This is a genomic window from Pseudomonas sp. PS02290 (genome assembly GCF_029960075.1).
In the GTDB taxonomy this organism is placed as follows: Bacteria; Pseudomonadota; Gammaproteobacteria; order Pseudomonadales; family Pseudomonadaceae; genus Aquipseudomonas.
Genome location: NZ_JASCOY010000018.1, coordinates 1 through 53,116 on the forward strand (window position 1 = coordinate 1; position 53,116 = coordinate 53,116).

Consider the following 53,116-nt stretch of genomic DNA (forward strand, 5'->3'; position numbering starts at 1 on the left):
CTCGTAATGGTTAATACGGCCCAAGCCAAAGACGATTACGAAGTCAACGACGCGAACTGCACGCCTGAGCACCTCGACTCATTACCCGATGATGCGGCACGCCAAAAGCTTGCAGATGCATGTTTCCGAAGTGGAAGCTTCGAAAAGACTCCACCGAAAAGCTGGTAAACCTAAGTACTGCGCGGGGTCGCCCTGAGCGGCCGAAGCCTCCAGGACGTCACAGATCGGGCGATGCCCGATGCGTCCTGGTCAGCGTCAAAACGCTCCAAGGATCGGGCAGCAAACGTCAGGCTGACGCTCGACCTGGTTATCTATCTGCCGACCGCTTCCAGTTCGGCGTGACTGTCTTGCAGGCGCTGGATCAGCTCCAGCCTTTCAAGTCCGGTCAGGTGCCGCGCTGCTTGAAACAGCCCCTCGGCCAGGTCGCCGTCGAACTTCATCGAGCCCGCCGGGTGTTCCAGCTCGATCGTGATGTGTTTGGTGGCGTCCAAGGTCGACATGCGTTTCAGTCGTAGCTGCTGCTTGACGAGCCGCTGTCGCTTGAGTAGCTGCACAAGCTATCGCTTGATGAGTTGCTCGAACCGTAATCGGCGCTGCTGTTGCCCGAGCAGTGATCCGATGACGGTTGAGGTGCGCTGTCGAACGTCGTATTGAGCGGGCTGAATGGGCTCAGCGGGTTCAGCGGGTTGGTCAGATCCAAGCTGTTGTCAGTAGTGGATCTCGCCGCCGAGCGAGCCCGTGAAGTGGCCGCTCCCGGACCCGGCGTGATCATCGCTACTCTAGCAGCAGTTTTGTCCCGCGCCGCAACCAGATGAGCGATGGCGCGTTCGGCAGAGCCTTGCCCGTTGTCGCGGTCGTAAAGGCGGGTTTCGACTTCGTCGCGATACAGGCTGATCTTCATCACTCGGCCATCCAGATAGTCGAAGTCCTCGGTAATTTTGAGGATCTCCGCTGCCCGCTCTTTCGACATATCGCGATCGCCGCGACTATCCAAAAAGCCCATCCCTTGCTGGCGTGACGCATTGAAGAGTGCTGCCAAGACCTCTGCCTTATCCAAACCGCTGATGTTCATGCTGGTGCCCTCCAGGGCGGTTGATTTCCCGTCTGGCCCTGAGCATCCAAGGCCAGCCAGTGAAACCTTGTCGCGCTACACCGCCGATGGCTTCGCGCTGAGGCTGGTTCGGCCTTGAGCTTCCCTGTTCACGTCGCATAGATCGGCTTCTGCGTCGCGGTCATGGGGTTAGATTTTCGCTACACGACAGCCAACTGCAGCTCGGCGGCCCGGTGGGGTAGGCAGTCCGTCGTGGGTTGCCGGTCCGTTTACCGGCTGGTCTTACTACTTCATTGGCAGGTTCCTCCTATGGTGTTTGTTCCTCGCCATGCGTTTTGCCGGATTCATATCTCTGCCCAGGTCACACATTGCGTGCTCGGTGTTTTTCCTGGGTGGCTGCATGGTTTGGCGTACTCGCAATCTGGCGAGTACGGCAGCTATCCAGAGGCTGCGTGGACGACGGTTTAGCTTGTTCCGACCCAGTGGGTACGTCGTGGTGGTCACGTCTGGTTGTTAAAGAGCGTCGCGGCTTTCGCTGCTGGGCCCGTGTTGCTTGGCTTGGTCTGAATTTAAGCAAGCTGAAATAGTTGTGTCAAGCAATCTGAAATAAATAATTCAGAATGCTTAAATTTTTGGCCGTAAAAAAGCCCGCAGTGCGGGCTTTTTTCATGCATCGCAGTATTCCTGCCAAGCGACCTTGTAGCCGTCGCCCTCTACTCGCTCAATCCTAATGCCAGCAGTCCCTGCCATTTCGCTCAAAAGGCGCCGCCAATCTGCAGGGTTCTCGTCAGGCAGCCTGGAGATGATCGCAAACTGATTTTTCTGGACTCTCGGATTACTGATAATTTCTCGAACTCGATGGCCGATTTCCTCGTATGTGCGGGGTTTCGAGCGGCTAAAGTCAGGCTGTGAAAGCATTTGAACCTCCGTTTACTTGCTGTACGGATATACAGTATTGGATCCCTGAGCGAACGACAAGCTGAAGGAGTACAAATGTTCTCCACGCCCTCCGGGCACAAAAAAACCCGCACTGAGGCGGGCTTTTGTGCAGAGCAGTCCGTTCAGAACTTCATAAGGGCCCTGACCACCACTCCAATGATTCTGCAGTCATCGGCAACCACTTCAATAGGGTATGCCGGATTGAGAGGCTTCAAAAACCGCCGCCCGCCGTCGTCTACCAGCTTTTTGAAGGTAGCCTCATTACTGTCTCCAAGCTTGGCTACGACAAGCTTGCCTGACTGAGCATCTGCTTCGGTGTCCACCAGGATCAGCGTTCCCTCTGGCACGCTCTGCCCGACCGAAGATGTCATCGAATCACCTTTGACCTCGAGCCAGAAGGCCGGGCCCTTCGAATCGTATTCAGACATTTCATAGCGGTCAGAAAAGCCTGGGGGATAGGGCTCCACCGCTTCCGCCCAGGCGCCGGCCGCCACCCACGATATGACCGGGTATCGGTAGGCCATATTTGGCTGGGCGGTGTGGGCCACATTGGCGTCTTCGGGCGCTGTGGTCTCAGGACCTTCACCAATGGCCAGCCATTCAGCTCTGAAGCCAGTGGCCTTGGCTAAGGCGTAGAGGTTTTCAGGCCTCAAGCTTTTGCTCTCGCCTGAAATCCACTGCGTGACGGCTGAGTTTGCAACGCCGCAAGCTGCCGCGATCTCGCCCTTTTTCATGCCGCTGGCCGCTATGGCTTTGGCGATACGTTCGTGTCTATCCATGGACTCAATATTAAGTTAGCTGAATTTAAGCATGCAGCTTGCTGAAGGATTTCTTGACGCTTGTAACTTAAGCATGCTGAAATTACTGCATGCTCCAACGAGGACGCGTGATGAAAACCCAACAAGTCGCTGAATTTTTCGGCAACAAGAAGAAATTGGCGGAAGCCCTGGGGATCAAGCCAAGCGCAGTGACGATGTGGGGGGAAACCATTCCGGTGTCCCGGCAGTACCAGATCGAGGTTTTGTCGAAAGGCAAATTCAAGGCTTCTCGAACGCTTGCGGCGTGATTCCAAGCACCGAAACATTTTGCAATGCGTGATGGCACGCAGCCACAGAAACAAATTTGAGGGTTTACGAATGGAAGATTTCTTGCGGGCTTGCCACACGACGATCAAGGAAAGCGGCGCCGAAGAGCTGGCCGGGAAGATGTGTCTTGCCCACGTGAGCCTGCTCCAGCGGTCCAACCCGGACAACGCAGCTCACCACCTCACCATCGAGCACTTGTTCGGAATTCTGCTGCACACCGAAGACATGCGCCCCCTGATGGCGCTCGCTGAATCTTTCGGCTTTGAGCTCATTGCGAAGACGGCGCCGAACCCGCAAGCACTTACATCTTCGATGATCAGCGTGGGCAAAGAGGTGGCTGACCTGACGATCGCCGTGCACCAAGCGCTCGAGGACAACCACGTCAGCCAGTTCGAGAAGTCGCAGATCAAGGTCGAGATCAATCATGTCCGGCAGAGCCTGGATGTGATGGAAGCCTCTGTGAGGGCGGCCTGAATGAATCGTCGAGATCGCGAAATTGCAGTCCGCGCAATCGCTGCGCGGGCCACAGGTAAGCCAGAAGAGGCTGCGGCTGAAATTCTTGCTGGGATTGCCGTCCTGGATGGTCAGCACCTGCCAATTCTGCTTTGGCCGCCTACGACTGATCGTGAAGAAAAAGCCGCCTGGCATAGATCCGAAGCGGCCTATTGGGAGGGGTCAGCTGCTCGCTTTGCTGCGCTTACTGATGATGAACAATGCCGAAAAGACTTCTATGGGGCGATGGTTAAGAACGGGGTTTGCCAGACAGAAAATTCTTCAGTGCCTGGCCGTAATGATCGAGACCAGAAATGACCTCATCCGGAATGGGCTGGTACGACAGGTTCGATTTGGCGAGCTCAAGCTCGCTATCAAAATCACGCAAGAGCTGCGCAAGAGCCCCCGGAGGCATGCGCCTGGTCATCGCGAGAAACATGGCGTTAATCCCGATGATCTCCCCTTTTTGCTGGTTGAGTTTGGCTACCAACTTATCAAATTCTTCAGTCACGTTCGGCCTCCGATGCCTTTTCGTGTGGAATCCACTCGCTACCCCGAATGCGCTGGACGCCTAGATCGCAGACATAAAAAAGCCGGGATTGCAGCCCGGCTTCTTCAACAACAATTGTGAGGTCGGATTATGCACACCACGAACCCCCAGAGCAATACCCGGACTGATTCGTCAGTTTCTCCTATCCGTCAGGGCATGACGCGTCAGTTCATGTCTTCACGCGAGATCGCCGCCCTCACAGGAAAGCGGCACCCGGACGTGAAGCGCGACATTCAAACCATGGGCGCCGACCTCAAAGAAGATGTGAGCAAAATTGCGCGCATCTATTTGGACGGGATGAACCGCAAGCAAACTGAGTACCTGCTTGACCGTGAGCACACCGATTGCCTGCTGACCGGTTACAGCGCACCACTTCGTATGGCAGTCGTTCGCCGCTGGCGCGAACTGGAAGAGCAGGCCGCCCCGCGTATCCCGGCCAATTACGCCGAGGCGCTCCAGCTCGCCGCCGACCAGGCGAAAGAAACCCAGCGCCTCCTTGGGGTGCTTGAGCTTCAGGCACCCAAGCTCGCAGCCATCCGCCGGCTTGCCGCTGCTGAGGGAGCGATCTGCATTACTGACGCCGCAAAACAACTCGGCATCGCCCCGTCGAAGCTATTCGACTGGCTCCAGGAGCAGCGCTGGATATACCGCCGCGGTGGTTCGACTCGCTGGATCGCCATGCAGCGCCGTATCCGTGAGGGGTTTCTAAAACACAAGGTAACCGCCCTCAGGCCCGACACCGAAACCGGCATCGAGCGCGCGGCATATCAACCCCTCGTAACCCCGAGAGGCCTCGCACGTTTGGCCGAAAAGAACATTGGAGCCTCGCTGTGAGTGTTGAAGCAATGTCGTGGGCCATGAAAATTCCGACGGACTCTCTGCCAAATCCTGCGGCACGTCATGTACTGCTGTGCATGGCGAACTACGCAGGCCCTGAAGGTCAGGGCGCCTTTCCATCTGCGCTGAGGATCTCCAGCCAGACAGGCCTTTCAGAGCGCACTGTGCGGCTGAAACTTGATGAGCTGGAACAAGCCGGCTTTATCGCTCAGGGCAATCAAGCCATCGCCGCCGCCTATATCGATCGCCGTGACCGCCGCCCAGTCGTGTACGACCTCCAACTTAAACGGGGTGCAAATGCTGCACCCCGTAAAGAACGGGGTGCAGATAACCGCACGGGGTGCAGCTCACAGCAGAACGGGGTGCAGGAAAACGCAGAACGGGGTGCAGCAGCTGCACCCAATACATCACTTAACCATCAATTAACCGAAGAGCAGCAGCTGCAGCGCGATTTGGCCGCTGAGATCGCCGAGCAAGACCTCGCCGCCGCTGAGTGCCCATCGCCGAACCAACGCTTCGCCATGTTCGCTGCCTGGGAGCCAAACGCCAAAGCCTTGGCCGACCAGATCGCAATCGCGGGCCTGCCGACCGACTCAGTTCCTGATGCCGCCGTCCGCGCGTTCAAGGGTTTCTTTGCTGCTCGCCCTGGCACTGTCGACTCTGCGCATGGCTGGTGCTACCGACTGGTCCAGTGGGTGCGCAAAGAGCGCGTGAAGTCTGCCGGCAAGGGCCAGGCGCCTGACTTCGACGACACCAGTTGGGCTGAAAACATGGGGAGTCTCTGATGAAATCCGTCGCGAGCATCATGCAGCAACTGCCGAACGTTCCATCTGCCGAGGTCGTGCCGCTCAAGATCGACGCCGGCACGGTTCAGGTCATCAACGCTCTGTTCCGCGAGCTGATGGCGATCTTCCCAGCCTGGAAGCAGGCATGGCCTGATCAGGCTGCGGTCGATGCGGCCAAGGCCACTTGGACCAAAGCGTTCATGGCCGAGAACATCACCCGCATCGAGCAGATCCGCTTCGGCATCGAGCAGTGCCGCAAGCTGGGATCGGACTTCGCGCCGAGCGTGGGCAAGTTCATCAAGCTGTGCCAGCCCACGCCGGAAATGCTCGGAATCCCAACGCTGGAGAAGGCTTTCCGCGAAGCCTGCCGCAACGCTCACCCATCCATGGCGGGTCAGGGCCGGTGGTCACATCAGGCCGTCTGGCACACGGCGAAAGAGTGCGGCTTTGAACCGCTTAACCGCCTCGAAACCTCGCTGGCCATGAAGCTGTTCGAGCGCAACTACGTCATCACCTGCCGACGCATGATCGAGGGTCTTCCACTGCAGAAGATGCCCTTGGCCCTGCCTGCTCGCGCCGAAGCCCGGCGTACTCCCGATATCGGAAACAATGCGTTGGCCGAACTGCGCGCTCGCCGCGCCGGAGCATCAGCATGAGCGACACCAGACTCGCGGCGCCCGACCCTGCGGCGTTCCGTTACGCGGTCTACGCGTGCTCTTCGAAGATCGACCTGTCCACTCCGCCGGATCCGGCGATTGCTCTGTTCTATCAGAAGGGCATTGCCGAGTCCTTCGGCCGGCTGATGTGGCCCAGCACCTATGAAGTTGTCGACCTGATGGAGACCGAACGATGAGAACCATCAAGTCGCTCGCGAATGTTGCCAGGTGCTTCATCGCTTTCGTGGGGGCCAGCTACGACGGGTCTGTCCCTCCAGTTGAATCTCAGTTCGGGGCGTGGATGTGATGACCAAGCAAACGAAGTTCACCAAGGCCGCGCGCGGCCGCGACTGCCAGATCCGTGTGCCGGGCGTGTGCAACGGAAACCCGGAAACCACGGTGCTGGCTCACCTGCGCATGTCGGGCACTCGCTGCGGCATGGGCTTGAAGCCCCACGACCTGCAGGGTGCCTGGGCGTGCTCTGCCTGCCACGACGCCGTCGACGCGCGTAGCAAAACCGAATTCACCCGCGAGCAGCTCAGCCATATGCACATGCAGGGCATGGTCCGGACCATCGACATTCTGGTGAGCGAAGGGAAGGTGGCGGCGTGACTTGGTCTCAACTTAAAACCCTACTGAAGGAAAAGAGAGTTCACACCGACGGCCGTGAGACGTACTGGTTTGGGGGTGCGCGATGACCGACCTGAACGAAATGTCGCCGGCCGCGCGATCTGCTGCCATGCGTGGCGGAATGGCTGGCTGGGGACAGGTCGGAGGCGTTGCCGAACACATCCTGTACATGGAGGCTCGGCCAAAGCGCCCCGGACGTCAGCCCAAGTGTCACTGTGGCTGCGAAATGCCGAAAACACATATCGGCAAGGCCAATGGCGTCGCTTTAACAGGCGGTTGCGAGCTCTACGTGCGGCGCTGGGTGAAAACTGGAGGTCGTCCATGACCGAGACGTTGATTCTGCCGTGGCCACCGAAGGTGCTCAGTCCGAATGCGCGCTCGCACTGGGCAACCAAGAGCAAGGCGGCCAAGGCCTACCGCGCAACCTGTTTTCTGCTGTGTCTCAAAGCGGCCTTGCCTGTGCCTACCGGCCGGGCGCTTCTGTCCCTTGAGTTCGTCCCGCCTGATCGGCGGCGCCGTGACGATGACAACTGCATCGCTGCATTCAAATCCGGGCGTGACGGCGTGGCGCAGGCCTTGGGCATTGACGACAGCAGGTTCGTAACCCAGCTCCAGATCAGCGAAGAGACGATCAAGGGCGGCGCGGTGCGCGTGCGGATTACCGACTATATCGAGACATCCGCATGAGCAAAACCCGCGCTGTGAAGCTCAGCGATGCAGAGATCCGCCGGCAGGCGGCCGACGTCGCCGTGCGCGACCTTCGTGACCCTCGTCACCCGGGCCTGTACCTGCGCTTCGGCAAAGATCGGCAGCGCGGCTCCTGGTATCTGGTCAAAGGCAAGGCGTGGAAGCACCTCGCGCGCTGGCCCGAACTGAGTGCGGCCGCCATTGTTGCGGAGTTGCCTGCGCTCCGTCAGCGCCTGCTTCACGATCCAGAAGCCGCCGTAGCGGTGGGGCAGCTCGCCACGTGCGGGCAACTGATCGACTGGTACGGCGAGCGCATGAGCCTTGACCGCTCGCTGTCGACGAAGCGCAAGGCCGGCGCCAAGTCAGCCATCAAGTGCCACCTGAAGCCCAGGCTGGAGCACGTTCCCCTGCGTGACCTGACCGCCGCCGTGTTGGACCGTGAGCTGATGTGGCCATGCCAGCAGGAGCTGTCGCTGTCGTACGTGCACCAGCTGTTCGTGTTGCTGGTAGTCGCGTTCCTGCAGGCCTCCAAGCTGGGACTGATCGATAAAAACCCTATGGCCGAGATGAAGTTCGTTGACTTCACGAAGGCTCGAATCATGCCCAAGGCTGCGCGGTTGCGCGGCGGACACCTGGCGGAGGTGGTGCCCGTGCTGGCCGGCCTGTTCGAGATCCACCCCGGCGAGGCCATGCTGGCGCTGATGATGCTGTGCCACGGCACTCGTGTCGGTGAAACCCGAATGGCGCGCTGGTCGGACATTTCCATCCCGGACGGCGAGTGGTTCATCCCGGCCGAGAACACCAAGACCCGGACCGAACACCGTGTGCCGTTGACCGCTCAGGCCAAGGCGCTGCTGACTCGGTACAGGGCCATCCAGCTGGCTCGCGGTTACGAGGGAATCTACCTTTTCCCGTCACGCCGCGGCCGTGTGCTGAGCGAGGGTCAGGCAAGCGCGGTGTTCACCCGCATAGGTCAGGGCGAGTGGACCAGTCACGACCTGCGCAAGGTTGCCCGCACAGCGTGGACTGACCTCGGCATCGACGGTCACATCGGCGAGATGCTGCTCAACCACTCGCTGGGCAAGATCGCGTCCACCTACATCAACACGCAGGCCCGGGCGCAGCGTCTGGCGGCGTTGGAGAAATGGCACAACTGGTTAGATGAGCGCGGCCTGAACGCGATTCACAACCTGACAGACACCCAATATGAAGATTCGCAAAACCAAGCCAAAGCCACGAACGGCGGGGGCTGCGAGCCTGTTTCCAACATTGTGAATGGCGAGGTTTCAAAATGCTGATTTTGGTCGATCCGCGCCGTGATCTGGCAGTTCAGCCAGGCGATATCAGCTCGATGCAGACGGTGGTTCTTCCCAACGGCCGCTCCGCACTCGAGCTGCACATGATTTCAGGCAGGGAGATTCTCATCCCTGCCTACAACGATTCGGGTCGTGTCGACCTCAATGCCGTGCACGCCCAGATCATGGAGGCCAGCAAGTGAAGAGCCACGGACCAGCTTTTCGGAAGGAGTTGAAGCCGCTGATGGAGTGCGGCATCTGCCGCGGCGCGACGGTCGTGCGCGGCATTTTCCATCAGTTGGACTGCGACCACTGCAACGCCTCTGGCTGGGTCTGCGCCAGCACCGGAGAACCGCTCCCGCTGCCTGAGATGGTGCAGCAGCTCAACTTGAAGCTGCGCAGCGTCACCGCCGAGCTGAACCGGGCACGGCACAGCCTGGGCGGCGCGCACGAGCAATACGAACAGAACAACCGCCGCGGCGCCGGCGGCTCGAACTACACCGGCGACTGACCGGTACGAATATTTGATTGGGGGAGAGCAGCACATGAAGTTGATAGGAGCTCGTCAGGCCTGGACCGATTCGCAGCATGAGTCCGGGGCCTCAATCTCGGCGGTGGCTATCGAAACCGCTAAATCAGGCATCAAGAAAAGCAAGGCGCGGATACAGCGCCGCGACGCGCTATTTCCCGCCATGGGCCCGGAGGAAAACGAGAAGGCTGGCCGTTTCCCGGTGCTGGGCCAGCGCATCAGCATCAGCGAGACGCGCAGAACGACTGCCGGTCGATCCACCGCCCGCGCTGCCCACCTGACCATGATGGGCAAGTTTCAACGTGCGATCGGGTCGCTGCCGTTCCAGGTGCAGCAGTTCGGGCACTACATGTACTCGCCGATCCCGAACATGCGCTACGTGATGAATGCCGTGCTGCTGATCGCCACACGTGCGGAGCTGTCCGAGCTGACGCCGTTGCGCCGCGCTCGCGCTCAGTACCTGGTGACGGCCGCGCTTCAGTCATTCAAGTGCGAAGTGACCGGCGCTCCTGAGTGGGGCCCGGCACGTGTCGCTGAAGAAATGAAGGCCTTCTATGGCATCACGGTTGATCCGAACAACTGGAATCGGGACTGGAAGCCGACATGGGAGATGCTGAAGGCCACAATCAAGGAAGTGGATATTGAGGCGCAGTGGCCTCTTTGGCAGGTAATTCACGCGGAAAAGGAGGAAGGTGCGGCATAAAATCTTGCGCTGAATGGAAAAGCCAAGTACATTTCCCATAGTGCGCAAGTTACCTCAGCCGCACCCAAACTTAGAACCTGGCCTAGCGCCGGGTTTTCTCGTTTTCGGCCCTGCCACACCCATCGCTCCGAGCTGGGAGTGCTGTGGGGCCGATTCATTTCCGATCCCGAAAGGGTGGATGTCGGACTACGACGAACATGCCTGAAAAATCACCTGACTTCTGGGCGCAGGTCTGGCTCGTCCTGTCGAATCCGCTCTGGCAAGGAGCGATCATGGCCGCAACCATTTCACTGCTGCGCGTGCTTTATGAAGGAAAAGAGGCCAACAAATGGCGCGTAGTGCTTGAGGCGCTGATCTGTGGCGCGCTGAGCCTGTCTGCAAGCAGCGTCATCGAATGGATGGCCTGGCCGTCGAGCCTGTCTGTCGCCGCCGGCGGCACCATCGGGTTCATCGGTGTCACCGCGATCCGCGAACTGATCATCCGATTCCTCGGCCGCAAGGCGGACTCACTATGAGCCTCGAACCCGTTGTCGCAGTAGCCAAGGTTGGCTCCACATTGCGAGCCATTGCGGCGGCCATCGTCATCGTCATCGTGATGAGCCTGCTGATCGCTATCCAGCAGATCCGCGTCGTCACGCTTCAGGGCGCTGTGACCGTCGAGGCTAAAGCCAAGCAGGAAGCGGTGGATGCGAACAACGCCAGCCAGGCGACGATCACCACGCTTCGCGCCGAGGCGCAGCGCAACGCCGACTACACCGCCGACTTGAACAAACGTATCAAGGCCAGCGAGGACAAAGCCAAGAAGGCGAGGAAGGATTTCGATGATCTCAAGCGCAACAGCAAACCTGTTCGTGATTGGGCTGCTCAGCCTTTGCCTGACGGCCTGCGCGGCAAAGCCTCAAGTGGTAACAAAGACAACAGCCATAAGGCTGGAAGCCCCTGAGCTGATCCCTTGCGAGCGGGTCAATGCACACGATACCGATCTGCGTGACAACGGCGACGTTTGGGAACTGAAAGACCAGGCCATCAAGCTGCTCGACACGTGTGCTGACCAGGTCGACGCACAGATCGTCCGCAGTCAAAGCAAGTGAAAAAGTCCTGGTACGTCACAGTGCCGGGCTACCCACCATTCCCCATGATCATGCCGGAAGACCACTCCCACGCCGGTGCCTTGGCATTCGCGCGATGTAAGTGGCCGACCTGCACAGTTGAGTAGATCCCATGACCCAAGTTATCGAAGTCGTTGTGATTGGCGCTGTTGGCTCGGGAAAGTCCCATGTTCTGGAGCTGATCGACCGCGCCATTCACGACGAATACGGCCAGCACGTACAAGTTGCATCGCATGAACTGTCCCGCGAGCGCTACATGGGTTCGCCGGGCACGAAGCCAAAGGTCTCTGAAACCATCTTCAATCTGCGAGAACAGGCTCCAGCGAGCGGCAATCAGCTCAATTCAGATCCGTCGGGAACCATCGCCTTCAAGGTCGATATCGATTCCAGTGGTATCGACGAAGCGATCGGGAAGGCAGAGACGCTGCACAGCCTCACATCGAGCTATCTGCTCGATCCCTTGCAGCAGGCCATTGACCAAACCGCGCGCTTGATCACGGATGCCGAGGGTGAGCTCGCGATCAAGCTGCTAAGCCACCTTGACACCTTGCTGGCCGAGCAGCTGCTTCGGGCCAGCGGCCGCTGATGGCCTGCTCAACCTGTGCAGCCGTACGCAATAGAGCCCTGAAGTTCATGAGGATCGCCAGTGAGCGAATCAACCAACTGCGTCAGCGTGGCGACGATCATCCCGTCGGCCAGCCTGAACCCGAACAGCCCGCTGCCGACAATGGGCACGCGGGTGATGCTGAGCGACGGTAGTGAACTGACAGGCATCACGTCCATCACCATGACGGCAGAGCCAAGTGGTGTGTGGAAGGCGACCATCACGGTGATGCCGCACCACATCGAGCCCATCACGGTCGAGGCCATTGTGATCGAGTCGGCCGAGGCGCTCGGTCCGGATGATCGTCTCGTGGAGATCACAAGCTGCGGGGATTCCATCCGCCGGCTTGTGAGGTCTATTGAGTAGGCTCTCCACTCTTCCGTCGCGGATGGCTGAGCCCGAGGGAAGGAAGTTTGCTCAGCCGATCCCTGAGTCAGGTAATGAGGGATGGGGCTCGGGTCGAGGAGGTCGACCATGGCGCCGCAAGCGCGCCGCGGTCCTGGTGCGTGACCATTACACGTGCCAGTCGTGCGGAACGATCACCTTGGATCTCGAGGTCGACCACATCATCAACATCGCCCAAGGCGGCAACGACGACGATGCCAACTTGCAAGCGCTGTGCGTGCCCTGCCACAAGTTGAAGACGGCAGAGGAGTCAGCACGCGGCGCGGGCCGTGGCTGACTTGGCCGCCAATCATGCAGAACGCCCGACAGGCGGACGTTAAACGAGAGGCGTTATCGTTTATGCCTGCCCATATCTCGTGCTTCGTTGCGATTCCGTGCGAAATGCACGGTTTTACACTCAAATGATACGGATTCTCATTCGCGGGGAGGGCGGGTCCAAACCTTGGGGCTTTTTGCCTCGGACACCGCGCCCGACCGCACGCAGAGATTTTTCCCCCTCACAGGTTTTTTGTTAAATGGCACTGACCCCGAAAAAGCAGGCATTCGTCGCTGCGAAGAGGGAAGGTGCGTCCAATAAAGATGCAGCGATAGCCGCAGGTTACGCAGCCTCCAGCGCTGCCCAGGCTGGCGCACGATTGGCCAAGGATCAGTTCGTTATCGCTGCCTTGGCCGGCCCAGCCGTTAACAAAAAAGTAAACAAATTTGTTAAAGGGGATGCGCCACCAAAATTCAGCGGCCGCGCATCTGGCGGGGAGCTGTCTGCTGACGACGACCCTGGCGATGAAAGCTTCGACTTGCTTAAGGCCATGCGCTTCTCTGATCCGAAGGAGTTCCTGCTCGCGACGATGAACGATTTCGAGACAGACTCGAAGTTGCGCGTCGACGCCGCGAAGGCCCTGATGCCGTTCATTCATCCCCGTAAAGGTGAGGGCGGCAAGAAAGAGGAGAAGGAGAATGCAGCCAAGATCGCTGCCAAGGGCCGGTTTGGTGCCGCACCTCCACCCCCGAGCCATTTGCGAGCGGTGAAATAATTGAACGAACCCATCTGGGACACCTCGTGCCCAGACTGGGAAACGAGGATCGTCAACCGACAATCGCTGGTTCCATTCCCGCCGCTGTTTCCTGACGAGGCGCGTGCGTGCATGGAGGTGCTGAACGATCTGCGGATCGTCGACGCACCAGGGAGCCCCCTGATAGGCGACTCCTGCGCGCCGTGGATCACCGACCTGGCTGGCGCCATTTTCGGTGCTTACAACTCAAACACCGGCGAGAGGTTGATTCAGGAATTCTTCCTGCTGATCAGCAAGAAAAACGCAAAAAGCACGATCGCCGCGGCAATCATGCTGACGGTCCTGATCCGCAACTGGCGGCAGTCAGCAGAGTTCATCATTTTGGCCCCCACCATTGAGGTGGCGAACAATGCTTATGCCCCGGCGCGGGACATGGTCAAGCACGACGAAGAACTGTCGGCGCTGCTGCACGTGCAGGACCACCTCCGCACGATCACGCATCGAGAGTCCGGTGCGACCCTTAAGGTGGTGGCCGCTGACCAGAACACCGTAGGGGGAAAGAAGGCTGCGGTAGTGCTGGTGGACGAGCTTCACCTGTTCGGCAAGAACCCGCATGCAGCGAACATGCTGCGTGAAGCTACGGGCGGCTTGGCTTCTCGACCGGAAGGCTTCGTTATTTACCTGACGACGCAATCTGATCAGCCGCCGGCAGGGGTGTTTCGCGAGAAGCTCCAATATGCCCGCGGCGTTCGAGACGGGACGATCCTAGACCCCAACTTCTTGCCTGTGATCTATGAGTTTCCTGAACGGATCCTCAAGGCACAGGAGCACCGAAATCCCGAGAACTTCTACATCACCAACCCGAATATGGGGTACTCGGTGAGCGAGAAGTTTCTGATCCGTGAGATGAAGAAGGCCGAGGAGGCGGGGGAAGCCGAGGTTCTCGGTTTCATGTCCAAGCACCTCAACGTCGAGATTGGTTTGGCGCTGCGGTCAGATCGCTGGGCTGGCGCTGACTTTTGGTCTGCCGCCGCCGTACCAGTGTTGACGTTGGACATGCTGCTATCGAAGTCCGAAGTGATTGACGTCGGTATTGACGGGGGCGGCCTTGACGACTTGCTGGGCTTCGCCGCTGTAGGGCGCGATAAGCGGACACGGGACTGGCTCATCTGGACTCATGCATGGGCCCACCCATCAGTTCTCGAACGCCGAAAGGCAGAAGCACCTCGATTTCACGACTTCCAAAAGCAGGGAAACCTGACGCTTTCAGCGCGTATCGGTGATGACGTGAACGACGTCGCCGACTTGGTGGAGCAGATTGAAGAGTCGGGCCTTTTGGACAAGGTAGGTGTCGACCCGGTAGGCATCGGCGCCATCTACGACGCAATGATCGAACGCGATATCCCTCCAGAGAAGATCGTCGCTATCAGCCAGGGCTGGAAACTTGGCGGTGCGATCAAGACTGCAGAGCGAAAGCTTGCCGAGGGCGGCATGAAGCATGGGGGGCAACCCATGATGTCGTGGTGTGTGGGAAACGCCAAGGTTGAGCCTCGCGCTAACTCTATTCTGATCACCAAGCAAGCCAGTGGGTCGGCCAAGATTGACCCACTCATGGCCCTGTTCAACGCTGTGACCCTGATTTCTTTGAACCCGGAAGGCCGGGGGAATGACGACTTCATGGCCGCCATTCGAGATCCGATAATCGTATGAATCCACTGAACGTGTACATCCTGCTCGCCCTGTGCGGATTTGCCTCGGCAGTTGCTGGGGTATACGTCCTGCAAGGACTGGGCTGGGCGCTGATCGCCGGCGGAATTTCGCTACTTTTAATCGCTGGTTTTGTGCGCAAGGGGCTGATCGGTGAGTAAATCCTTCTCGGCGGTGCTCGGCCGCGCCGCGCGCAAGCCGAGTGCATCGCTTAGCGAATGGCTGGGCAAGCCCATAGGTCTGAGCGACGGCGGTTTCTGGAGCCAGTTTCGCGGTGGACAGTCCAGCTCGGGCAAGACAGTGACAGTCGACAACGCCATGCAACTCTCCGCCGTGTGGTCATGCGTTCGAATTATCTCGACTTCTGTTGCAGGCCTGCCGATGGGCGTTTATCGCCGCGAGCAGAACGGTGGCCGTAAGGATGCTCGAGAGTTCGCCCTCTACGACGTGATCCATACGAGTCCTAATGAGGACATGACGGCTTTCCAGTTCTGGCAGGCCATGGTCGCTTCGATGCTGTTGCGGGGGAATGCGTACGCGGAAATTCATCGTGCCGGCTCGCGCGTGGTTGCTCTGGACTTCCTGCTGCCAGGGCGCGTGGATCTCGACCTTGATGATGACGGCAGGGTTACCTACTGGTTCCGACCACGAAAAGGTGCTCGGCGCCAGATCGAACGCGAGAGCATGTTGCACATCCCGGCGTTCAGCCTTGACGGCCGAGTAGGGCTATCGGCGATTCGCTATGGTGCGGACGTGTTCGGCGCTGCTATGTCGGCCGACGATGCAGCCAACGGCACGTTCAAGAATGGCTTGCTTCCGGCCGTGGCGTTTAAGGTTGATCGCGTGCTCAAGCCTGAGCAACGCGAGGAGTTTCGAGACTATGTGAAGCAGGTTTCTGGCGCCCTCAACGCGGGACGCTCGCCAGTGCTGGAGCAGGGCATCACGCCAGAGTCTATCGGCATCAATCCGGTGGATGCCCAGTTGCTTGAGTCCAGGGCCTACAGCATCGAAGAGGTCTGCCGCTGGTTTGGCGTGCCGCCTTGGATGGTCGGCAAGACTGACGCGGGTAGTAATTGGGGGACCGGGCTTGAACAGCAGATGATTGCTTTCCTGACCTTCAGCATCAGTTCCATCACCAACCAGATTCAGCAGTGCGTGAACAAGCGGCTACTGACCCCCGCTGACCGCCAATCCTACTACGCAGAGTTCTCGCTCGAGGCGTTCCTTAAGGCTGACAGTGCGGGCAGGGCGGAGTGGTACAGCAAGATGACGCAAAACGGGATCATGACCCGCGACGAATGCCGCGTTAAGGAAAATCTCCCACGCCACGGCGGCAATGCTGCGGTCCTCACCGTCCAGACCAACCTTGCGCCAATCGACAAGCTCGGGCAGTCCACCGACGGGCAAGCCGCTCAAAATGCTTTGAAAAACTGGCTCGGCCAGGCTCAGGAGTAAACATGCCATTGAATGTAAACGCTCGCAGTTTCAACTGTGAGCTGAGCCCGCGCGCGCTCGATTTGTGGAATCCGGATCTGCGCGCTGCGCTGGAAGCCGGCACTGACACCATCACCATGTACGGCATCATCGGTGAGGATTGGTACGGCGAGGGCGTCACGCTCAAGCGCGTGGACGCTGCGCTTCGGTCGATCGGCGACAAACCAGTGACGGTCTACATCAACTCCCCGGGCGGCGACATGTTCGAGGGGATTGCAATCTACAACCGCCTGCTCGAGCACTCTCAAGAGGTGACGATCAAGGTCCTCGGCCTGGCTGCCTCGGCGGCATCTGTCATCGCAATGGCTGGCGCCAAGCGCGAAGTCGCCAAGACAGCGTTCCTGATGATCCACAACTGCTGGACCTATTTCGCCGGCAACCGCCACGCCATCCGCGAGCTCGCCGACACGATGGAAGAGTTTGACCGCGCGATGATCAGCCTATACGCCGATACCAGCGGCCAGGATGAGTCCGCGGTGGAGAAGATGCTGGACGCGGAGACCTACATGAACGGCTCGAACGCCGTTGAAAAGGGCTTCGCTACCGGCCTGATATCCGCATCCGAAGTGGAGCAGGCCCCCAGCGAAGAAGGCAGTCAGGCGCACTCGGCCCGCAAGCTCGACGCTGCGCTCGCCAAATCAGGGATGCCGCGCAGCGAGCGCCGCAAGCTCATCTCAGAAATCAAGACCAGCAGGTCTAGCGCTGCTGGCGGCGACACGCTTCGCGCTGTCGTGCCGGGCAAGCCTAGCGCTGCCCTTGATGTATCCGCGTTTGAAGAAACCGCAAATCAGGCGTCGGCACTTCGGGGGCTCATCCCCGCCTGCTGATCGACTGGGGCTGCAACCCATTTGATAACCGCCCTCGAGGCGGTTTTTTCATTTCTGAAAGGACAAAATCATGCCTGTAGATCTTTCTGCAATTGAAGCTTCCCAAAAGCAAACCCAAGCCGACCTGAAAGCCGTTGGCGACCAGATCAAGACTTACGCCGAGCGCACCGAGAAGGAAATCAAAGCCTCCGGTGAAATGCAGGCCGAAACCCGTGGCAAGGTGGACGAGCTGCTGCTGAAGCAGGGCGAGCTTCAGGCGCGCATGCAGGATGCTGAGCAAAAGCTGGTCAATGCCAACAAGCGTCATGAACCGGAAGTTCATCAGTCTGCCGGCCAGCTCGTCGCTGCGAAAATGGCAGAAGAAGGCGTAAACAGCTCTTTCCGCGGCTCCCGCCGTGTGACAGTGCCGCGAGCCGCAATCACCTCCGTGCCGACCTCCGGTGGCGCACTGGTGCAGACCGAGCGCGTCGGCATTGTTCTCGCGCCGCAGCGCCGCTTGACCATTCGCGATCTGGTTGCACCTGGCACCACCGACAGCAATGCTATCGAGTACGTGCGTGAAACTGGCTTCACCAACAACGCCGCCATCGTCGGCGAAGGCCTGGCCAAGCCGTACAGCGATCTGAAATTCGAGCTCCAGAACGCCAACGTGCGAACCATCGCACACCTGTTCAAAGGCAGCCGCCAAATCCTGGACGACGCTTCTGCGTTGCAGAGCTACATCGACGCCCGAGCTCGCTACGGCCTGCTGATGGCCGAGGAAGCGCAGCTGCTGTACGGCAACGGCACCGGCAACAACTTAAAGGGGATCATCCCCCAAGCCCAGATCTACGCGCCGCCTGCAGGCGTGCAGGTACAGGCTATCCAGCGCATCGACCGCATTCGTCTGGCGCTCCTGCAGGCGCAGCTGGCCGAGTTCCCGTCCACCGGCATCGTGCTGAACCCGATCGACTGGGCGGCCATCGAGCTGCTCAAGGACGGTGAAGGTCGCTACATCATTGGCAAGCCGCAAGAAGGCACCGCGGCGCGCTTGTGGAACCTGCCGGTCGTTGAAACCCAGGCCATTGTTCAGGACCAGTTCCTGGTAGGCGCTTTCAGCCTGGCTGCGCAGATCTTTGACCGGATGGGCATCGAAGTGCTGGTCTCGACTGAGAACGCCGACGACTTCGAGAAGAACATGGTGACCATCCGCGCTGAAGAGCGCTGCGCCTTCTCTGTGTACCGCCCGGAAGCTTTCGTGACCGGTCCTTTGACCCCAGCCGCTTAACCCTTCCCACAGAGCGCCGCCCTCGGGCGGCCTCACTGTTTCAGGAGAGATGAATATGGCACGTACAAGCGCGAGCGATGCGACCAAAGGCACTGCTACGGCGGCGGATACGACTGTCGCTACGCTCGGCCCGCAGGCTCCGATACAAAGCACCACCGGCCCGGCAACGGCGCCCGGCGTTCAAGGCGGGGCGGCAGCAGCAGATAGCGCTTCCGTGGCAGGCGCAGGGACTGGCCCGGTCCAGCCCGCTGACCCGGCCAATGGCATTGGCAACACCGTGCAGGCTGGTCAACCGGCCTCCGGCGCCGCAGCAGCCGGCTCGACGATTACCCTCGACGCTGCTGCAGCGGCCGTTGACCAGTTGCAGGCGGATGGCGCTGCTGAGGACGGCAACCAGATCATGATTTACCCGTTGCGTAGCTACCTGGACGGAAAAGAGATTCGCCGTGCTGGTGGCGAAGGCTACAAGTCGCCGAAGCATGACGCGGTGTCGCTGGTCGCTGCCGGCCTGGCCACCGACAAAAAGCCGAAGGCCTGACATGAACGCCATCCCGACCGATCAAGCGATGCAGCATTTACGCGCCGAAGAGGAGGATCGCGGGCACGTAGAGCTGTTACTCGCCGCGGCGGAGGACAGCGCTGCCCAGTTCATGAACCGGCGTTTTTACGGTGATTTGGATTCGCTGGGCGCTGCGGTGCTTGATGGGTCAGCGGGCCGGGATCCGGTGCTGATAAATGCGTCCATTCGCGCTGCATGCTTGCTGATCCTGGGCTCGCTGTTCGAGAACCGTGAAGACATCGTGATCGGCACGATATCCAACGAACTGCCAATGGGGTCGCGTGCGCTACTGACGCCATATCGTGTGGGCTGGGGGATCTGATGCGCTCAGGCAAGCTACGTCACCGAATCGATATCGAATCACCGGGCTTGGTCCAGGACCCGGCCACAGGTGAGATGTTGCCCGGCTGGACCAGCGCCTGGGAAAACGTCCCGGCATCGTTTGAGCCGCTGAGTGCTCGCGACTTAATCGCTGCCCAAGCTGCTCAATCAGCCGCCACCGCGCGAGTGGTGATTCGTTACAGGTCCGGTGTTCTGCCCACCATGCGGATCATTCATCGAAACGAGATATACGAACTCAAAGGGCCGGCGTTGCCGGATCCTGGCTCCGGATTGGAGTACCTCACCATCATGGTGGGGAAGGGGCTCAACAATGGCTGACACCATTTCTGTCAGGTTTACCGGAACGGACCAGCTATCCGCCAAATTTCGCGAGCTGACCGGTGCAGTGCGGACCAAGGTGGCCGCGCCCGCAGCAAAGGACGCCATGCAGATTGTTCTGGCTGATGCAAAGGATAGGGCTTCCCGGGTAGACGATCCCGAGACCTGCAACTATCTACCCGCGAACATCGCATTGGTTGAGCGGAAAAAGCTGGGCGAGGAGATCGGAGCTGTAGTGGTATCAGTTGGCGTGCGCAAGACAAAGGCCGGGCAGCGTGGCGGCAACACGTTTTATTGGTGGTGGGTGGAACTGGGTACGGAACACTCCCGGGCTCGACCAATGTTGCGGCCGGCGCTGGCGAACAACCGGGAAGCGGTCTTCAAGGAGTTCCTCAGCTCGGCCAAGTATCAGCTCATTAAGCTTGGGATCAACTAATGGTCGCTCCGATCTTCAAAACGTGCGTCGCCGATCCCGCTGTGACACAGCTGCTTGGCATGAGCCCCACGAGACTCTATCCCCATGGAGAGGCTCCGGAGGGCGTGGCTAAGCCATACGCGGTGTGGCAGGTGGTCAGCGGATCGCCGTTCAACTATGTGAATGGTCTACCTGATACCGACCGATACGGCCTGCAGGTAGACGTTTATGCTGATACGGCAAGCAGCGCAGACGCCGTTGTCGTCGCAATCCGTCGGGCCGTCGGCAGACACGCCTATGTGACCGGTTTCGGTGTCGATAGTCGCGACAAGGACACCAAAAACTACCGGAAAGGTTTCGATGTTGCCTGGCTCGTAAGGCTGTAACCAGAACAGAAAGAACGACCCGCTCCGGCGGGTTTTTTCATGCGCGCCAATAAGTGATTTCGCAGGAAATCGGGAGTAACAAATTGACCATTAATGTCCAGGGCACTGAGCTTTTCGCCATCGACCCGGCTGATAACACCATCCTCGATGTGGGCTGCTTCACCACGCTTGATGGCATCGACACTTCGGTCGCGCAAGTTGACGTGACGTGCACCAAATCGAAAGGTCGTGAATACGAGGCCGGCCTTGCTGAGCCAGGTTCGGCATCGTTCGGCTTGAACATCGACCCGAAAAACCCGGTTCACCTGCGCCTTCACCAGTTGAAGACCGCTGGTACGAAGCTCCAGTGGGTTGTTGGCTGGTCGGACGGCTACAACTTCGACACCGAAGAAGGAATCCAGCCTCTTGTCGGCACCCCGGGCGGCCTGGCTGCGCTGGTGCTGAACTCGGCGGGTACCGGCTACACCACTGCTCCTACGGTGGCTATCACTGGCGGCGGTGGCACTGGCGCGACAGCAACGGCGCAAATCGCAAACGAAAAGGTCACCGGTTTCACCATCACCAACGAGGGCTCCGGCTACACCAGCGCACCTAACGTAGCGCTCACAGGTGGTTCTGGTACCGGTGCGACGGCGCGCGCGTTGGTGGAGACCGAGATCGATTTCGACCTTCCGAACACCCGCACCTGGCTCACCTTCGAAGGCTACATGAACAGTTTCCCGTTCACGTTCGGCCTGGGCGACGTCGTCAAATCCACCGTTGGCATCCAGGTCTCGGGCGAGCCCGTTCTGGTTGCCAAGACCGCGCCTTAAGGAGCCCCTATGGATCTGAATATCGCGTCGCTCAAGGCGGCCGGCGCTTTCATCTCGGCACCGCAGAAAAAGGAAGTCAGCTGGCACGCGAACGGGAAGCCGCAGAAGGCCACCGTCTACGTGCTGCAGGAGTCGTTCATTTCGCTGACCCAGCGCTGGGATGCGCAGGACCGCGGCGGTGACTTGGCCGCTCAGCGCATCGCGTCCTGCATTACCGATAAAGAGGGTGTTCCAGTCTTCACCGTGGACGACGTGGTGGGCGGACCAGAGACGGGTCATGGCCCGCTTTGCGCGGAGCTGGCGATTGTGTTGCTCGCCGCAATCGGTGAGGTCAACAAGGTGCCAGAGGGCGCGCTCGAAAAAAAATCCAACCCGAGGAAGAGCTCTGGCACGAGCTCGCCATCGTCCTCGGGACGACGATCGCCGAAGCAAAGCAAAGAATGACCTACGTCGAGGCGATGGACTGGATGCGGTACCGGCTTCAGACCGGCTCGCTGAATCTGGGCCTTCGTCTCGATGAGGGTTTCGCGCTGCTGGCCACGGTGTTCAACAACGTCATGGGCGGTAAAGCCAAGCTTTCGGATTTCATGCCGGACCGCGGCTTTGCAGTCGCCCCGAAAGAAGCCACGCCGCAGGATCTGTTGGCGCTATTGCAGCGCGTGAAGGGGTGATTTATGGCTGTTGATTCGCTCGGCCAGTTGACGGTCGACCTGGTGGCGAACACCGGCGGCTTTGAAAAGGGGATGGACCGGGCAGAACGCAAGCTCAAGTCCACGACCCGCGAGGCAAAGTACCAAGCCGATCAAATGGGCAAGCTGGTTGGACAGATTGATCCGGTAGTGGGTGCATACGGCCGGCTCGATAAAATGGAAGAGCAGTTGCGTAAGCATCGCGCGGCCGGCCGGCTCGACGAGCCGGACTTCAAGGACTACCTCTCAAAGCTAAACGACCAGCGTGCTGCATTGGGCAAGAGCAGCAACGACATGGACAAGGGCGCGATGTCCGCGAAAGCGTACGCCGCAGCACTGCGCGGTGTTCCCGCTCAGTTCACTGATATCGCCACATCCATTCAGGCAGGGCAAAACCCGCTTACCGTGCTGTTGCAGCAGGGTGGTCAGCTCAAGGATTCGTTCGGCGGCGTCGGCCCTGCTGCGAAAGCGCTGGGCGGGTACGTGCTGGGATTGGTGAATCCGTTCACCGTCGCCGCTGCTGCGGCTGCAACGTTGGCTCTGGCTTACTATCAGGGCTCGAAGGAGGCTACGGCGTATCAGGTGGCGCTGATAACCACCGGCAACGTCGCTGGTACCAGCGCAAACCAACTGGCGGGAATGGCTGAGCGGATTGGTTCGACCGTTTCCACCACGGGCAAGGCGGCTGAGGTGCTGGCGCAACTTGCCGGCGCCGGAGACATCACCAGCGCGAGCTTTGAGCAGATCGCGTCGGCTGCCATCAACTGGGAGAAAGCGACCGGGACCGCCACTGAGCAAACCATCGCCGAGTTTGAAAAGATCGCGAAGGACCCCGTGAAAACCCTCGGTGATCTGGACGATAAGTACCATTTCCTCACCGCTTCGGTTTACGAGCAGGTTCGAGCGTTGCAGGAAAACGGCGATAAGCAGGGCGCTGCCGCCGTGGCAGAGGACGCATACGCACGAGCGCTCGAAGCGCGCGCTGCAAACATCAAAGCGAATCTCGGCACGCTGGAAACTGCTTGGGCTTCTCTCGCGGGTACCGCGAAAAAGGCGTGGGAAGAGATCGTCGGGGTTGGTCGTGAAAGCTCGCTTGACGCTCAGATCAAAAATACCCAGAAGCTGCTCGATGACCGCAAGGGCGGTGTCCTGGCCAAGATGTTTCCCGACTCGCTCGGCGAGGGTAGCGACTCCACGCGGTTTTTGAAATCACGCCTCGACCTGCTCATCAAACAACGAGACGCGCTGACCAAGTCGAGCAAGGCTGAGGGCGAAAACGCGAATGCCCAGACTGAGGGCCGCAAGGCATTCGAGGAATATCAGAAGGCGCGAGAAGCGAACTTCACCAAAACGCAGAAGATGAACAAGGCGCTCGAGGATGAGCAGCGCCGTATCACCAAGGCTCGTGCTGCGGGATACAAGATTTCGGCAGAGGACGAAACGGCAGCCTACAAGGCAATCCGCGATAACCCCTCTTACAAAGACGCCGATCCGAAAAAGCCGAAGGCGTATCAGGAAGACGCTGGCACCAAAGCGCTGGATTCTGCGCGGCAACAATACGCGGTGCTGCAGCAGCAGAACTCGCTGATTGGCGACCAGTCGGCGGCAAGCCAGCAACTCGGCTCGAACGCGAAAAAGCTGATCGAGTGGGAGCAACAGCTCGCCGATATCAAAGGTAAGAAGACGCTCACTGCTGATCAGAAATCGCTGCTGGCCAGTCAGGACCTCATCACCGCGCAGCTCAAGCGCAACGCGGCGCTGGAAACCCAGAACACGCTGTCGGAAAAGGCGCTCGAAACACGCCGTAAGCTGGCCGCGTTTGATGAAAATCTTCAGAGCCAGCTTTCGAGCGCCAAGCAAGGGCTCGACAACAATCTTGCTGGCGCGGGCCTCGGCGATGTGCAAAAGCAGCGCCTCCAAGAACAGCGAAACATCCAGCAGTCCTATCAGTCGCAACTGGACAAGCTGACCTCCGACTACAACAAAAGCAACAAGGACCAGTTCAGCACCGAGCTCTACGACAAAGAGACGGCATCGCTGAAAAGCGCGCTGGATCAGCGCCTGGCGATGCAGCGGCAATACTACGTCGACGTGGACAAGGCCCAAAGCGATTGGACCGTCGGAGCCTCAGCGGCCTATCAGGACTATCTGCAAAGCGCGAAGGATGTCGCTGGGCAGACGAAGAGCCTGTTCTCTGGGGTGTTCAGCGGTCTTGAAGATTCGGTCGTGAATTTCGCCATGACCGGCAAAGCCTCGATCGCCGATTTCACCAAGTCGGTTCTCGCTGACTTGGCCCGGATCGCCGCGCGGCAGGCCATCACGTCAGGAGGCAGCGCGCTCCTCGGGTTGGCTACCACTGCCGCCACCACATACTTCGGTGGTGGGTCCTCTGGCTCGACTCAGGCCGGGTATACCGGCGCGGCTTACCAGAGCTGGCTCTCCTCGCAGCACTGGGATGGCGGCTACACCGGCGACGGGGGCAAGTATGAGCCTATGGGTGTCGTTCACGGCGGAGAGGTCGTTATCCGCAAGGAAGTGGTTCAGCAGCCCGGGATGCGACAGTACCTCGAGCGCCTGAACAAGTCCGGAAAGCCGGGTTACACGGGCGGCGGATATGTGGGCCTGGCTTCGGGCGGGTCTGCGGGCACTGGCCCGGCCAACGCGGCCGGATCTGTAGTCATTCAACAGAACTTCACAGTGCCCAGCGCGGCAAACGACTCGTCGGCGAAAGACATGCAGGCGGTCGGGCAGGCTTATGCCGATACCGCGAAACGGGGCGCTCAGCAGGCGATCGCTGAAGAGCTTCGGCCAGGCGGGGCGATTTGGAGGACCATCAATGGCCGTTGAGACATTCACCTGGTGTCCGAAGCTGGAGACGACGAGCACACCCGAGTACCGGACCCGATCGAGCAAATTCGGGAACGGTTACGAGCAGGTGGTGGGTGATGGCCCTAACAACAAAGTGGATGTTTGGCCGGTGTCTTTTGTAGTTCGTGAGTCTGTAGCGCTCGAGATCAAGGCTTTTCTTGATCGTCACGCCGGGTTCAAGTCGTTCATGTGGACGCCCCCGCTCGGCGAACTGAGCTTCTACCGCGCTACGGCGCCGACCGTATCCCCCAACGGTGCTGGCTTTTACACCCTGACCTCCACGTTCACCCAGTCATTCATTCCGTAGGTAAGACATGCCGCTGATCAAAGATATCCAGGTGCTCGAGCCTGGGAGTGAAGTGCTGCTGTTTGAATTGGATGGGTCTGACTACGGGGCGGATGTGTTGCGGTTCCATGGTCACGCGATCCCGTACACCGCAGCGGAATTGATCGCTGCTGGCGCTGACGCCGATCAGTTGCCGGCAAAGGCCATTTGGTGGCAAGGGGAGGAGTACGGCGCCTGGCCGATGCAGATCGACGGCATCGAGGCGACGGGCGGCGGCACGGCGGTGCGTCCCACCCTTTCGGTGAGCAACGTCAACGGCCGTATTACCGCGTTGTGCCTGACCTTCGAAGATTTGCTGGAGTTCAAGCTGACGATGCGGCACACGCTGGGCAAGTATCTGGATGCCGAGAACTTCCCCGGCGGGAATCCGGATGCGGACGCCTCGCAAGAGACGATCGAGGTCTGGTATCTGGACCAGAAGACATCCGAGAACGGATCGAGCGTGTCGTGGGAGTTGGCGAGCCCGGGCGACGTCGGCGGCGAATCCATCGGCCGGCAGATGACGACGCTGTGCCATTGGTGCCTCACCGGCGGGTACCGCGGCCCAAACTGCAATTACACCGGCCCATACCGGGACAAGGATGGAAACCTCACCGACGATCCAGAGAGGGACGAGTGCGACGCGACTCTGGGGCGTGGTTGTGTGCCTCGCTTCGGTGAGGGCAACCCCTTGCCGTTTGGCGGCTTCCCTGCCGTTTCCCTAATAGCCAGGAGCTGACCATGCTGAAACATATTCTCAAGGCGGTTCAGGCGCACGCCGCCACCGATTACCCTCGCGAGTGTTGCGGTCTGCTGATCAGCATCGGGCGAAAACAGCAGTACATCCCGTGCACGAACACCGCAGCTGATCCCAATGAAGAGTTTCGGATCTCGCCGGAGGATTACGCCGCCGCCGAGGACCTGGGCGAAGTGATCGGCATCGTCCACTCGCATCCGGACGCCACGAGCAGGCCTTCGCCGCGCGATCTGGCGATGTGCGAGGCGACGGAATTGCCCTGGCACATCCTCAGCTGGCCTGAAGGTGATCTGCGAACGATCGTTCCCACTGGCAATACGCCGCTTCTGGGCCGCCCCTTTGTGCACGGTGCCTGGGATTGCTGGCAGGTCTGCGCTGACTGGTACAAGCGCGAGTGGGGGTTGGAGTTCGAAGCCTTCAAGCGTGACGACGGCTGGTGGGAGCATGCCGATGGCCCGAGCTTGTACGAGCAGGCCTATGAGTCGGCGGGGTTTGAGCGTGTCGGCACACCGCAGCGCGGCGACATGGTTGTCATGGAAGTAGGGCGCACGAAACACCCCAACCACGCTGGCATTTACCTCGGCGCAGATCCGACCTTGCGCGTCGAGCCGACTGCGGTGCACGGCGCTGGTCCGTTTCTCCTTCACCACATGTACAGCAGGCCATCGGAGATCATCATCTTCGGCGGCCCTTGGTATGACAGAACACGCCTGATCCTCAGGCACAAAAACGCTAAACAATGAGCCTAAGGTTCGTTTGGGGTAGCTAAATGACAGATCTATCGGACTGGCTGAACCGGCAAAACCTTGCTGATCTTGCGCGGTTTGCCGGCCGACCACCTCAAGAGCTTAGGCAGGTCATCGTGACGGATGCGATGACCGAGGCGGCCTTGCAATACATCTACAGCCTGCACGATCCTCTGATGTCCACTTTCCTGCTGGAAGAAGTTTTCAGGATCATGGCTGTTCTTCAGCCAAAGGCTCAGGCAGCGCAAGTAAGGAGCGCTTCACTCTCAAAATAACCTCGTCGTATTGCCTGTAAGCTTCCGCTATCGCAAAGCTAGGAATCGCAGAAGTAAGAATTGCTAATATCACATGGAGCGCAGAAAGCGTAATTGCTAATCCAACAGCGATTTCCTTAAGTTGTGATGCAGAAAACCGTCTCTCAAACTTAGAACCGTCGTCGTTTTTTCGAAGCAGACTTTGGAGCATTGCATGGTCGCTACCCTCCGGAGAGGGCATCCACTGGCCATGCGCGACTTCGTTTCGAAGCGTCGATAGCTTGCGATAATCTGAGATGACATCCGGCAGCCTAGATGCAATTTGAGGATCGAGCCTTGTAGATAGTTGAGCTGACAATGACGAGATTACGTTGGCCAAGGCACCCGATTTCAAGTTGAGAACTTTCACCACTGGGGAGGCTATTTTCTGTTCCATGCCAGAAAGAGATATGAAAATCTCCAACAACGGGTCGTCGCAGAGCGCATGGTTGATAACAATATCTGCGATCTGGAGTTTCATCGCATTGCTTGGCCCGATGGAGTAACCCCAGCTACCTTCGGTTTCACCCATACCAACCTCCTGTGACAATTTGGTCAGGTCCATGGGCTTGCAGGCAACGGACCGGAGCGATTCCTTGGAGGCGCAAAGCTACTACGGTGGGATCCCACTCAGTTACTGAAAATTTGTCCATGCTGGATGGGCACACAGCCCGGTGATACGCTCAGCCCTCAATCAATGAGGGACCATCATGCGAAATTTAGTAATAGCGCTGGCAGCTGCTGCCCTGCTGGCTGCCTGTTCCAGTCCATCAGACCTGATGTCGTCGCCAGCGAATTTAACCGTTACCACTTCGAAATCGGCAAAAGCCTATGCGTTATGTGTGTTTCCAGAATGGCAAGAACACGGCACCGCGGCGGTCATGAGCGAAACCGCCAAAGGCTATAGGATCGTGAACGGCTTCGGCCAACAAACGGACGATGTTCTCGACATCACAACTACCCAGGCTGGCGCTGTCGGAAAGCTCTATCAGCGGGTTGCCTGGTCTCAACTCGGGCGATCATCGCTGAGGGATTCCATGCAGAAGTGCAGATAATTAGAAGCCGCCATTAGGCGGCTTTCTTTTGCGAGGTGAAAATGCAGGCTGCTCCTTTACTCTCCCCAAGACTGGTCAACATCAAGTTGTCCGGATCTCTGGCATCTAAATTTGGTAGGAATCATCCGAAGCAGATCGATTCCGGAAGTACGCGAGAGGTACTGAAATCGCTTAGCTGCACGATCGAGGGGTTCGACCGCGAGGTGAAGAGGCTGGATGCGCTCGGCATGCGGTTCGCCGTTTTTCGAAATGGTAGAAACGTCGGTGAGTCAGCTTTCGAACTTGGTGGCACAAGAGAAATCAGGATTGTCCCAGTAGTTGGCGGCAGCAAGCGTGGCGGGGTGCTGCAAACTGTGCTCGGTGTTGTCTTGTTGGTCATCTCGGCCGTGTTTCCTGCCACATCCCCTTATCTTGCGCCGGCAGGTATTGGTCTTGTCGCGGGCGGGGTTATTCAGATGCTGAGCCCACAAGCTTCTGGTTTAAAGCAAAGCGCTTCACCCGACAACTTGCCTTCCTACGCATTTGGTAGTGCCAAGAACACGACTGCCAGCGGCAACCCTGTTGCGATCTGTATCGGCGAACGTCGGTGGGGCGGCGCGATCATCTCGGCATCGATTCTCGCTGAAGACAAAACCTGATTTTGAACTGGAATACCTGACCGCCGATTGGCGGTTTTTTTATGCCTGGAGGAAAGCATGGGCGCAGCTGAGCAAGTGGACATCCGGGGCGCCAAAGGCGGCAGCAGCAGCCCGAAAACGCCGACGGAGGCAACCGACAGCCTGCGTTCCACCAACTTGGCCAAGATCCTTATCGCGGTGGGCGAGGGGGAGTTTGAAGGCGTGCCCACGGCCGCCGACATCTTCCTGGATAACACGCCGATCAACGACGCAGGCGGCAACGTCAATTTCCCGAACGTTAAGTGGGAGTGGCGCTCCGGCTCCGTTGAGCAGGATTACATCCCGGGTATCCCGTCGGTCGAGAACGAAACCACCATCAATGTCGAGCTGCGCAGCGACAGCCCGTGGATTCGCTCGATCACCAACATCCAGCTTTCGGCCGTGCGTGTTCGCCTCGCTTGGCCAGCCCTCCAGCGGCAGGATGATGAGGGCAATGTCGGCGGGTACCGGATCGATTATGCCGTTGACCTGGCCACCGACGGCGGCGCGTACGTACAGGTGCTGGCCGAGGCCGTGGACGGAAAGACCACGACCCGTTATGAGCGCTCCCGCCGTATTGATCTGCCCCCGGCGACTTCCGGCTGGCAGATCCGGGTGCGCCGCCTCACAGCGAACCAGAACACCAACAAGATCGCCGACACGATGCTCGTCGCCGGGCTGACTGAGGTGATCGACGAGAAGCTCCGCTACCCGAACACCGCGCTGCTGTACGTCGAATTCGACGCTGAGCAGTTCAGCAACATCCCGGCCGTGACCATCAAGTGCAAGGGCCGCAAGTGGCAGGTCCCAAGCAACTACGACCCGGTCGCACGCTCCTACACCGGCGTTTGGGATGGCACCTTTAAGCAGGCCTGGACCAACAACCCTGCGTGGGTCACCTACGGCATCTGCACGGTAGATCGCTTCGGACTTGGCAAGCGCATCAAGCCGTACATGGTCGACAAGTGGGAGCTGTACCGGATCGCTCAGTATTGCGATCAACTGGTGTCGGACGGCATCGGCGGGCAGGAGCCCCGCTTTCTCTGCGACATGAACCTCCAGGGCAAGGCAGATGCCTGGACGCTGCTGCGCGACATCTCAGCGATTTACCGGGGCATGACTTACTGGGCGCAGGGCCAGCTCGTGATGCAGGCGGACATGCCGCGCGCGCAGGATTTCGACTACGTGTTCACCCGGGCGAACGTGATTGGCGGGGAAATGAACTACGGCAGCGCCTCCGCAAAGACACGCTACACCCGCGCAATCGTCAGCTACGACAACCCGGCCAACAACTACGACACCGACGTGACCGCCTATTCGGACTTGGCGCTGCAGCGTCGTTTCGACGACAGACCCACCGAGATCAGCGCGATCGGGTGCACCCGCGCCTCCGAAGCTCAGCGCCGCGGGAAGTGGGTGGTGATGAGCAACAACCAGGACCGGACCGTCACGTTCAAGACCGGCATGGAGGGCGCGATACCGCTGCCGGGCTACATCATCCCGGTGGCTGACTCGCTGCTCGCCGGTCGCGAGGTCGGCGGCCGTATATCTGCCGCGGCTGGCCGCGTGGTGACGTTGGACCGGGACACGATGGCCAAGGCCGGCGACCGGCTGATCGTCAACCTGCCAAGCGGCCAAGCGCAAGCCCGTACCGTGCAGTCCGTAAATGGCCGAGCGATCACGGTCACCGCCGCGTACAGCCAAACCCCAGGCCCCGAGCTTCAGTGGGCGCTCGACGCCGATGATCTGGCCATCCCGCTGTTCCGCGTTTTAAGCACCAAACGGACCACCGAAGGCGACTACGAGATCTCGGCGCTGCAGTATGAGCCGGGCAAGTTTGCCTACATCGACACGGGCGCGCGCCTTGAGGAACGGCCGATTAGTGTGATTCCGCTGACGGTCGTTCCGGCGCCGGCGAGCGTGACGCTGACTTCTACCACTGCGATCGCGCAGGGCCTTGCCGTCACCACAATGACGATCACCTGGCCCGCGGTGAATGGCGCGGTCGGCTATGACGTCGAGTGGCGCAAGGACAACGGCAATTGGATCAAGGTGCAGCGCACCGGCGCAAACAGCGTCGATATCGTCGGCATCTATTCCGGCTCGTACCTGGCGCGCGTGCGGGCTGTCAGTGCCTACGACATCTCGTCGGTATGGCGCAGCTCGATCCTGACCCAACTCAACGGGAAGGAGGGCCTGCCGCCGGCGGTGACATCGCTGACGGCTACCGCGCTGATCTTCGGCATCCACCTCAAGTGGACTTTCCCACCTGGTGCGACAGACACCCAGCGCACCGAGATCTGGCACGGCCCGACTACGGACCTGGCTGCGGCTACCAAGCTCAGCGACCTAGCCTACCCGCAGTCCGAGTACAACATGCAGGGGCTGCTCGCCGGCGTTACGTTCTTCTTCTGGGCGCGGCTGGTCGACCGTACCGGCAATATCGGCCCGTGGTACCCGGCCGGCCTCGGCGTGATGGGGCAGACGAGCTCCGAAGCCGGTCCGATCCTCGACATGATCGCAGGCCAAATTGGCGAAACGCAGCTGGGGCAGGATCTGCTGGCCAAGATCGAGAAGATCGACGACCTGCAGGACCAGATCGATGCGCTCGACGGGCTCAAAGCCTACAACCCTGATGGAACGTACGAGAAGGGCCAGATGGTCGTTGTCGACGGCCGCATCTATCAGGCAGACAAGGCCGTGCCGATCAACACGCCTCCTCCGAACGCCGATTACTGGGAGGATGTGGGCAACCTGCTGGAGACCGCCAACGGGTTCGCCGCGCAGATTGCCACCAACACTGCCGACATAACTGAGCTCGACGGCGCGGTAAGGGCGCAGGCCAGCAGCGTGCAGGCCCTCAGAGCATCGGTCCGCGACGACAACGGTGAGGGCGAACTTGCCGATGCACTGAAGGGATGGAGCAGCACTGCCAGCATCGTCACCGAGTCTCAGGTGAGCGCGGCAAGAGACGAAGCGACGGCGAAGACCGTGACGCAGCTAACCGCAACGGTAGGCGATAACGTTGCCCAGGTGACCGATCTGCGGCAGGTGGTGAGCAACAATCAGTCCTCGACTGCGACATCGATTTCGCAGCTCACCGCCAGCGTGAACAGTAACGTTTCTGCGACTCAGCAGAACACGTCGGCCATCCAGCAGACGGCCAACGCCTACGCAGACACCGCCGGCAAGCTGTCGACAATGTGGTCGGTGAAGATGCAGGTGACCCAGAACGGCCAGTATGTTGCGGCCGGTATTGGGCTCGGAATTGAGAACACGGGCGCTGGCCTGCAAAGCCAGTTCCTGGTGTCAGCCGATCGGTTCGCCATCGTCAACAGCATTGCCGGCGGTGCTGTGTCGGTTCCGTTTGCTGTCCAGAACGGACAGGTCTTCATGAACTCGACGTTTATTCAAGACGGCACGATCACCAACGCCAAGATCGGCAGCTACATCAGCTCGACCAACTACATCGCTGGACAACAGGGCTGGATCCTCAACAAAGACGGCACCCTTGAGATTAACGGGATCGTACCCGGTCAGGGGCGCCTGGTGATCAACGCGCAGAACGTCTCTGTCTATGACGCGAACAACGTGCTGCGCGTCCGTTTCGGCTATCTGGGGTAAGCAATGGCCTATGGAATGAGGATATGGGGCGCCGACGGGGCACCCCAGCTGGATGAAAACTCTTTTACATTCAGAGTGGCACTTTCTGTTGTCGTGCCTAATTCGGGCTGGACGATTACCAACAGCACATATGGATTGGGCTATAAGGACTTTTCGGCCCCCGGAGTAACCCCGGCGAACTCTTGCGCGACTGTTGTACCAATCGGCTCCTACAATGCTGACACAACTCAATTTGAGACGGAGGTTCTGAACGGAGTTGTTCGCGTTTACAACTACAACCGCGGGTTCCCGTCTGGAACATGGGCCGCCACGGCCGGGCCTATGCGACTCATCGTCATGAGGTTCTCCTGATGACTTACGGCCTCCAGTTCATCAATAACAGCAATGTCGTAACGCTGGATTCTGAATTTGCAAGGCTGACCGTGCTAAGCAGTGGGAGGTACGCGCCGACGCAAGAGTCTGGAATGGGCTCGGTTACGAGCTTTCCGCAGACGATCGCTAGCCAAGAACCGCCATTGGTCTTTGTTAGGCCTGACACGGTGGCTGGCAAGATTGCGGGGCTGTGCTTAATGCGGGTTGTGGGCTCGCCTGGCGCATGGACAGGATTCTATGTAAGGGCCTACAGCAACGACACGCTGCAACCAAATGGCCGATGGTTCGCGGCCGCATTCATGTCCAAACCAGCAGCCTCATATGGCCTGAGGCTGTGGGACGGATCGGGCGCAGTCATTTTTGACAGCGGAAACCCTGCCGCCGTTTTTACCCGGTCATTTCAAAACTGGACTTACGTTAGGACTGTTGTGCAAGCGCCCAACTATTTTAACTATTACAAAGTTGATTTCAACTTTCCAGAAAACGAGTTTGTGCTGATAAACAACTTCGGAATGAACATGGTCGCCGGTAACGGGCCGGGCAGACAGTTATATATGCTATGGAATTTCGCGGACGGCACACTTTACGCGCTGACGGCTTCTACCTCCAATCCGAACGCTTTCTACCTTCCAGCCATATTCGCAAAGATGACAGCGTAAGAAGGCTCTAAGCGATCAACCAAAGGAATAGTTTATGCCCTGGTACAAAGCCGGGACGGTTTCCGTCGCCCAAAATTCGAACGCCGTTACTGGCACCGGCACCTCTTTCATTGCCAACAGCCGGGTAGGGGATGCGTTTCTCGGTCCGGATGGACGCTGGTACGAAGTGACCAACATCGCCAGCGATACGGCGATGGCGATATCGCCCAACTACCTTGGGGCTACAAGCAGCATGGGCACTTACGCGCTGGCGCCGATGCAAGGTTACGTTAAGGACTCGGCCGACGCCCTTAGGGCTCTCGTGAACCAGTTCGGCACAAAGTTGGCCGCTCTGGGCACCACCGGGAACTACGACGTGCTGCCGCTAACCAAGGGTGGGACGGGGGGCGTAAGTGCTGCTGACGCGCGTAGCAAGCTCGGTTTGGGATCGGCCGCACAGGCTGCTCTGGTTGGCACTGTGTCCCAAACTGGCGGCGTTCCAACAGGCTCCGTGTTTGAGGCAAACACCAACGGCAATGGGTCTTTCGTGAAGCACGCAGACGGTTCTATGGAGTGCAGGGTGCGTTTGGACCCCGGGCTGGTACAGCCAAACGGCACGATATCGGCCAACTGGGCTTTCCCCGCTGTATTCGCTGAGCCGCCGGTTATTTCAGGCATGCCGTGTACGTCCGGCGGGTACGGCTACCTGATGAGTATGGGAGGCGAGGGACCGGCCTCCACCACGTCGTTCGCAATATCCTTCGTTAATCGCTTCTCCGAAGCGCGATATGCCATCTGCTATCTGACAGCAAAAGGAAGGTGGTTCTAATGAGAATCAAGTTATCTCCGCAGCGCCGTGACGACACACTAGAGGTCACCAAGGCCGGGGGCCTACTGATCATCAATGGAGAGGCTTTCGACTTCTCCCCGATGCCTGATGGTGCCACCCTGCCGCGATCGGCGATCAATTCGGAGTGGTTCGCAGGCGACGTGGAGATGATCTCCGGCGAGCTGGTGGTCACGCTCCTATTTCCCAACCCAGCCAATTCCAGCCCGGAGCAGGCGTTTCCTGTAGACCTGGTGGGCGTGCCTGACGGACCGGTTGCTTTTCCACTGCCGCTGCCTGCGCCAATCGTTTCAGAGGTGTCACCAGAATGAGCAATATCGACTGGTCCAAACTCATCACCAAAGAGATGAAGGAAACGCAGCGGGTTATTGCGCTAATGGGCGAGGTGACCGCCGAGCAAAGCAGGCGCAAGAAGATTGCCGACGATGCCATTCAGCCGCTTCAGGATGATCACGATACCGGTGACGCGGATGATGACGGCGAGGCGCTTCTGATCGCCTGGAAAAGATATCGCTCGGCGCTTTCGAAGATCCAGCTACAGCCCGGCTACCCAACTACCGTGGACTGGCCAGTCCCTCCGATCTAAACAACCCTCAGCTTTACCGCAACCCGCCATCGAGCGGGATTTTTTTTGCCTGGAGAAAAGTTATGACCGTGACCGAACAAGATCGCGATGTGCTAGCGCGCACCCTGTGGGGCGAAGCGCGTGGCGAGGGGCTGGCCGGGATGGTGGCCGTGGCCTGGACGATCCGCAACCGCGTCGATGACGGCAAGGACAAGTCGTGGTGGGGCGAGGGCTACGCCGGTGTTTGCCAGAAGCCGTACCAGTTCAGCTGCTGGAACCGCACCGACCCGAACTATCAGTTCCTGAGCGGCGCGCGCCAGATCCCGTTCCGCGAGCTGGCGCAGTGCCGGATTGCTGCTGACCAAGTGATTGATGACCGGGTGCCGGACCTCACCGCCGGGGCAACGCACTACTACGCGACCACCATGCCCAAGGCGCCGGACTGGGCTGCCAAGGCAAAGCGGACTCTGAAGCTCGGCAACCACGTTTTCTTCCGCGACGTGCCTTGATCGCGCCGAGCACCAGACTGCCTTCAGTACAGATTCGGATTAGGAGTACAAGATGCAATCTCAACAATACATTGCCGCCGCGAGCCTGGCCCCGGTCACACTTGCCGTCAAAGCAAACGGCGGAAGTGTGAAGGTCGAAAAGCAGGTGGGCACAGACTGGGTTGTATCTGATCTGTTCGCCCAGGACGGCGCGTGGCGTCTCGATTTGGGCTATTCGCAAACGCGATTCACGCCGTCCGGCGGTGCTGTATTCGAGATCTACTCATGAGCCTACTCATCAGCACTGCTGTGCCGCGGCGCCGCATCCGTCGCGGTTTGGGGCTGCTTGGCGACAGCTTCAGCGCGAATTGCCACACCATCGACCCGAAGGCGTTTGGTACTGAAGCATACGGCTACGCCGGCGCGATCGCGGCAAAGACTGGGCTTTTTCCCAGCTACCTGGACAATCAGGGCAAGGTGGGCGACCACTCCGGCCAGTTCATGCCGAGGCTCCCGTCCTGCCTGACGTCGGTCACCGCCGATCTGTGGATGCTGCTGTCGCGCACAAACGACAGCACCACGCCAGGGATGACGCTGGCAGACAGCAAAGCCAACGTGATGAAGGCGATCACGGCCTTCCAGAACACGCCCGGCAAGTACCTGATCGTCGGCACTGGTACGCCGCGCTTCGGCACCAAGGCGTTGACCGGCCAGGCTTTGGCAGATGCGATCGCGTACAAGGATTGGGTGCTGAGCTACGTCAAACAGTTCGTGCCCGTGGTCAATATCTGGGACGAATTCACGCAGGACATGACCGTCGATGACCTGCACCCGAATCTGATCGGCGCAGACTTCATCCAGTCCCGCTGCGTGCCGATCATCAACGCCAATTTCGAATTCTTCGGCGTGCCGCTGCCCACCGATGCTGCCGACCTGTACTCAGCGATTCGTCCGTTCGGCTGTCTGAACGCCAACCCGATGATGGCGGGCTCAACCGGCGTGATCAACGCATCGGTCAACCCAGTCGCCGGATCGGTGCTGGCGGACAACTACAAGGCCTCCGGCTCGGGCCTAAACGGCATCACCACTCGCTGGTACAAAGAGCCGGCGGCATTCGGCGAGGCGCAGTGCATCGAGTTGGCCGGGACCATGGCGGCTGCAGGCGGGTACATCTATCTGCAGCCGGCCGCGAACGTGACGCTTTCGAATCTCCTGGCAGGGGACGTCATCGAGATGGTCTCGGCTCCGGAGATCGTCGGCAACAGCCGGGGCATCCTCGGCTGGGAGGCTGAGCTGATAATCACCAAGCCAGTCGCGGGCACCTCCACCACCATTTACTACCGGTCGATGGACAAATATCAGGAACCGTTCACGTTGCCGGCCAATTGGAAGGGTGCGCTGGAGACGCAGCGGTACACCGGCGACGTTACGGAGACGGTGGTAAGCGCAAGGATGGGGCTGTATCTGGCCGCTGGGATATCTCAGGACAGCAGGGTGAAGGTGGCGCAGTTCGGCATTAGAAAAGTGTGAGTCTCAAAAGCAAAATGGCGCCCGAGGGCGCCAAATTACCTAGACCCTTATGGGATTGCATTCAGGACTAGTGATTGAACACCAATCCCCAGCACACGGGCATCTGCCGATTGGCCCATCTGGGCAGGCGATACAGCCCCTGGCGCCTTCAGAACAATCTGCAGTAGCCCGTCTTTGGTCATCGCTTCAGGGATATCCACCGACTTGGTGCCGATAGGGTTTGTCACGTTGAAATCCCACATGGCGATATCCTTGCCATTCACTTCCACGACGATGCTCTGCGCGGGGTGCTTCTCTGTCACATACGCCCGGCCTTCGACGCTCAGGCGGTATTTTCCAGAAGGGACAGGCAACTTGACTGTGCCGCCCACGCTTCCCTGCGTCCAGGCGCCCCACGGTTCAGCCGCGTACCATCCACTGACAGCGTATTGCCAGCCCAAGACCCCAGGTGAGAACGTCAGCATTTCGCCTGGGCTGTAGCCGGTCAAACAACCGGACTTGATAACCACGTAAGAGCCGTTCGAGGTGGAAGGCAGATTGCACAACCTGCTGACTCTTTCACTCTGTCGCAGCATCACGCGGTCAGCACCATCGATCATTGATGCGCCTTCCTGCCAGCCGATGGCTCGAGCATTAAACGGGTGCTGGAACGCCGTCAGAGAAACCATGACGTTCGCCATCATCGGGATTGTGGGCTCAACCGATACGGTGTTACCCGGGGCAAAGCCGTTGCTCTTGTCCCTGATCACCTGGTTGCCGTACGACAGGGCTTCAATGAATGGGGCAACTGGAACGACGAGGCCTTTAAGGATGAACAGAGAGGCCAGCCCGGCGAGAATTGGCGCCACCAAACCGCCGCGCACCTTCTTATCGCCGAATGGAGCGTACGATGCGAAGACGCGCACCGCATTCAGCACGCCAAGGGTCGACACGATGAAGAGGTGTTTCTTGACCGCGTACGGTGAGCCGTCGCCGTGGAGTTTGAGCAGGGCATATTGGAGTAGCACCAGGCCGAAAGCGGCTACAACTGCGGTACCCAAAACGGCATCAACATACACGGCCTTGCCTGACCAATAGCGCTTTAGGTTCCACGCACCGAACGCCGCGCACATGAACGAGACGATGTAGATCGAGTTATATCCGAACGTCAGCGATCCATTGTTAGCGGAGATATCGCGCATCACTTTGAAGGCAGGGTTCGTCAGAACGATTATTGCCGCTCCTACAGCCAGAATAACCAGGCATACAAAAGTGCTTTTGATTGGGGTCTTGTCGCGGGCAAGGTTCGTCAACAGCCTGAACGATAGCAATGCACACCCCGCCGCAAACACGTGAATAGCAACCAGGGGCTGAATCCACATAGTCAGCCAGCCGCCGAGCAAGAACAGTGCTGTCTCTTTACGCTCGCCGATGTTTCTTGAAGCCCACAACAGGGCGCCGAAGTAAACGACGTCGGCTACCAATTGCGGATAGAAGAAATTGTCCACAACCTCCCAGCCGATTTGCGACTTGGAGAATGTGCCGACCAGGAACGCGCAGACGAACAACAGCATGCGCTTGAGTGAGTTCGCGCCTGCCAGGCAGACGATCACCACGTAGACCAGGAACGCCGCCAGCACGGTAACGACTGTGATACCGATCAGGCCTGAGCCAAACACCCGGCCAGCCACTACGGCCAGCCAGTGCGATATCGGCGGATAAATCGCCATTGAGCCGATACGCTGCAGCGTTCCATCCCGCACACCGTGGTACTTGTCCAGTTCGTCGACCAACAGGAAGTGCTGCACCAGGTCGAAGCTGGTGGTCTGAATGTAGCGCGAGAACCACACCACCAGAACCGCAGCGATGCACGCGCCGAGCATGTAGTGCCACGCGGTAGAGCCTGATTTGTTGTTCATGGTAGGCCTACAGCAATCCGGACGATGGAATGACCAGCTTCAAAAGCAGGACCAAAATAACCAACATTCCTAATAGCCAAAGCACTATAGCCGTATGGCTGAGCTCATCCTTTTTCACAGATATTTCCTTTTCTAAGCGCACGCTGCAGTAAGTTCAATCATCCATGTTACAAGCACGAACTCTGTCAGCGGAAGGCCTCGTCTTGATGGCCGCTCATCATTGCCCGATTGACGCCGCCGGCGAGGCTTCGGTTAACTGGACGCATATCCAGTATCAAGAACCGAACATGATTCGACCTACGAATAACGAAGCCGACCCGCTGGCCGCATGGAAGATGATGGTCGAGGACAGGCAAGACCTCGTCACCGACCCTGACGGCCAGCGGGCGAAGCTGCGGGAATTGGCAATGCTCGCTTATCAGCGGTATCAGGTCGATGCCGACGAACTGTCGGACATGCTCGAGGTTACGGACGCTGCGCGGGAATGGGGCTTGCTGGAGTTGGAGCACGGCTATTATCTGGGCCTGTTCCAACGGCCAGAGCATGAGCTTGAACCGGGGACTCAATGTTTCTACAAGGGAAGATTGATCAGGGTTTTGTGAAGGTCGGCAGAACGCCGGGGAGGGTTGCTGAAGTGTCTAATACTACCTCGGGCTACATCGAATCTATTGGCCCTAAGCCCGTCTAACTTGGGGTTTCTTTTTAGACAGAAAAAAAGCGCGCGCCGTATCTTTCATGGCTTGCGCTTCGTTTTTCACCCTACTGCTGCATCATCGGGGTGTGCGAGGACAGGTCGGAAATTGCTTTATTCATCAGTTATTTAGGCAAATTCTGTAGGAGGTTGAGGCAAGTTTCGGGCGACGAAAGGGATTCCACCTACGTGGCCCGACGTCATATCCGATTGCTTTTGCGATGGCGGCAAGGTTACCACGCACGCTCTCGGGCCGCAGGTCCGGCTGATTCGTCACGGCGCGTTTCCGAACCGACACGAAGCGCTTCGAGCTGGCTAGGATGTCGAGCACCGCCCGACTGGAGGCGGCATCATCGACAAGGATTGCCCTATGCAACGCAAGCGAGGACGAGATTCAACCAACGGCCGTTTCATCCCTCTGGAGGAGGCCAAACGACGTCCACGGGAGACCGTCGTGGAAACCGTCAAGAAACCCTGCCCCGAAAAACCGGAGCGCAAATAAGTGTCTTGCAGGCGTGATCCGGATTCAGGTCGCGTCTGTGTTGCACATCCATCCTGCTGGTGTAGCGTGTCTGCTTTGCCTCGACCGATACGGAGAACCCCTTTGGACGATATCACCCACCTGGCAGCAACCCTGGGTCAGCAACTGTTGGCAGCGGGCGCGCAGGTCAGCACGGCCGAATCCTGCACCGGAGGCGGCATCGCTGAAGCCATCACCCGTATCCCCGGAAGTTCGGCCTGGTTCGAGGCCGGGTATGTCACCTACTCCAACCGGCAGAAGACCCGACAACTGGCGGTGCCGGAAGCGTTGTTCGCCCAGGTCGGCGCCGTCAGCCGCGAAGTGGTCGAAGCCATGGCCAGGGGCGCGCAGGCCAACAGCGGTGCGCAGTTTTCGGTCGCGGTCAGTGGGGTGGCCGGGCCGGACGGGGGCTCTGCGGAGAAACCCGTTGGTACGGTGTGGGTCTGCTGGGGCGTGGCGGAACGATTGATCGCCGAGCGCTTTCTATTTGCAGGTGACCGTGATGCGGTCCGCCGACAAACGGTGAGCGCCGCGCTAGAGGGGCTTGTACGCCTCTCTCGCGGAGAAATACCAAATCAGGGGTAGGCGCGCGTCAGACCCTGTGGAATAATACTGGCTACTTATACAGTTATATCGGCCGTCAAGGCCTAACCTATTACGAGAGGATTCAATGGACGACAACAAGAAGAAAGCCTTGGCTGCGGCCTTGGGTCAGATCGAGCGTCAGTTCGGCAAAGGTGCCGTAATGCGCATGGGTGACCATGACCGCCAGGCTATTCCTGCTATCTCCACCGGCTCGCTGGGTCTCGATATCGCACTCGGTATCGGTGGCCTGCCAAAAGGCCGGATCGTTGAAATCTACGGCCCGGAATCTTCGGGTAAAACCACCCTCACTCTGTCCGTCATCGCAGAAGCCCAGAAAATGGGCGCCACCTGCGCATTCGTCGACGCCGAGCACGCGCTCGATCCAGAGTACGCCGGCAAGCTGGGCGTCAACGTCGATGACCTGCTGGTTTCCCAGCCAGATACCGGCGAACAGGCCCTCGAAATCACCGACATGCTGGTGCGCTCGAACGCGATCGACGTCATCGTTGTCGACTCCGTGGCCGCTCTGGTACCAAAAGCTGAAATCGAAGGCGAAATGGGCGACATGCACGTCGGCCTGCAAGCCCGACTGATGTCCCAGGCGCTGCGCAAGATCACCGGTAACATCAAGACCGCCAACTGCCTCGTTATCTTCATCAACCAGATCCGTATGAAGATCGGCGTGATGTTCGGCAGTCCGGAAACCACTACCGGCGGTAACGCATTGAAGTTCTATGCGTCGGTTCGTCTGGACATCCGCCGTACAGGCGCGGTCAAGGAAGGCGACGAGGTCGTCGGTAGCGAAACCCGCGTCAAGGTCGTCAAGAACAAGGTGGCCCCGCCGTTCCGTCAGGCTGAGTTCCAGATTCTCTACGGCAAGGGCATCTACCGTAACGGCGAGATCATCGACCTCGGCGTGCTGCACGGTCTGCTGGAGAAATCCGGCGCCTGGTACAGCTACCAGGGCAGCAAGATCGGTCAGGGTAAAGCCAACTCCGCGAAGTTCCTGGCGGACAACCCGGAAATCGGCACCACCCTCGAAAGGCAGATTCGCGAGAAACTGCTGACTGCAGCGCCTGATGTGAAGGCTCAATCGTCCCGCGTAGCGGCAGACGATGTGGCTGAAGTCGAAGCTGACGCGGACATCTGATCCCCGCCATGCCGGCTGTGCTTGATACGCCCGTCGCTGTAAGGCGTACTGCAATGGACCTGCTCGCACGACGCGAGCATGGCCGTGTCGAGCTGACGCGCAAACTGCGTCAGCGCGGCGCTCCCCCCGAATTGATTGACGCAGCGCTCGACCGTTTGACGGAAGAGGGGCTGCTGTCCGAATCCCGATACCTCGAAAGCTTCGTTTCCTATCGTGCCCGTTCTGGCCACGGCCCTTTGCGCATTCGCGAAGAGCTGGGGCAGCGCGGTTTGCCGCGTCCGGACATTGAACAGGCGCTGCGCGAGTGCGGCGTCGACTGGTGGGAGAAGCTGGAAGCGCTGTGGCAGCGCAAGTTCAGCGGCCAGTTGCCCAGAGATGCCCGCGAACGTGGGCAGCAGATGCGCTTTCTGAGTTATCGCGGATACCCGCCCGAGCTGATTGGTCGTTTGCTGAGTGGCAAGGGCAACGACGACTGACGCTTGATCTGCCTGAAGGCGCGCAGACGCGCCCTCAAGCATTCACCCTCACATCGATTTCACAGGCTGGGTCTGCTGAGAAGGTGCAGGTGTCGCCCAGTTCTCCTCCAGATTTATGCAGTCCACCAGTTCGCGCAAGCTGCCATGGTTGCGGCCGTTGAACGCGAACGCCAGACGCGTGAGATGGCTGAACTGCGCTTCGTCATATTCGTCCTGATGCCCGTACTGTTGGAAGTCGCCACTTAACCGCAGATCGGCGAACCTGTCCTGCAGGGCGTTCAGCGCCTGTTCGCTCAAGGCGTGATGCATGCGCATGACGAAGGTATTCTTCAGCCAGCGGCTGGAGTGGAAGTTGCTGTAAAACCGATTGATCTCGGCGACGGCCTCATCGGCGCTGTACACCAGCTTCATCAGGTTCATGTCCGTGGGCAGAATGTATTTGTTCGCCTCCAGCTCACTTTTGATGAAACCGAGAGCGCCTTCCCAGAACGTGCCGCCCGGAGCATCCAGCAGCACGATGGGAACCAGCGGGCTTTTGCCGGTCTGGATCAGCGTCAGTACTTCCAGTGCTTCATCGAGGGTGCCAAAACCACCGGGGCAGAGCACCAGCGCATCGGCCTCTTTGACGAAAAACAGCTTGCGCGTGAAGAAGAAGTGGAACGGCAGCAGATTCCCGGTGCCATCCACGGTCGCATTGGCGTGCTGCTCGAACGGCAGGGTGATGTTGAAGCCCAGGCTATGATCCAGGCCGGCGCCTTCGTGGGCCGCGGCCATGATCCCGCCACCAGCGCCGGTGATGACCATCAGGTCGGAGGCTGCCAGTTGCTTGCCCAGTTCACGGGCCAGCGCATAAACAGGATGCTCCAGGGGGGTACGGGCTGAGCCGAACACGGTGACCTTGCGCCGGCCTTTGAATCGTTCGAGCACCCGGAACGCATTCTCCAGCTCGCGCAGCGCTTGCAGGGTGATTTTGGCATTCCAGCGATTCAGGTCGTCCTGGGCCATGCGCAGGACGGTCAGAATCATGTCGCGGTAGAGCGGAAGGTTGGGGCTGTCCGGGGCGACCGAACCGAGGAGTTCTTCGACTTTGGGGGTGAGGTCGATTCCGTTGCTCTGAAAGTGTTGAGACAACGCGTCACTGGGTACGTACGGCATTCACGCTTTCTCCTTCTGCAGAATCATTGACCGCCGCCAGGTGGCGGGATCGCGACGCGTCATGCGTCGGCGTGCGCAGCGCATCCGAAGGAAAGGGAGGCATCAGGCCTGCGCGGCGCCCGATTCTGGGCTAATCCGTGGTTGAAAAGAGAAAACATTGATGGCAACCGGCGCCGCAGGCAACCCTTTCTTGCATGCAAAATGTGATGAGGCATCAGGGGCACGGCGAAACGAAAAGCAGGCACCAGGATCAGCGATCAAGCAGCGCGCGAAAAGTGCTGAGTGGCGGGGATTTGAATAGCGGAAGTAGCCGGGAGGAGAGAGCAAGACTGCGCGTTGAAAGGATTTCGAAACGCGCAGCCCATAAAGCGCGTTACATCACTTCTTGTGGGCAGGGGGCTTGGCAGCGCAATCCGCCGCTTTGATTTCCTGCGTCGTGATGAGCTTGTTGGTTTTGTATTCGGTGAACTGGTAACGCAGGATCGCGCCCTTGGCCATCAGCTGACGATAACCGGCATTGCGGCACACGCTACCGCCCAGCTGACCGCGGACGTCGTCCGGGTTTTCGCGCATCTGAGCCGCCTGGCCAGACTGCACGCTCAGGTGGTTGATCAGCATCTTGCCTTCAACGGTGTAGCCTTCGTCGAGGATGTCTTCGTTGATGGCGCGTGGCGTACCGACACTGCTTTCCTTCGCGACTTTATCAAGCATCTGGCTCAGTTCGTAATCCTGTTTGGACGCCGCGTTGGCGCACAGTGGAGCGACGAGCAAAAGCGTGAGAGTGGGGGCGATGAGGCGCAGCATTGAATTCTCCTGGTGCGTGGACGGGTGATGCAGAGGCTGGCCGTTGGACCGGCGACATCCCGAGGCGTTCACTGGGGGAGTGAGCTCTCAGGGCCGGGCAGTATAGGGGAGGAGCCTTGGCGGACACCAGAGAACACGGCGCGCCGGGCGGGTCTGATAGAATGCCGCGACTTTTCGACCTGCCGGATACCCTCGTGTCACTGCCTTCTTACCCTTCAATGACCCCGACTCTTTGTCACAGAAACTCTGTCGCCTGTCTGAGAGATGAGCGGGAGGAGGAGAGTACCAAGCCTTACCTTGCTCGCGGATCACGTGCGCCCAGGTGCCCGTACTGTCGAGTGATCGAAAGTCACTGCCTGTGCAGGTGGCGTCCCAAGGTCGAGGCAAAATCAGGGGTGTGCCTGATCATGACGACAAAAGAGGTCTTCAAACCCAGCAATACGGGTTGGCTGATCGCAGACGTGATCAAGGATAACCATGCGTTTGTGTGGTCACGCACCGAAGTCGATGAGAAGCTGATTGCATTGCTCAACGATCCGCAGTGGCAACCGTATCTGGTATTTCCGGGGGAATATGTAGCGGCCGAGCGCGTCACCAATACCGTGACAATTAATCCGAATAAGAGACCGCTGTTCGTGCTGCTTGACGCTACATGGACTGAAGCGAGGAAAATCTTCCGTAAAAGCGCTTATTTTGACTCCATCCCCATTTTGAGCCTGATCCCTGAAAAGCTTTCACGGTACAAGCTAAGACGTTCCACGCGCAGCGAACATCTCTGTACCGCTGAAGTGGCCGCACTGTGTTTCGATCTGGCCGGCGACACTGAAGCAGCTTCGGCTCTAAGCTGCTACTTCGATGTGTTCAGTCAGCACTATCTAGGTGCCAAAAATCAGTTGCCCCTCGACTTGCTAAGCGATGCTCATCAAGAGCTCAAGGGCTATCTTGAGTAGTCATCAGTAAGGCTGGCGCCAGTGAGCCGTATCAAGACGGCTCGCATAGCAGCAGATCTCAGGCAAGGGTTTTCTTCGGCCACAACTGCGCCAGCAGCATCCCGGCCAACATCAATCCGCAGCCGATATAGCCGCGCAGTTGCAACGCCTCGCCGAGAATCCAGGCCCCGGCAATGGCGGCGAACACGGCTTCAAGTGAAAGGATGATGGCGGCGTGGGAAGCAATGGCGTGTTTCTGCGCGACCACTTGCAGCGTGTAGCCGACGCCGACCGCGACGATGCCGCCGTAGAGCAGGGCAGGGGCCGCGTCGATGATCGCGCTGAGGGCGATCGGTTCGAAGAGGACTGCCAGCAACAGGCTCACCACCGAACACGTGGCGAACTGTAAGAAGGCCAGACGGATCGGGTCGTGGCGACTGGCAAACAAGCTGACCAACACCACATGCCCGCCCCACACGAACGCGCCGATCAACTGCAGCCAATCACCTGAAGCGACGTGAAAGTTATCGCCAATACTGAGCAGGCACATGCCGACCACGGCCAACAGGCAGCCCAGCCAGGTGCCCAGCCCGGTTTTATGACCGAGCAGCAAGCCCAGCAGCGGAACAACAATCACGTACAGACCGGTGATGAAGCCGGAGTTGGTCACGCTGGTAAACAGCAGGCCAACCTGTTGCAGGTTGATGCCCAGTGCCAGCGCCAGGCCCATGATGATGCCGGCGCGTAACATGCCACGATTGAGCAGAGGTTCCGGCACTCGGACCGTCTTGGCGTTGCGCAGAATCAGCGGCATCAGGCAGAGGGAGCCCAGCGCAAAACGCAGCCCCGAGAACAGGTACGGACCGATATGATCCATCCCGGCGGTCTGAGCAACAAAGCCGGTGCCCCAGATCAATGCGGTCAGGAGCATGAGCAAGTCCGCTCGCAGGGCATGGTTTGGCATGATGGCACTCGTCAGGTCGGGGGCGCAGACTTTGCCGTAAAGCGTCAGGCTTGACCACCCCGACTTCGCTGGGCATCCTTGGCGCCGCTCACGCACGGTCCCTGTGTCAAGATGTCGCGGGCTGCCTCATTAGGTGTTGAATTCGTCGGCGCTGAGTCACTTAAAGGATCATGAAATGCCATACGAAATCCTGATTGCCGACGACCATCCCCTGTTTCGCAGCGCATTGCATCAGGCGCTAAGCCTGGGGCTCGGGCCGGATGCAAGGCTGGTCGAGGCCGAGAGCATCGCCGATCTCGAAGCGCGACTGACCGAAAAGTCCGATTGGGATCTGGTCCTGCTGGACCTGAACATGCCCGGCGCCTATGGCTTTTCGGGCCTGGTGCTGTTGCGCGGTCAGTACCCGCAGGTGCCGGTGGTGATGGTCTCTGCTCAGGAAGAGGCTGCGGTGGTGGTCAAGTCCCGGGAATTCGGCGCCAGCGGTTTCATCCCGAAATCCAGCTCTCTCGAAACCATCCAGAAGGCCGTGCGAACGGTGCTGGATGGCGATGTCTGGTGGCCCCCGCAGGTCAACGAAAGCATCAGCGTGTCGCCGGAGGCCAAGGCCGCCAGCGAAGGCCTTGCCAGCCTGACGCCCCAACAGTTTCGCGTGTTGACGATGGTCTGCGAGGGGCTGCTGAACAAGCAGATCGCCTACGAGCTGAGCGTGTCGGAAGCGACGATCAAGGCCCACGTCACGGCGATCTTTCGCAAGCTCAATGTGCGCACGCGAACTCAGGCGGCCTTGCTGCTGCAACAATTGGAATCCATTGCGCAGAGCTGATTCCCCTGAATCAGGCTGAACCCGGGCTATACGCGGTCGACCTTCACACTTTTTTGACCGTCGCCGCACTAGCCTCCACCGCTTTCATTCATCAGTAGTTTCCCTATGACGTCCCCATTCAAAGGCCAGACCGGCCTGAAACGTATTCTCAACGCATCTGGCTACTCCTTCGACGGCCTGACCGCTGCATTCAAAGGCGAAGCGGCGTTCCGTCAACTGGTGCTGCTCAACGTCGTGTTGATCCCGCTGTCGTTCATGTTTCACGTCAGCCGCGGCGAGCGCGCGATCCTGATCGCGGTGTGCCTGTTGGCGCTGATCGTTGAGCTGCTGAACTCGGCGATCGAAGCCGCGATTGACCGGATCTCTCTGGACCGTCACCCCTTGTCCAAAAACGCCAAAGACATGGGCAGCGCCGCACAGTTCGTGGCGCTGAGCATGATCGCTGTGGTCTGGGGCCTGATTCTGCTGGGCTGACAATCGCTTTTACAGTCGGGCTCCGCGTCAGGCGATGCTCGGCAGGACGATCTCGTCGCTGCGATTCACACCGGCGGTGAATGAGCGGCAGAGGTCGAGGAATTCGCGAATGGCCGATGTCTGGTATTTCTGCTTGTGCCAGATGAAGTAGAACTGTCGCACCAGATCCAGCTCCGGCGTTTCAACCGCAACGAGGCTGCCCCGACGAAAGGCGTCACGCAGGGCCAGACGCGAAATGCAGCCGATACCCAGCCCTGACTCCACAGCGCGTTTGATCGCTTCCGTGTGTTCCAGCTCCAGTCTCACGTTCAGGCTGTTCAAGTGATGACGCATCGCCTGATCGAAGGTCAGGCGCGTCCCCGAACCCTGCTCCCGCAAAATCCACGCCTCGTGCGTCAGTTCCTCGAGGGACGCCCGGCCCTTTTTGGCCAGGGGATGCTGAGGGGCGCAAAACACCACCAGCTCATCTTCGACCCAGGTCTGCACTTCGATGTCGGGGTGGCTACAGTCGCCTTCGATCAAGCCCAAATCGATCTCGTAGTGGGCGACCTGCTGAACGATGTTCGCCGTGTTTTGCACGTGCAGCTTCACCTGGCTCTCGGGGTGGCGCTGCATGAAGCTGCCGATCAGCAGCGTGGCGAGGTAGTTACCAATGGTGAGGGTCGCGCCGACTGCCAGCGAACCGAAGCCGGACTTGCCGTTGAGCAGGTCTTCGATCTCCTTGGCCTGATCCAATAGCGCGACGGCCTGGGGCAACAGCTGCCGGCCGGTCGCGTTGAGGCTCAGCCGTTTACCGGCGCGGTCGAACAGCTGGCAGCTGGACTGGCGTTCCAGTTCGGTGATGGAGGTACTCGCCGCAGATTGCGACAAGGACAACAGGACCGCCGCGCGGGAAACGCTTTCCTGCTGGGCGACCGCGACGAAAACCTGGAGCTGACGGAGAGTAAATCGCATATCTATATAACCGATAACCTATATCTTGATAATTCAGTTAACAGATATTGTGTCTGCCACTAGAATGTCGCGCAATGGCGCACTGACCCGCGCAAGAATTTATCAGGAGCTCCCACGTACCATGAGCAACATGAATCACGAGCGTGTCCTCAGCGTTCATCACTGGAACGACACCCTCTTCAGTTTCAAGTGCACCCGTGATCCTGGCCTGCGCTTCGAGAACGGTCAGTTCGTCATGATCGGTCTGCAGCAGCCAAACGGGCGCCCGCTCATGCGTGCCTACTCCATTGCCAGCCCGAACTGGGAAGAGCATCTGGAGTTCTTCAGCATCAAGGTGCCGGACGGCCCGCTGACCTCGCAGTTGCAGCATCTGAAGGAAGGCGACGAGATCATCATCAGCAAGAAGCCTACGGGCACGCTGGTGCTGGACGACCTCAAGCCAGGCAAACACCTTTATCTGCTCAGCACCGGCACCGGGCTGGCGCCGTTCATGAGCGTCATTCAGGACCCTGAAACCTACGAGCGTTTCGAGAAGGTCATCCTCTGCCACGGCGTGCGTTACGTGAACGAAGTCGCTTACCGCGAGTTCATCACCGAGCACCTGCCGCAGAACGAATTCTTCGGCGAGATGCTGCGCGACAAGCTGATCTACTACCCGACCGTGACCCGCGAGCCATTCGAGAACGAGGGCCGCCTGACCGACCTGATGCGCAGCGGCAAACTGTTCAGCGACATCGGCCTGCCGCCGATCAATCCGCAGGACGACCGCGCCATGCTGTGCGGCAGCCCGAGCATGCTCGACGAAACCAGCGAAGTGTTGAACAGCTTCGGCCTGACCGTTTCGCCACGCATGCGCGAGCCGGGTGATTACCTGATCGAGCGTGCATTCGTCGAGAAGTAACCGCGTACAGATACGACCCAATCGCCGATGAATCATCCTCGCAGTACCGCGAGGGTGACGTCATCGGCGAATAGGTCAGTACAGGCACCCGCCTTTTTGGGGTCTGAAAAAAACCGCCTGGAGGTCACGGACCAGGCGGTTTTTTTGTGGGCGGGTGTAAGCGGCTTATCAACCGGCGGCGGGGACGACTTCCAGCACGCAGATGACGCCTGCTTGCGGGTAATGCCAGCGCACGTCCAGATCCCAGAACTGCGCGCCGTAGCGTCGCTCTGGCGGGGGTGTCTGGTAGGCCGGTCGCGGGTCTTGAGCCAGGCACTGCTCGATCAGCTCGATCAGCGGTTCTTCGAGGCGCAGCCCCTGTTCGCGAGCCTGGGCCAGCGCCGCGTCTGCCCATTGCACCGGAATCATCTCCGGCGCGGCGGCGGCCATGCTGTTACGTGCATCAACGATCACATCCGCATAAGGCACGTAGGGTTTGACGTCCAGCACCGGCGTGCCGTCCAGCAGGTCGATGCCTGACAGCCACAGGCGCGCGGCTTCGACCTTGTCCAGCTTGACCACCGACTGACCGATCCCGTTCGGCCGATGGGTCGCGCGCGTGGCGAATACGCCCATCGACTGATTGCCGCCCAGACGAGGAGGGCGCACCTTGAGTCGCGGCTTGTCCTCCAAGGCCTGATGAAACAGAAACAGCAGCCAGACATGGCTGACCTGTTCGAGGCCCTGCACGGCGTCACCCTGATCAAAAGGCGCGACCAGCTCCAGCACGCCCCGCGCGGCAGGCGCCAGTTGCGGCTGCCGGGGAATGGCGAACTTCTCTTTGAAGCACGAGCGCATGAAGCCGATCGGCGAGACGCTGTAGGCCTGGGTCATCGGCGGATCTGCAGCGCTTAGCCGCGTACGCGCAGGGTCAGGCCGCGCAGGAAGTTGCGCAGCAGCTGGTCGCCGCAAACGCGGTAGTTGGTGTGACCGGCCTTGCGGAACAGGGCGCTGAGTTCAGGCTTGGACACCGGGAACTCCGACGCCTTGAGGATGGCGTGCATGTCGTCTTCTTTCAGCTCGAAGGCCACACGCAGCTTTTTCAGGACGATGTTGTTGGTGATCGGCAGCTCGACAGGCAGCGGCGGGCGGCTCTCGTCTTTGCCACGCTTGAAGAACACCAGGCCGTCGAGGAAGTGCGCCATGACCTCGTCACTGCACGGCACGAAGCCTTCTTCTTCGTCTTTCTTCATGTAGGCCGCGACATCGGCTTTGGTCGCGTCGAACCCGCCGAGCTTGATGATATCGACCACTTTGGCGTCGTTGATATCAAGCATGTAACGGATGCTGCGCAGTACATCGTTGTTCATCATGGTGCGTGTATTTCCTGGAGATTCACAGATGAGTGCACGCAGGGTTGGATGCGGCGCTCATAAAGGGGAGATTCAGAATTTTTCTTTGTCGGTCATGTAGCGCCACTGGCCTTCAGGCACCTTGCCGATGGACACGCCGCCGATACGGATGCGCCGCACCGAAACAACCTTCAGGCCTACTGCCTCGCACAGTTGGGCAATAACGCCGGGCTGCGGGTTTTTCATGGCGAAGCGCAGGCGGTTTTCGTTCTGCCAGCTGGCTTTGACCTTCGGCAGTTCCTTGCCCTTGTAGGTCATGCCGTGGTTCAGGCGGTTGAGGCCGTGGGCAACCATGTCGCCCGAGATTTCGACGACGTATTCCTGCTCGATCTTGCTGCGGTCGTCGGTGAGTTTGCGCAGGATTTTCCAGTCCTGGCTGAACACCATCAGGCCGCTGGCGTTGGCTTGCAGCGTGGAAATCGCTTCCAGGCGCAGAAAGTGCCCTTTGAGGGGACGTCGACCGATGCTGTGGTCGGCGGACAACGTACCGGGTGTGATCAACGCCAAAGCACTTTCAGGGGCTAGGCCTGCAGGTGCGTTAAACAAAAGGGTAACGGATTCAGGCGTATCAGCTTTCGCTTCCGCGTTCAGCACCACGGTCTGGTTTTCGACCTTGAACTGCGGCTCGTCGACGACAACGCCGTCCACCGTGACCCAGCCACCTTCGATGAACAACTCGGCTTCGCGGCGGGAGCAGCCGACCAGCTCGATAAGGCGTTTGGAGAGGCGAATGGGGTCAGTCATGAGAAAAGCCGTAACAAAATGGAAAGGCGCCTATTGTACCCGCGCAGGCACCGTTAATCGCGGCCACATTGAAATTGCCTGGCGAATAAGCCTCCACTCGATGGATTTTTCCGGGAGCCACGCAGGTCTGCTCTCTATTCCTACATTGTCTGGAGCGAATTCATGACCAAATGGCTACCCGCCCTGCTGATGACTGTCAGTCTGCCGCTGCTCGCTGCGCAACCACCGTCTTACGGCCCACAGCTGGAAGGATTTCAGTATCCGTTCCCGGCGCAGAACTTCAGCTTTGAATCCCAGGGTGCGCCCGTGCAGATGGGTTACATGGACATCAAGCCAACCGGCACTGCCAATGGTCGCAGCGTGGTGCTGCTGCACGGCAAGAATTTTTGCGGCGCCACGTGGGAAGGGACCATCAAGGCGCTGACGGGCGCGGGCTATCGTGTGGTCGCGCCGGATCAGATCGGTTTCTGCCGCTCCAGCAAACCGGCGGATTATAAGTACTCGTTTGAGCAACTGGCGCAGAACACCAAAGCGCTGCTGACCCAACTGGGTATCGACCACGTCACCGTGGTCGGGCATTCAATGGGCGGCATGCTGGCGACCCGGTTTGCGCTGATGTACCCCGACCAAGTGGATCAGCTGCTGGTGGTCAACCCTATCGGTCTGGAAGACTGGAAAGCCAAAGGTGTCCCGGATCGCAGCTTCGATGACTGGTACGCCCGTGAGCTGAAGACCAGTGCCGACAGCATTCGCAAGTATCAGCAGTCGACCTACTACGCCAATGAATGGCGGCCCGAGTTCGATCATTGGGTCGACATGCAGGCCGGGATGTTCAACGGCAACGGCAAGGAGGAGGTCGCCCGGGCGTCTGCGCGGACCTACGGGATGATCTTCAATCAGCCGGTGTTCTACGACTTCGAAAAACTAAAGATGCCCACCGTGTTGCTCATCGGGCAGAAGGACAACACCGCCATTGCCAAGGACGCGGCGCCCGAGGCGTTGCGCAAGACGCTGGGCAATTACCCGGAGCTGGGCAAGGCCGCGGCCAAGCGCATTCCCCAGGCGACACTGGTGGAGTTCGCTGGGTTGGGCCATGCGCCGCAGATTCAGGACCCTCAGCAGTTCAACAAGGTGCTGCTGGAAAGTCTGAAGCGCTGATGCAGGGTTGCTTCACATGACCTTGAGCCGCATCCGCAATATCGGATGCGGTCGGCCGAGCCCGTCCAGCTCGGTCCGGCCCACCACTTCAAACCCCTGCCGTTCGTAAAACCCCCGCGCCTGAGCATTTTGTTCGTTCACGTCCAGCTCGGTGATGTGGAAGTGCTCTATCGCGTAGTCCAGCAATTGCTGGCCCAGGCCCGTGCCACGGTGGTCGGGGGCAATGAACAGCATTTCGAGTTTGCCCGGGGTGGTGCCGGCGAAACCGGTGATGCGCAGGTGTGAGTCGCGGGTGCAGAACAGGTTCACGGCGCCCAGGTACTGGGTTTCCAGCAGATGCCGGAGCAGCGTGATGTAGTTCTCGGGCAGAAAGTCATGGGTCGCGCGCACGGAGGCTTCCCAGACCCGGGTGAGTTCGGCGAAATCGTGCTGCCTGGGCAGATAAATGACGGAGTCGTGGGGCATGTTCCCGCTGCTCCCTGGGTAGTGATCCTGATGTGGGGACGATAGCCAGAAAAAACAAACCCCGCCGTTTTACGGGCGGGGCTGGTG

The 53,116-nt window shown here is 59.3% G+C and carries 72 protein-coding genes; 57 read left to right on the top strand and 15 right to left on the bottom strand.

All coding sequences use genetic code 11. The annotated features are described in order from the left end of the window. Positions 1-6 precede the first annotated feature (6 nt). Positions 7-168, top strand: coding sequence for an entry exclusion lipoprotein TrbK (gene trbK / locus QMX88_RS29630; RefSeq protein ID WP_442969447.1), 162 nt, complete (start codon positions 7-9; stop codon positions 166-168). A 143-nt stretch (positions 169-311) separates the two neighbouring features. On the opposite strand, the gene QMX88_RS10890 is transcribed toward trbK, so the two are convergent. The 4 genes from QMX88_RS10890 to QMX88_RS10900 all read right to left on the bottom strand — a co-directional run bounded on the left by QMX88_RS10890 (position 312) and on the right by QMX88_RS10900 (position 2,769). Further along, positions 312-500 (bottom strand): hypothetical protein, encoded by a 189-nt coding sequence (locus QMX88_RS10890; protein WP_282369052.1) that lies wholly within the window; start codon positions 498-500, stop codon positions 312-314. 5 nt (positions 501-505) lie between these two features. Beyond that, entirely contained in the window at positions 506-1,072 is a 567-nt protein-coding gene (locus tag QMX88_RS10895) for a hypothetical protein (protein WP_282369054.1), read from the bottom strand. 645 nt (positions 1,073-1,717) lie between these two features. After that, on the bottom strand, positions 1,718-1,969 hold the full coding sequence (locus QMX88_RS29635; protein WP_442969446.1) for a DUF1654 domain-containing protein: 252 nt from the start codon (positions 1,967-1,969) through the stop codon (positions 1,718-1,720). A gap of 143 nt (positions 1,970-2,112) precedes the next feature. Continuing rightward, a complete protein-coding gene (locus QMX88_RS10900) occupies positions 2,113-2,769 on the bottom strand; it encodes a LexA family protein (protein WP_282369056.1) in 657 nt (218 codons plus the stop codon). Between the two features lie 110 nt (positions 2,770-2,879). Here QMX88_RS10900 and QMX88_RS10905 point away from each other — a divergent pair, with 110 nt between their 5' ends. Continuing rightward, on the top strand, positions 2,880-3,056 hold the full coding sequence (locus QMX88_RS10905; protein WP_074892035.1) for a Cro/CI family transcriptional regulator: 177 nt from the start codon (positions 2,880-2,882) through the stop codon (positions 3,054-3,056). Between the two features lie 70 nt (positions 3,057-3,126). After that, positions 3,127-3,549 carry a phage regulatory CII family protein gene (locus tag QMX88_RS10910; RefSeq protein ID WP_282369216.1) on the top strand — a complete coding sequence of 141 codons (423 nt, stop codon included), beginning with the start codon at positions 3,127-3,129 and terminating at the stop codon, positions 3,547-3,549. 268 nt (positions 3,550-3,817) lie between these two features. On the opposite strand, the gene QMX88_RS10915 is transcribed toward QMX88_RS10910, so the two are convergent. Further along, on the bottom strand, positions 3,818-4,078 hold the full coding sequence (locus QMX88_RS10915; RefSeq protein WP_282369060.1) for a hypothetical protein: 261 nt from the start codon (positions 4,076-4,078) through the stop codon (positions 3,818-3,820). 210 nt (positions 4,079-4,288) lie between these two features. Here QMX88_RS10915 and QMX88_RS10920 point away from each other — a divergent pair, with 210 nt between their 5' ends. From QMX88_RS10920 to QMX88_RS11085, 34 genes are all read left to right on the top strand, one after another. Further along, positions 4,289-4,951 carry a phage regulatory protein/antirepressor Ant gene (locus QMX88_RS10920; RefSeq protein WP_282369218.1) on the top strand — a complete coding sequence of 221 codons (663 nt, stop codon included), beginning with the start codon at positions 4,289-4,291 and terminating at the stop codon, positions 4,949-4,951. Positions 4,952-4,962: 11 nt separating this feature from the next. Continuing rightward, a complete protein-coding gene (locus tag QMX88_RS10925; protein ID WP_282369062.1) occupies positions 4,963-5,739 on the top strand; it encodes a helix-turn-helix domain-containing protein in 777 nt (258 codons plus the stop codon). Further along, a complete protein-coding gene (locus QMX88_RS10930; protein ID WP_282369064.1) occupies positions 5,739-6,395 on the top strand; it encodes a replication protein P in 657 nt (218 codons plus the stop codon). Before QMX88_RS10925 ends, QMX88_RS10930 begins: the two co-directional genes overlap by 1 nt. Further along, positions 6,392-6,592: a hypothetical protein gene (locus QMX88_RS10935; RefSeq protein ID WP_282369066.1), complete on the top strand. Its 201-nt coding sequence runs from the start codon at positions 6,392-6,394 to the stop codon at positions 6,590-6,592. Before QMX88_RS10930 ends, QMX88_RS10935 begins: the two co-directional genes overlap by 4 nt. Before the next feature lie 109 nt (positions 6,593-6,701). Continuing rightward, on the top strand, positions 6,702-7,007 hold the full coding sequence (locus tag QMX88_RS10940; protein WP_282369067.1) for a DUF1364 domain-containing protein: 306 nt from the start codon (positions 6,702-6,704) through the stop codon (positions 7,005-7,007). A 339-nt stretch (positions 7,008-7,346) separates the two neighbouring features. Beyond that, positions 7,347-7,712 (top strand): endodeoxyribonuclease RusA, encoded by a 366-nt coding sequence (locus QMX88_RS10945; protein WP_282369069.1) that lies wholly within the window; start codon positions 7,347-7,349, stop codon positions 7,710-7,712. Then, positions 7,709-9,010, top strand: a complete 1,302-nt coding sequence (locus QMX88_RS10950) for a tyrosine-type recombinase/integrase (protein WP_282369071.1) — start codon at positions 7,709-7,711, stop codon at positions 9,008-9,010. Before QMX88_RS10945 ends, QMX88_RS10950 begins: the two co-directional genes overlap by 4 nt. Further along, positions 9,004-9,210, top strand: coding sequence for a hypothetical protein (locus QMX88_RS10955; protein ID WP_282369072.1), 207 nt, complete (start codon positions 9,004-9,006; stop codon positions 9,208-9,210). The genes QMX88_RS10950 and QMX88_RS10955 overlap by 7 nt, the downstream gene beginning before the upstream one ends. Continuing rightward, the gene (locus QMX88_RS10960) at positions 9,207-9,518 is read left to right on the top strand and encodes a hypothetical protein (protein WP_282369073.1); all 312 of its coding nucleotides are present in this window, start codon (positions 9,207-9,209) and stop codon (positions 9,516-9,518) included. Before QMX88_RS10955 ends, QMX88_RS10960 begins: the two co-directional genes overlap by 4 nt. Before the next feature lie 34 nt (positions 9,519-9,552). Beyond that, the gene (locus QMX88_RS10965) at positions 9,553-10,239 is read left to right on the top strand and encodes a hypothetical protein (RefSeq protein WP_282369074.1); all 687 of its coding nucleotides are present in this window, start codon (positions 9,553-9,555) and stop codon (positions 10,237-10,239) included. 197 nt (positions 10,240-10,436) lie between these two features. Further along, the gene (locus QMX88_RS10970) at positions 10,437-10,754 is read left to right on the top strand and encodes a phage holin, lambda family (RefSeq protein WP_074893635.1); all 318 of its coding nucleotides are present in this window, start codon (positions 10,437-10,439) and stop codon (positions 10,752-10,754) included. Positions 10,755-10,795: 41 nt separating this feature from the next. Beyond that, positions 10,796-11,182, top strand: coding sequence for a hypothetical protein (locus QMX88_RS10975; protein WP_282369220.1), 387 nt, complete (start codon positions 10,796-10,798; stop codon positions 11,180-11,182). After that, the gene (locus QMX88_RS10980; RefSeq protein ID WP_282369075.1) at positions 11,142-11,330 is read left to right on the top strand and encodes a hypothetical protein; all 189 of its coding nucleotides are present in this window, start codon (positions 11,142-11,144) and stop codon (positions 11,328-11,330) included. The genes QMX88_RS10975 and QMX88_RS10980 overlap by 41 nt, the downstream gene beginning before the upstream one ends. Before the next feature lie 130 nt (positions 11,331-11,460). Next, positions 11,461-11,934, top strand: a complete 474-nt coding sequence (locus QMX88_RS10985) for a hypothetical protein (protein ID WP_282369076.1) — start codon at positions 11,461-11,463, stop codon at positions 11,932-11,934. A gap of 60 nt (positions 11,935-11,994) precedes the next feature. Next, complete coding sequence (locus tag QMX88_RS10990) at positions 11,995-12,318, top strand: hypothetical protein (RefSeq protein ID WP_282369077.1); 324 nt, start codon at positions 11,995-11,997, stop codon at positions 12,316-12,318. 22 nt (positions 12,319-12,340) lie between these two features. Continuing rightward, the gene (locus QMX88_RS10995) at positions 12,341-12,634 is read left to right on the top strand and encodes an HNH endonuclease (RefSeq protein ID WP_282369078.1); all 294 of its coding nucleotides are present in this window, start codon (positions 12,341-12,343) and stop codon (positions 12,632-12,634) included. Between the two features lie 238 nt (positions 12,635-12,872). After that, the gene (locus tag QMX88_RS11000) at positions 12,873-13,388 is read left to right on the top strand and encodes a terminase small subunit (RefSeq protein ID WP_282369079.1); all 516 of its coding nucleotides are present in this window, start codon (positions 12,873-12,875) and stop codon (positions 13,386-13,388) included. Beyond that, positions 13,389-15,077, top strand: coding sequence for a terminase large subunit (locus QMX88_RS11005; protein WP_282369080.1), 1,689 nt, complete (start codon positions 13,389-13,391; stop codon positions 15,075-15,077). Then, on the top strand, positions 15,074-15,235 hold the full coding sequence (locus QMX88_RS11010; protein WP_282369081.1) for a hypothetical protein: 162 nt from the start codon (positions 15,074-15,076) through the stop codon (positions 15,233-15,235). The genes QMX88_RS11005 and QMX88_RS11010 overlap by 4 nt, the downstream gene beginning before the upstream one ends. Next, positions 15,228-16,529, top strand: coding sequence for a phage portal protein (locus tag QMX88_RS11015; RefSeq protein WP_282369082.1), 1,302 nt, complete (start codon positions 15,228-15,230; stop codon positions 16,527-16,529). The genes QMX88_RS11010 and QMX88_RS11015 overlap by 8 nt, the downstream gene beginning before the upstream one ends. A 2-nt stretch (positions 16,530-16,531) precedes the next feature. Beyond that, positions 16,532-17,395, top strand: a complete 864-nt coding sequence (locus QMX88_RS11020; protein WP_282369083.1) for a head maturation protease, ClpP-related — start codon at positions 16,532-16,534, stop codon at positions 17,393-17,395. 70 nt (positions 17,396-17,465) lie between these two features. Further along, positions 17,466-18,662, top strand: coding sequence for a phage major capsid protein (locus QMX88_RS11025; protein WP_282369084.1), 1,197 nt, complete (start codon positions 17,466-17,468; stop codon positions 18,660-18,662). A gap of 55 nt (positions 18,663-18,717) precedes the next feature. After that, positions 18,718-19,200: a hypothetical protein gene (locus tag QMX88_RS11030; RefSeq protein WP_282369085.1), complete on the top strand. Its 483-nt coding sequence runs from the start codon at positions 18,718-18,720 to the stop codon at positions 19,198-19,200. A gap of 1 nt (position 19,201) precedes the next feature. Further along, positions 19,202-19,543 (top strand): head-tail connector protein, encoded by a 342-nt coding sequence (locus QMX88_RS11035; protein WP_282369086.1) that lies wholly within the window; start codon positions 19,202-19,204, stop codon positions 19,541-19,543. Further along, positions 19,543-19,881, top strand: a complete 339-nt coding sequence (locus QMX88_RS11040; RefSeq protein ID WP_282369087.1) for a phage head closure protein — start codon at positions 19,543-19,545, stop codon at positions 19,879-19,881. The genes QMX88_RS11035 and QMX88_RS11040 overlap by 1 nt, the downstream gene beginning before the upstream one ends. Continuing rightward, positions 19,874-20,317 (top strand): HK97-gp10 family putative phage morphogenesis protein, encoded by a 444-nt coding sequence (locus QMX88_RS11045; RefSeq protein WP_282369089.1) that lies wholly within the window; start codon positions 19,874-19,876, stop codon positions 20,315-20,317. Before QMX88_RS11040 ends, QMX88_RS11045 begins: the two co-directional genes overlap by 8 nt. Further along, positions 20,317-20,682, top strand: coding sequence for a DUF3168 domain-containing protein (locus tag QMX88_RS11050; RefSeq protein WP_282369090.1), 366 nt, complete (start codon positions 20,317-20,319; stop codon positions 20,680-20,682). The genes QMX88_RS11045 and QMX88_RS11050 overlap by 1 nt, the downstream gene beginning before the upstream one ends. Before the next feature lie 83 nt (positions 20,683-20,765). Then, the gene (locus QMX88_RS11055) at positions 20,766-21,494 is read left to right on the top strand and encodes a phage tail tube protein (RefSeq protein WP_282369092.1); all 729 of its coding nucleotides are present in this window, start codon (positions 20,766-20,768) and stop codon (positions 21,492-21,494) included. A 9-nt stretch (positions 21,495-21,503) separates the two neighbouring features. After that, a complete protein-coding gene (locus QMX88_RS11060; protein WP_282369093.1) occupies positions 21,504-21,938 on the top strand; it encodes a phage tail assembly chaperone family protein, TAC in 435 nt (144 codons plus the stop codon). Continuing rightward, positions 21,935-22,165 (top strand): phage tail assembly protein T, encoded by a 231-nt coding sequence (locus tag QMX88_RS11065; protein WP_282369094.1) that lies wholly within the window; start codon positions 21,935-21,937, stop codon positions 22,163-22,165. Before QMX88_RS11060 ends, QMX88_RS11065 begins: the two co-directional genes overlap by 4 nt. Positions 22,166-22,168: 3 nt before the next feature. Further along, positions 22,169-25,030: a phage tail tape measure protein gene (locus QMX88_RS11070; RefSeq protein ID WP_282369096.1), complete on the top strand. Its 2,862-nt coding sequence runs from the start codon at positions 22,169-22,171 to the stop codon at positions 25,028-25,030. Then, positions 25,020-25,358, top strand: a complete 339-nt coding sequence (locus tag QMX88_RS11075; protein WP_133772973.1) for a phage tail protein — start codon at positions 25,020-25,022, stop codon at positions 25,356-25,358. The genes QMX88_RS11070 and QMX88_RS11075 overlap by 11 nt, the downstream gene beginning before the upstream one ends. Before the next feature lie 7 nt (positions 25,359-25,365). Further along, positions 25,366-26,115, top strand: a complete 750-nt coding sequence (locus QMX88_RS11080; protein ID WP_282369105.1) for a phage minor tail protein L — start codon at positions 25,366-25,368, stop codon at positions 26,113-26,115. Positions 26,116-26,117: 2 nt separating this feature from the next. Next, positions 26,118-26,876 carry a C40 family peptidase gene (locus QMX88_RS11085; RefSeq protein ID WP_282369107.1) on the top strand — a complete coding sequence of 253 codons (759 nt, stop codon included), beginning with the start codon at positions 26,118-26,120 and terminating at the stop codon, positions 26,874-26,876. Between the two features lie 213 nt (positions 26,877-27,089). On the opposite strand, the gene QMX88_RS11090 is transcribed toward QMX88_RS11085, so the two are convergent. Next, a complete protein-coding gene (locus QMX88_RS11090; protein ID WP_282369109.1) occupies positions 27,090-27,704 on the bottom strand; it encodes a hypothetical protein in 615 nt (204 codons plus the stop codon). 178 nt (positions 27,705-27,882) lie between these two features. Between QMX88_RS11090 and QMX88_RS11095 the strand changes: the two genes are divergently transcribed. The 11 genes from QMX88_RS11095 (at position 27,883) to QMX88_RS11145 (ending at position 36,947) form a co-directional block, all read left to right on the top strand. Continuing rightward, a complete protein-coding gene (locus QMX88_RS11095) occupies positions 27,883-28,227 on the top strand; it encodes a hypothetical protein (protein ID WP_282369111.1) in 345 nt (114 codons plus the stop codon). A 41-nt stretch (positions 28,228-28,268) separates the two neighbouring features. Continuing rightward, positions 28,269-28,865, top strand: coding sequence for a tail assembly protein (locus tag QMX88_RS11100; RefSeq protein WP_282369113.1), 597 nt, complete (start codon positions 28,269-28,271; stop codon positions 28,863-28,865). Positions 28,866-28,922: 57 nt separating this feature from the next. Then, a complete protein-coding gene (locus QMX88_RS11105; protein ID WP_282369115.1) occupies positions 28,923-32,507 on the top strand; it encodes a host specificity protein J in 3,585 nt (1,194 codons plus the stop codon). A gap of 15 nt (positions 32,508-32,522) precedes the next feature. Then, positions 32,523-32,858, top strand: a complete 336-nt coding sequence (locus QMX88_RS11110; RefSeq protein WP_282369222.1) for a hypothetical protein — start codon at positions 32,523-32,525, stop codon at positions 32,856-32,858. After that, positions 32,858-33,538: a hypothetical protein gene (locus QMX88_RS11115; RefSeq protein WP_282369117.1), complete on the top strand. Its 681-nt coding sequence runs from the start codon at positions 32,858-32,860 to the stop codon at positions 33,536-33,538. Before QMX88_RS11110 ends, QMX88_RS11115 begins: the two co-directional genes overlap by 1 nt. 34 nt (positions 33,539-33,572) lie before the next feature. Beyond that, entirely contained in the window at positions 33,573-34,346 is a 774-nt protein-coding gene (locus QMX88_RS11120; RefSeq protein ID WP_282369119.1) for a phage tail protein, read from the top strand. Further along, the gene (locus QMX88_RS11125) at positions 34,346-34,675 is read left to right on the top strand and encodes a hypothetical protein (RefSeq protein ID WP_282369121.1); all 330 of its coding nucleotides are present in this window, start codon (positions 34,346-34,348) and stop codon (positions 34,673-34,675) included. Before QMX88_RS11120 ends, QMX88_RS11125 begins: the two co-directional genes overlap by 1 nt. Next, positions 34,672-34,950, top strand: coding sequence for a tail fiber assembly protein (locus QMX88_RS11130; RefSeq protein WP_282369124.1), 279 nt, complete (start codon positions 34,672-34,674; stop codon positions 34,948-34,950). The genes QMX88_RS11125 and QMX88_RS11130 overlap by 4 nt, the downstream gene beginning before the upstream one ends. A gap of 62 nt (positions 34,951-35,012) precedes the next feature. Then, the gene (locus tag QMX88_RS11135; RefSeq protein WP_282369126.1) at positions 35,013-35,438 is read left to right on the top strand and encodes a cell wall hydrolase; all 426 of its coding nucleotides are present in this window, start codon (positions 35,013-35,015) and stop codon (positions 35,436-35,438) included. Positions 35,439-35,490: 52 nt separating this feature from the next. Next, on the top strand, positions 35,491-35,706 hold the full coding sequence (locus QMX88_RS11140; protein ID WP_282369127.1) for a hypothetical protein: 216 nt from the start codon (positions 35,491-35,493) through the stop codon (positions 35,704-35,706). Continuing rightward, positions 35,703-36,947, top strand: coding sequence for an SGNH/GDSL hydrolase family protein (locus tag QMX88_RS11145; RefSeq protein ID WP_282369129.1), 1,245 nt, complete (start codon positions 35,703-35,705; stop codon positions 36,945-36,947). Before QMX88_RS11140 ends, QMX88_RS11145 begins: the two co-directional genes overlap by 4 nt. A gap of 47 nt (positions 36,948-36,994) precedes the next feature. Here QMX88_RS11145 and QMX88_RS11150 read toward each other — a convergent pair whose 3' ends face one another. Next, positions 36,995-38,845, bottom strand: coding sequence for a hypothetical protein (locus QMX88_RS11150; protein WP_282369131.1), 1,851 nt, complete (start codon positions 38,843-38,845; stop codon positions 36,995-36,997). A 206-nt stretch (positions 38,846-39,051) separates the two neighbouring features. On the opposite strand from QMX88_RS11150, the gene QMX88_RS11155 reads away from it, so the two are divergent. The 4 genes from QMX88_RS11155 to recX all read left to right on the top strand — a co-directional run bounded on the left by QMX88_RS11155 (position 39,052) and on the right by recX (position 42,267). Further along, positions 39,052-39,447 carry a hypothetical protein gene (locus QMX88_RS11155; RefSeq protein WP_282369133.1) on the top strand — a complete coding sequence of 132 codons (396 nt, stop codon included), beginning with the start codon at positions 39,052-39,054 and terminating at the stop codon, positions 39,445-39,447. Between the two features lie 693 nt (positions 39,448-40,140). Then, a complete protein-coding gene (locus tag QMX88_RS11160) occupies positions 40,141-40,641 on the top strand; it encodes a CinA family protein (protein ID WP_423571820.1) in 501 nt (166 codons plus the stop codon). Between the two features lie 85 nt (positions 40,642-40,726). Beyond that, the gene (gene recA / locus QMX88_RS11165; protein WP_065989790.1) at positions 40,727-41,791 is read left to right on the top strand and encodes a recombinase RecA; all 1,065 of its coding nucleotides are present in this window, start codon (positions 40,727-40,729) and stop codon (positions 41,789-41,791) included. Positions 41,792-41,799: 8 nt separating this feature from the next. Continuing rightward, positions 41,800-42,267, top strand: coding sequence for a recombination regulator RecX (recX, locus tag QMX88_RS11170; RefSeq protein WP_122537389.1), 468 nt, complete (start codon positions 41,800-41,802; stop codon positions 42,265-42,267). A 48-nt stretch (positions 42,268-42,315) separates the two neighbouring features. Here recX and QMX88_RS11175 read toward each other — a convergent pair whose 3' ends face one another. Both QMX88_RS11175 and QMX88_RS11180 read right to left on the bottom strand, forming a co-directional pair. Then, positions 42,316-43,422, bottom strand: a complete 1,107-nt coding sequence (locus tag QMX88_RS11175) for an LOG family protein (RefSeq protein WP_282369146.1) — start codon at positions 43,420-43,422, stop codon at positions 42,316-42,318. A gap of 378 nt (positions 43,423-43,800) precedes the next feature. Further along, positions 43,801-44,226: a quorum-sensing-regulated virulence factor family protein gene (locus tag QMX88_RS11180; protein WP_065989783.1), complete on the bottom strand. Its 426-nt coding sequence runs from the start codon at positions 44,224-44,226 to the stop codon at positions 43,801-43,803. A 218-nt stretch (positions 44,227-44,444) separates the two neighbouring features. On the opposite strand from QMX88_RS11180, the gene QMX88_RS11185 reads away from it, so the two are divergent. Beyond that, entirely contained in the window at positions 44,445-45,176 is a 732-nt protein-coding gene (locus QMX88_RS11185; RefSeq protein ID WP_282369226.1) for a tRNA-uridine aminocarboxypropyltransferase, read from the top strand. 58 nt (positions 45,177-45,234) lie between these two features. Here the strand turns inward: QMX88_RS11185 and QMX88_RS11190 are convergent, their stop codons facing one another. Next, positions 45,235-46,119, bottom strand: coding sequence for a DMT family transporter (locus QMX88_RS11190; protein ID WP_282369152.1), 885 nt, complete (start codon positions 46,117-46,119; stop codon positions 45,235-45,237). Positions 46,120-46,294: 175 nt separating this feature from the next. On the opposite strand from QMX88_RS11190, the gene erdR reads away from it, so the two are divergent. Beyond that, a complete protein-coding gene (gene erdR / locus QMX88_RS11195; RefSeq protein WP_282369154.1) occupies positions 46,295-46,942 on the top strand; it encodes a response regulator transcription factor ErdR in 648 nt (215 codons plus the stop codon). 105 nt (positions 46,943-47,047) lie between these two features. Then, on the top strand, positions 47,048-47,416 hold the full coding sequence (locus QMX88_RS11200) for a diacylglycerol kinase (protein ID WP_192170844.1): 369 nt from the start codon (positions 47,048-47,050) through the stop codon (positions 47,414-47,416). Positions 47,417-47,443: 27 nt separating this feature from the next. Here the strand turns inward: QMX88_RS11200 and QMX88_RS11205 are convergent, their stop codons facing one another. Then, positions 47,444-48,370, bottom strand: coding sequence for a LysR family transcriptional regulator (locus QMX88_RS11205; protein ID WP_192170845.1), 927 nt, complete (start codon positions 48,368-48,370; stop codon positions 47,444-47,446). Between the two features lie 121 nt (positions 48,371-48,491). Between QMX88_RS11205 and fpr the strand changes: the two genes are divergently transcribed. Then, a complete protein-coding gene (gene fpr, locus QMX88_RS11210) occupies positions 48,492-49,271 on the top strand; it encodes a ferredoxin-NADP reductase (protein WP_065989778.1) in 780 nt (259 codons plus the stop codon). A 168-nt stretch (positions 49,272-49,439) separates the two neighbouring features. On the opposite strand, the gene tsaA is transcribed toward fpr, so the two are convergent. From tsaA to QMX88_RS11225, 3 genes are all read right to left on the bottom strand, one after another. Next, positions 49,440-50,144, bottom strand: a complete 705-nt coding sequence (gene tsaA, locus QMX88_RS11215) for a tRNA (N6-threonylcarbamoyladenosine(37)-N6)-methyltransferase TrmO (protein ID WP_282369165.1) — start codon at positions 50,142-50,144, stop codon at positions 49,440-49,442. 17 nt (positions 50,145-50,161) lie between these two features. Continuing rightward, on the bottom strand, positions 50,162-50,623 hold the full coding sequence (locus tag QMX88_RS11220; protein WP_074891250.1) for a DUF1456 family protein: 462 nt from the start codon (positions 50,621-50,623) through the stop codon (positions 50,162-50,164). Positions 50,624-50,695: 72 nt separating this feature from the next. Beyond that, positions 50,696-51,406: an rRNA pseudouridine synthase gene (locus QMX88_RS11225; protein ID WP_282369172.1), complete on the bottom strand. Its 711-nt coding sequence runs from the start codon at positions 51,404-51,406 to the stop codon at positions 50,696-50,698. 162 nt (positions 51,407-51,568) lie between these two features. On the opposite strand from QMX88_RS11225, the gene QMX88_RS11230 reads away from it, so the two are divergent. Beyond that, positions 51,569-52,564, top strand: coding sequence for an alpha/beta fold hydrolase (locus tag QMX88_RS11230; protein ID WP_282369174.1), 996 nt, complete (start codon positions 51,569-51,571; stop codon positions 52,562-52,564). 12 nt (positions 52,565-52,576) lie between these two features. Here the strand turns inward: QMX88_RS11230 and QMX88_RS11235 are convergent, their stop codons facing one another. Beyond that, a complete protein-coding gene (locus QMX88_RS11235) occupies positions 52,577-53,029 on the bottom strand; it encodes a GNAT family N-acetyltransferase (RefSeq protein ID WP_282369176.1) in 453 nt (150 codons plus the stop codon). Positions 53,030-53,116: the final 87 nt, after the last annotated feature.

Excerpts from the sequence above, each read along its gene's own strand:
- QMX88_RS10920 (WP_282369218.1), top strand. The coding sequence starts at position 4,289 with ATGTCTTCACGCGAGATCGCCGCCCTCACAGGAAAGCGGCACCCGGAC.
- QMX88_RS10945 (WP_282369069.1), top strand. The coding sequence starts at position 7,347 with ATGACCGAGACGTTGATTCTGCCGTGGCCACCGAAGGTGCTCAGTCCG.
- QMX88_RS11065 (WP_282369094.1), top strand. The coding sequence starts at position 21,935 with ATGACCTACGTCGAGGCGATGGACTGGATGCGGTACCGGCTTCAGACC.
- QMX88_RS11020 (WP_282369083.1), top strand. The coding sequence starts at position 16,532 with ATGCCATTGAATGTAAACGCTCGCAGTTTCAACTGTGAGCTGAGCCCG.
- QMX88_RS11010 (WP_282369081.1), top strand. The coding sequence starts at position 15,074 with ATGAATCCACTGAACGTGTACATCCTGCTCGCCCTGTGCGGATTTGCC.
- QMX88_RS11230 (WP_282369174.1), top strand. The coding sequence starts at position 51,569 with ATGACCAAATGGCTACCCGCCCTGCTGATGACTGTCAGTCTGCCGCTG.
- QMX88_RS10925 (WP_282369062.1), top strand. The coding sequence starts at position 4,963 with ATGTCGTGGGCCATGAAAATTCCGACGGACTCTCTGCCAAATCCTGCG.
- QMX88_RS10965 (WP_282369074.1), top strand. The coding sequence starts at position 9,553 with ATGAAGTTGATAGGAGCTCGTCAGGCCTGGACCGATTCGCAGCATGAG.
- QMX88_RS11190 (WP_282369152.1), bottom strand. The coding sequence starts at position 46,119 with ATGCCAAACCATGCCCTGCGAGCGGACTTGCTCATGCTCCTGACCGCA.
- QMX88_RS11100 (WP_282369113.1), top strand. The coding sequence starts at position 28,269 with ATGCAGGCTGCTCCTTTACTCTCCCCAAGACTGGTCAACATCAAGTTG.
- QMX88_RS11205 (WP_192170845.1), bottom strand. The coding sequence starts at position 48,370 with ATGCGATTTACTCTCCGTCAGCTCCAGGTTTTCGTCGCGGTCGCCCAG.
- QMX88_RS10935 (WP_282369066.1), top strand. The coding sequence starts at position 6,392 with ATGAGCGACACCAGACTCGCGGCGCCCGACCCTGCGGCGTTCCGTTAC.
- tsaA (WP_282369165.1), bottom strand. The coding sequence starts at position 50,144 with ATGACCCAGGCCTACAGCGTCTCGCCGATCGGCTTCATGCGCTCGTGC.
- QMX88_RS10895 (WP_282369054.1), bottom strand. The coding sequence starts at position 1,072 with ATGAACATCAGCGGTTTGGATAAGGCAGAGGTCTTGGCAGCACTCTTC.
- QMX88_RS10985 (WP_282369076.1), top strand. The coding sequence starts at position 11,461 with ATGACCCAAGTTATCGAAGTCGTTGTGATTGGCGCTGTTGGCTCGGGA.
- QMX88_RS10930 (WP_282369064.1), top strand. The coding sequence starts at position 5,739 with ATGAAATCCGTCGCGAGCATCATGCAGCAACTGCCGAACGTTCCATCT.
- QMX88_RS11090 (WP_282369109.1), bottom strand. The coding sequence starts at position 27,704 with ATGGGTGAAACCGAAGGTAGCTGGGGTTACTCCATCGGGCCAAGCAAT.
- QMX88_RS11025 (WP_282369084.1), top strand. The coding sequence starts at position 17,466 with ATGCCTGTAGATCTTTCTGCAATTGAAGCTTCCCAAAAGCAAACCCAA.
- QMX88_RS10890 (WP_282369052.1), bottom strand. The coding sequence starts at position 500 with ATGTCGACCTTGGACGCCACCAAACACATCACGATCGAGCTGGAACAC.
- QMX88_RS11105 (WP_282369115.1), top strand. The coding sequence starts at position 28,923 with ATGGGCGCAGCTGAGCAAGTGGACATCCGGGGCGCCAAAGGCGGCAGC.
- recA (WP_065989790.1), top strand. The coding sequence starts at position 40,727 with ATGGACGACAACAAGAAGAAAGCCTTGGCTGCGGCCTTGGGTCAGATC.
- QMX88_RS10910 (WP_282369216.1), top strand. The coding sequence starts at position 3,127 with ATGGAAGATTTCTTGCGGGCTTGCCACACGACGATCAAGGAAAGCGGC.
- erdR (WP_282369154.1), top strand. The coding sequence starts at position 46,295 with ATGCCATACGAAATCCTGATTGCCGACGACCATCCCCTGTTTCGCAGC.
- QMX88_RS10995 (WP_282369078.1), top strand. The coding sequence starts at position 12,341 with ATGGCTGAGCCCGAGGGAAGGAAGTTTGCTCAGCCGATCCCTGAGTCA.
- recX (WP_122537389.1), top strand. The coding sequence starts at position 41,800 with ATGCCGGCTGTGCTTGATACGCCCGTCGCTGTAAGGCGTACTGCAATG.
- QMX88_RS10970 (WP_074893635.1), top strand. The coding sequence starts at position 10,437 with ATGCCTGAAAAATCACCTGACTTCTGGGCGCAGGTCTGGCTCGTCCTG.
- QMX88_RS11115 (WP_282369117.1), top strand. The coding sequence starts at position 32,858 with ATGACTTACGGCCTCCAGTTCATCAATAACAGCAATGTCGTAACGCTG.
- QMX88_RS11150 (WP_282369131.1), bottom strand. The coding sequence starts at position 38,845 with ATGAACAACAAATCAGGCTCTACCGCGTGGCACTACATGCTCGGCGCG.
- QMX88_RS11035 (WP_282369086.1), top strand. The coding sequence starts at position 19,202 with ATGAACGCCATCCCGACCGATCAAGCGATGCAGCATTTACGCGCCGAA.
- QMX88_RS11040 (WP_282369087.1), top strand. The coding sequence starts at position 19,543 with ATGCGCTCAGGCAAGCTACGTCACCGAATCGATATCGAATCACCGGGC.
- QMX88_RS10950 (WP_282369071.1), top strand. The coding sequence starts at position 7,709 with ATGAGCAAAACCCGCGCTGTGAAGCTCAGCGATGCAGAGATCCGCCGG.
- QMX88_RS11180 (WP_065989783.1), bottom strand. The coding sequence starts at position 44,226 with ATGCTGCGCCTCATCGCCCCCACTCTCACGCTTTTGCTCGTCGCTCCA.
- QMX88_RS11050 (WP_282369090.1), top strand. The coding sequence starts at position 20,317 with ATGGTCGCTCCGATCTTCAAAACGTGCGTCGCCGATCCCGCTGTGACA.
- QMX88_RS10940 (WP_282369067.1), top strand. The coding sequence starts at position 6,702 with ATGACCAAGCAAACGAAGTTCACCAAGGCCGCGCGCGGCCGCGACTGC.
- QMX88_RS10905 (WP_074892035.1), top strand. The coding sequence starts at position 2,880 with ATGAAAACCCAACAAGTCGCTGAATTTTTCGGCAACAAGAAGAAATTG.
- QMX88_RS11155 (WP_282369133.1), top strand. The coding sequence starts at position 39,052 with ATGGCCGCTCATCATTGCCCGATTGACGCCGCCGGCGAGGCTTCGGTT.
- QMX88_RS11070 (WP_282369096.1), top strand. The coding sequence starts at position 22,169 with ATGGCTGTTGATTCGCTCGGCCAGTTGACGGTCGACCTGGTGGCGAAC.
- QMX88_RS11135 (WP_282369126.1), top strand. The coding sequence starts at position 35,013 with ATGACCGTGACCGAACAAGATCGCGATGTGCTAGCGCGCACCCTGTGG.
- QMX88_RS11060 (WP_282369093.1), top strand. The coding sequence starts at position 21,504 with ATGGATCTGAATATCGCGTCGCTCAAGGCGGCCGGCGCTTTCATCTCG.
- QMX88_RS11225 (WP_282369172.1), bottom strand. The coding sequence starts at position 51,406 with ATGACTGACCCCATTCGCCTCTCCAAACGCCTTATCGAGCTGGTCGGC.
- QMX88_RS11175 (WP_282369146.1), bottom strand. The coding sequence starts at position 43,422 with ATGCCGTACGTACCCAGTGACGCGTTGTCTCAACACTTTCAGAGCAAC.
- QMX88_RS11185 (WP_282369226.1), top strand. The coding sequence starts at position 44,445 with ATGACCCCGACTCTTTGTCACAGAAACTCTGTCGCCTGTCTGAGAGAT.
- QMX88_RS11075 (WP_133772973.1), top strand. The coding sequence starts at position 25,020 with ATGGCCGTTGAGACATTCACCTGGTGTCCGAAGCTGGAGACGACGAGC.
- QMX88_RS11085 (WP_282369107.1), top strand. The coding sequence starts at position 26,118 with ATGCTGAAACATATTCTCAAGGCGGTTCAGGCGCACGCCGCCACCGAT.
- QMX88_RS11030 (WP_282369085.1), top strand. The coding sequence starts at position 18,718 with ATGGCACGTACAAGCGCGAGCGATGCGACCAAAGGCACTGCTACGGCG.
- QMX88_RS29635 (WP_442969446.1), bottom strand. The coding sequence starts at position 1,969 with ATGCTTTCACAGCCTGACTTTAGCCGCTCGAAACCCCGCACATACGAG.
- QMX88_RS11045 (WP_282369089.1), top strand. The coding sequence starts at position 19,874 with ATGGCTGACACCATTTCTGTCAGGTTTACCGGAACGGACCAGCTATCC.
- QMX88_RS11125 (WP_282369121.1), top strand. The coding sequence starts at position 34,346 with ATGAGAATCAAGTTATCTCCGCAGCGCCGTGACGACACACTAGAGGTC.
- QMX88_RS11130 (WP_282369124.1), top strand. The coding sequence starts at position 34,672 with ATGAGCAATATCGACTGGTCCAAACTCATCACCAAAGAGATGAAGGAA.
- QMX88_RS11095 (WP_282369111.1), top strand. The coding sequence starts at position 27,883 with ATGCGAAATTTAGTAATAGCGCTGGCAGCTGCTGCCCTGCTGGCTGCC.
- QMX88_RS11145 (WP_282369129.1), top strand. The coding sequence starts at position 35,703 with ATGAGCCTACTCATCAGCACTGCTGTGCCGCGGCGCCGCATCCGTCGC.
- fpr (WP_065989778.1), top strand. The coding sequence starts at position 48,492 with ATGAGCAACATGAATCACGAGCGTGTCCTCAGCGTTCATCACTGGAAC.
- QMX88_RS10900 (WP_282369056.1), bottom strand. The coding sequence starts at position 2,769 with ATGGATAGACACGAACGTATCGCCAAAGCCATAGCGGCCAGCGGCATG.
- QMX88_RS10955 (WP_282369072.1), top strand. The coding sequence starts at position 9,004 with ATGCTGATTTTGGTCGATCCGCGCCGTGATCTGGCAGTTCAGCCAGGC.
- QMX88_RS11120 (WP_282369119.1), top strand. The coding sequence starts at position 33,573 with ATGCCCTGGTACAAAGCCGGGACGGTTTCCGTCGCCCAAAATTCGAAC.
- trbK (WP_442969447.1), top strand. The coding sequence starts at position 7 with ATGGTTAATACGGCCCAAGCCAAAGACGATTACGAAGTCAACGACGCG.
- QMX88_RS11080 (WP_282369105.1), top strand. The coding sequence starts at position 25,366 with ATGCCGCTGATCAAAGATATCCAGGTGCTCGAGCCTGGGAGTGAAGTG.
- QMX88_RS11140 (WP_282369127.1), top strand. The coding sequence starts at position 35,491 with ATGCAATCTCAACAATACATTGCCGCCGCGAGCCTGGCCCCGGTCACA.
- QMX88_RS11200 (WP_192170844.1), top strand. The coding sequence starts at position 47,048 with ATGACGTCCCCATTCAAAGGCCAGACCGGCCTGAAACGTATTCTCAAC.
- QMX88_RS11110 (WP_282369222.1), top strand. The coding sequence starts at position 32,523 with ATGAGGATATGGGGCGCCGACGGGGCACCCCAGCTGGATGAAAACTCT.
- QMX88_RS11000 (WP_282369079.1), top strand. The coding sequence starts at position 12,873 with ATGGCACTGACCCCGAAAAAGCAGGCATTCGTCGCTGCGAAGAGGGAA.
- QMX88_RS11235 (WP_282369176.1), bottom strand. The coding sequence starts at position 53,029 with ATGCCCCACGACTCCGTCATTTATCTGCCCAGGCAGCACGATTTCGCC.
- QMX88_RS11220 (WP_074891250.1), bottom strand. The coding sequence starts at position 50,623 with ATGATGAACAACGATGTACTGCGCAGCATCCGTTACATGCTTGATATC.